48 protein-coding genes (2 of these 48 running past the window's edge) are annotated in these 57671 nt (G+C 37.3%); 6 read left to right on the top strand and 42 right to left on the bottom strand.

Annotated elements, in window-relative coordinates; translation table 11 throughout:
- On the bottom strand, positions 1–1154 hold the 5' portion of the coding sequence (locus tag AC6R0T_RS07610) for an L-type lectin family protein (protein WP_303753945.1). 1672 nt of this gene lie to the left of the window's left edge; 1154 of the gene's 2826 nt are visible here — the first part of the coding sequence; its start codon is at positions 1152–1154; the stop codon falls past the left edge of the window.
- A 224-nt stretch (positions 1155–1378) separates the two neighbouring features.
- On the opposite strand from AC6R0T_RS07610, the gene AC6R0T_RS07615 reads away from it, so the two are divergent.
- Both AC6R0T_RS07615 and AC6R0T_RS07620 read left to right on the top strand, forming a co-directional pair.
- Positions 1379–2845 carry a helix-turn-helix domain-containing protein gene (locus AC6R0T_RS07615; protein WP_303753944.1) on the top strand — a complete coding sequence of 489 codons (1467 nt, stop codon included), beginning with the start codon at positions 1379–1381 and terminating at the stop codon, positions 2843–2845.
- Positions 2846–2929: 84 nt separating this feature from the next.
- Positions 2930–4285: an FAD-dependent oxidoreductase gene (locus AC6R0T_RS07620; protein ID WP_303753943.1), complete on the top strand. Its 1356-nt coding sequence runs from the start codon at positions 2930–2932 to the stop codon at positions 4283–4285.
- A 174-nt stretch (positions 4286–4459) separates the two neighbouring features.
- Here AC6R0T_RS07620 and lepA read toward each other — a convergent pair whose 3' ends face one another.
- A complete protein-coding gene (lepA, locus tag AC6R0T_RS07625; RefSeq protein WP_303753942.1) occupies positions 4460–6295 on the bottom strand; it encodes a translation elongation factor 4 in 1836 nt (611 codons plus the stop codon).
- Positions 6296–6467: 172 nt separating this feature from the next.
- On the opposite strand from lepA, the gene AC6R0T_RS07630 reads away from it, so the two are divergent.
- Entirely contained in the window at positions 6468–7688 is a 1221-nt protein-coding gene (locus AC6R0T_RS07630; RefSeq protein ID WP_230710663.1) for a GNAT family N-acetyltransferase, read from the top strand.
- Positions 7689–7859: 171 nt separating this feature from the next.
- On the opposite strand, the gene AC6R0T_RS07635 is transcribed toward AC6R0T_RS07630, so the two are convergent.
- The 22 genes from AC6R0T_RS07635 to AC6R0T_RS07740 all read right to left on the bottom strand — a co-directional run bounded on the left by AC6R0T_RS07635 (position 7860) and on the right by AC6R0T_RS07740 (position 36015).
- Positions 7860–8315, bottom strand: a complete 456-nt coding sequence (locus AC6R0T_RS07635) for a hypothetical protein (protein ID WP_303753941.1) — start codon at positions 8313–8315, stop codon at positions 7860–7862.
- Positions 8316–8469: 154 nt separating this feature from the next.
- The gene (gene clpB / locus AC6R0T_RS07640; protein WP_303753940.1) at positions 8470–11076 is read right to left on the bottom strand and encodes an ATP-dependent chaperone ClpB; all 2607 of its coding nucleotides are present in this window, start codon (positions 11074–11076) and stop codon (positions 8470–8472) included.
- 201 nt (positions 11077–11277) lie between these two features.
- On the bottom strand, positions 11278–11697 hold the full coding sequence (locus tag AC6R0T_RS07645; protein WP_526159208.1) for a hypothetical protein: 420 nt from the start codon (positions 11695–11697) through the stop codon (positions 11278–11280).
- A gap of 104 nt (positions 11698–11801) precedes the next feature.
- On the bottom strand, positions 11802–13220 hold the full coding sequence (locus AC6R0T_RS07650; protein ID WP_303753938.1) for a pilin N-terminal domain-containing protein: 1419 nt from the start codon (positions 13218–13220) through the stop codon (positions 11802–11804).
- A 1-nt stretch (position 13221) separates the two neighbouring features.
- On the bottom strand, positions 13222–16815 hold the full coding sequence (locus AC6R0T_RS07655) for a SpaA isopeptide-forming pilin-related protein (RefSeq protein WP_303753937.1): 3594 nt from the start codon (positions 16813–16815) through the stop codon (positions 13222–13224).
- 398 nt (positions 16816–17213) lie between these two features.
- On the bottom strand, positions 17214–18254 hold the full coding sequence (locus AC6R0T_RS07660) for a lysylphosphatidylglycerol synthase transmembrane domain-containing protein (RefSeq protein WP_303753936.1): 1041 nt from the start codon (positions 18252–18254) through the stop codon (positions 17214–17216).
- Positions 18255–18272: 18 nt separating this feature from the next.
- Positions 18273–18539 (bottom strand): DUF1294 domain-containing protein, encoded by a 267-nt coding sequence (locus AC6R0T_RS07665; protein WP_206903671.1) that lies wholly within the window; start codon positions 18537–18539, stop codon positions 18273–18275.
- A gap of 114 nt (positions 18540–18653) precedes the next feature.
- Complete coding sequence (pepT, locus tag AC6R0T_RS07670) at positions 18654–19889, bottom strand: peptidase T (protein ID WP_303753935.1); 1236 nt, start codon at positions 19887–19889, stop codon at positions 18654–18656.
- Between the two features lie 40 nt (positions 19890–19929).
- The gene (locus AC6R0T_RS07675) at positions 19930–21048 is read right to left on the bottom strand and encodes a Nif3-like dinuclear metal center hexameric protein (protein WP_303753934.1); all 1119 of its coding nucleotides are present in this window, start codon (positions 21046–21048) and stop codon (positions 19930–19932) included.
- Positions 21042–21746 carry a tRNA (adenine(22)-N(1))-methyltransferase gene (locus tag AC6R0T_RS07680; RefSeq protein WP_282462462.1) on the bottom strand — a complete coding sequence of 235 codons (705 nt, stop codon included), beginning with the start codon at positions 21744–21746 and terminating at the stop codon, positions 21042–21044. Before AC6R0T_RS07680 ends, AC6R0T_RS07675 begins: the two co-directional genes overlap by 7 nt.
- Positions 21747–21843: 97 nt before the next feature.
- Positions 21844–22767: a primosomal protein DnaI gene (gene dnaI / locus AC6R0T_RS07685; RefSeq protein WP_206903675.1), complete on the bottom strand. Its 924-nt coding sequence runs from the start codon at positions 22765–22767 to the stop codon at positions 21844–21846.
- A complete protein-coding gene (locus tag AC6R0T_RS07690; RefSeq protein WP_303753933.1) occupies positions 22767–24137 on the bottom strand; it encodes a DnaD domain protein in 1371 nt (456 codons plus the stop codon). The genes dnaI and AC6R0T_RS07690 overlap by 1 nt, the downstream gene beginning before the upstream one ends.
- A gap of 19 nt (positions 24138–24156) precedes the next feature.
- The gene (nrdR, locus tag AC6R0T_RS07695; RefSeq protein ID WP_206903677.1) at positions 24157–24633 is read right to left on the bottom strand and encodes a transcriptional regulator NrdR; all 477 of its coding nucleotides are present in this window, start codon (positions 24631–24633) and stop codon (positions 24157–24159) included.
- A 317-nt stretch (positions 24634–24950) separates the two neighbouring features.
- Positions 24951–25553 carry a dephospho-CoA kinase gene (gene coaE, locus AC6R0T_RS07700; protein WP_230710629.1) on the bottom strand — a complete coding sequence of 201 codons (603 nt, stop codon included), beginning with the start codon at positions 25551–25553 and terminating at the stop codon, positions 24951–24953.
- Between the two features lie 5 nt (positions 25554–25558).
- The gene (gene mutM / locus AC6R0T_RS07705; protein ID WP_230710627.1) at positions 25559–26398 is read right to left on the bottom strand and encodes a DNA-formamidopyrimidine glycosylase; all 840 of its coding nucleotides are present in this window, start codon (positions 26396–26398) and stop codon (positions 25559–25561) included.
- Between the two features lie 12 nt (positions 26399–26410).
- Positions 26411–29053 carry a DNA polymerase I gene (gene polA, locus AC6R0T_RS07710; protein ID WP_303753932.1) on the bottom strand — a complete coding sequence of 881 codons (2643 nt, stop codon included), beginning with the start codon at positions 29051–29053 and terminating at the stop codon, positions 26411–26413.
- Positions 29054–29333: 280 nt separating this feature from the next.
- On the bottom strand, positions 29334–30023 hold the full coding sequence (locus AC6R0T_RS07715; protein ID WP_206903681.1) for a Bax inhibitor-1/YccA family protein: 690 nt from the start codon (positions 30021–30023) through the stop codon (positions 29334–29336).
- Entirely contained in the window at positions 30016–30501 is a 486-nt protein-coding gene (locus AC6R0T_RS07720) for a MaoC family dehydratase (protein ID WP_396140019.1), read from the bottom strand. The genes AC6R0T_RS07715 and AC6R0T_RS07720 overlap by 8 nt, the downstream gene beginning before the upstream one ends.
- A 179-nt stretch (positions 30502–30680) precedes the next feature.
- Entirely contained in the window at positions 30681–32015 is a 1335-nt protein-coding gene (murC, locus tag AC6R0T_RS07725) for a UDP-N-acetylmuramate--L-alanine ligase (protein WP_206903683.1), read from the bottom strand.
- 231 nt (positions 32016–32246) lie between these two features.
- The gene (locus AC6R0T_RS07730; RefSeq protein WP_206903684.1) at positions 32247–32708 is read right to left on the bottom strand and encodes a SprT family protein; all 462 of its coding nucleotides are present in this window, start codon (positions 32706–32708) and stop codon (positions 32247–32249) included.
- A 1-nt stretch (position 32709) separates the two neighbouring features.
- Complete coding sequence (locus AC6R0T_RS07735; RefSeq protein ID WP_303753931.1) at positions 32710–34878, bottom strand: Tex family protein; 2169 nt, start codon at positions 34876–34878, stop codon at positions 32710–32712.
- 402 nt (positions 34879–35280) lie between these two features.
- A complete protein-coding gene (locus AC6R0T_RS07740; protein ID WP_303753930.1) occupies positions 35281–36015 on the bottom strand; it encodes a metallophosphoesterase in 735 nt (244 codons plus the stop codon).
- Between the two features lie 133 nt (positions 36016–36148).
- Here AC6R0T_RS07740 and AC6R0T_RS07745 point away from each other — a divergent pair, with 133 nt between their 5' ends.
- From AC6R0T_RS07745 to AC6R0T_RS07755, 3 genes are read left to right on the top strand one after another with little or no spacing between them, the layout of a single operon-like run.
- Positions 36149–37006 carry an efflux RND transporter periplasmic adaptor subunit gene (locus tag AC6R0T_RS07745; protein WP_303753929.1) on the top strand — a complete coding sequence of 286 codons (858 nt, stop codon included), beginning with the start codon at positions 36149–36151 and terminating at the stop codon, positions 37004–37006.
- Between the two features lie 8 nt (positions 37007–37014).
- The gene (locus tag AC6R0T_RS07750) at positions 37015–37707 is read left to right on the top strand and encodes an ABC transporter ATP-binding protein (protein WP_282462453.1); all 693 of its coding nucleotides are present in this window, start codon (positions 37015–37017) and stop codon (positions 37705–37707) included.
- A 12-nt stretch (positions 37708–37719) separates the two neighbouring features.
- The gene (locus tag AC6R0T_RS07755) at positions 37720–38943 is read left to right on the top strand and encodes an ABC transporter permease (protein WP_303753928.1); all 1224 of its coding nucleotides are present in this window, start codon (positions 37720–37722) and stop codon (positions 38941–38943) included.
- A gap of 294 nt (positions 38944–39237) precedes the next feature.
- Here AC6R0T_RS07755 and AC6R0T_RS07760 read toward each other — a convergent pair whose 3' ends face one another.
- From AC6R0T_RS07760 to pdhA, 18 genes are all read right to left on the bottom strand, one after another.
- Positions 39238–39609: a VOC family protein gene (locus AC6R0T_RS07760; protein ID WP_303753927.1), complete on the bottom strand. Its 372-nt coding sequence runs from the start codon at positions 39607–39609 to the stop codon at positions 39238–39240.
- Between the two features lie 9 nt (positions 39610–39618).
- The gene (locus AC6R0T_RS07765) at positions 39619–39999 is read right to left on the bottom strand and encodes a DUF1149 family protein (RefSeq protein WP_206903691.1); all 381 of its coding nucleotides are present in this window, start codon (positions 39997–39999) and stop codon (positions 39619–39621) included.
- Positions 40000–40099: 100 nt separating this feature from the next.
- Positions 40100–41122 (bottom strand): SepM family pheromone-processing serine protease, encoded by a 1023-nt coding sequence (locus tag AC6R0T_RS07770; protein ID WP_303753926.1) that lies wholly within the window; start codon positions 41120–41122, stop codon positions 40100–40102.
- On the bottom strand, positions 41112–41606 hold the full coding sequence (gene coaD / locus AC6R0T_RS07775; RefSeq protein WP_206903693.1) for a pantetheine-phosphate adenylyltransferase: 495 nt from the start codon (positions 41604–41606) through the stop codon (positions 41112–41114). Before coaD ends, AC6R0T_RS07770 begins: the two co-directional genes overlap by 11 nt.
- Positions 41599–42162 (bottom strand): 16S rRNA (guanine(966)-N(2))-methyltransferase RsmD, encoded by a 564-nt coding sequence (rsmD, locus tag AC6R0T_RS07780; protein WP_206903694.1) that lies wholly within the window; start codon positions 42160–42162, stop codon positions 41599–41601. Before rsmD ends, coaD begins: the two co-directional genes overlap by 8 nt.
- A 206-nt stretch (positions 42163–42368) precedes the next feature.
- Positions 42369–42719, bottom strand: coding sequence for a YlbG family protein (locus AC6R0T_RS07785; protein WP_230710612.1), 351 nt, complete (start codon positions 42717–42719; stop codon positions 42369–42371).
- Positions 42709–43146, bottom strand: coding sequence for a YlbF/YmcA family competence regulator (locus tag AC6R0T_RS07790; protein WP_303753925.1), 438 nt, complete (start codon positions 43144–43146; stop codon positions 42709–42711). The genes AC6R0T_RS07785 and AC6R0T_RS07790 overlap by 11 nt, the downstream gene beginning before the upstream one ends.
- Positions 43139–44248 (bottom strand): CAP-associated domain-containing protein, encoded by a 1110-nt coding sequence (locus tag AC6R0T_RS07795; RefSeq protein ID WP_206903696.1) that lies wholly within the window; start codon positions 44246–44248, stop codon positions 43139–43141. Before AC6R0T_RS07795 ends, AC6R0T_RS07790 begins: the two co-directional genes overlap by 8 nt.
- A gap of 15 nt (positions 44249–44263) precedes the next feature.
- Positions 44264–47695 carry a pyruvate carboxylase gene (locus AC6R0T_RS07800; protein WP_303753924.1) on the bottom strand — a complete coding sequence of 1144 codons (3432 nt, stop codon included), beginning with the start codon at positions 47693–47695 and terminating at the stop codon, positions 44264–44266.
- A 45-nt stretch (positions 47696–47740) separates the two neighbouring features.
- Positions 47741–48946, bottom strand: coding sequence for an FtsW/RodA/SpoVE family cell cycle protein (locus tag AC6R0T_RS07805; RefSeq protein WP_303753923.1), 1206 nt, complete (start codon positions 48944–48946; stop codon positions 47741–47743).
- 3 nt (positions 48947–48949) lie between these two features.
- A complete protein-coding gene (locus AC6R0T_RS07810; protein WP_206903699.1) occupies positions 48950–49240 on the bottom strand; it encodes an Fpa/YlaN family protein in 291 nt (96 codons plus the stop codon).
- A gap of 307 nt (positions 49241–49547) precedes the next feature.
- Positions 49548–51386: a translational GTPase TypA gene (typA, locus tag AC6R0T_RS07815; protein ID WP_173103186.1), complete on the bottom strand. Its 1839-nt coding sequence runs from the start codon at positions 51384–51386 to the stop codon at positions 49548–49550.
- A gap of 148 nt (positions 51387–51534) precedes the next feature.
- A complete protein-coding gene (locus AC6R0T_RS07820; RefSeq protein ID WP_282462447.1) occupies positions 51535–52299 on the bottom strand; it encodes an inositol monophosphatase family protein in 765 nt (254 codons plus the stop codon).
- 2 nt (positions 52300–52301) lie between these two features.
- A complete protein-coding gene (locus tag AC6R0T_RS07825; protein ID WP_206903701.1) occupies positions 52302–52577 on the bottom strand; it encodes a UPF0223 family protein in 276 nt (91 codons plus the stop codon).
- Between the two features lie 99 nt (positions 52578–52676).
- Positions 52677–54083, bottom strand: a complete 1407-nt coding sequence (gene lpdA, locus AC6R0T_RS07830; RefSeq protein ID WP_206903702.1) for a dihydrolipoyl dehydrogenase — start codon at positions 54081–54083, stop codon at positions 52677–52679.
- Between the two features lie 7 nt (positions 54084–54090).
- Positions 54091–55719, bottom strand: coding sequence for a dihydrolipoyllysine-residue acetyltransferase (locus tag AC6R0T_RS07835; RefSeq protein ID WP_303753922.1), 1629 nt, complete (start codon positions 55717–55719; stop codon positions 54091–54093).
- Between the two features lie 47 nt (positions 55720–55766).
- Positions 55767–56744, bottom strand: coding sequence for an alpha-ketoacid dehydrogenase subunit beta (locus tag AC6R0T_RS07840; protein ID WP_173103191.1), 978 nt, complete (start codon positions 56742–56744; stop codon positions 55767–55769).
- 2 nt (positions 56745–56746) lie between these two features.
- Positions 56747–57671: the 3' portion of a pyruvate dehydrogenase (acetyl-transferring) E1 component subunit alpha gene (gene pdhA / locus AC6R0T_RS07845; protein ID WP_431520969.1), read on the bottom strand. Its footprint extends 191 nt past the window's final position; the window shows 925 of its 1116 coding nt (coding positions 192–1116); its start codon lies beyond the right edge, outside the window — the gene reads right to left on this strand; it ends in the stop codon at positions 56747–56749.

Consider the following 57671-nt stretch of genomic DNA (forward strand, 5'->3'; position numbering starts at 1 on the left):
ACCCAACTACTAAAAATACTCGATCTCCATGCCTTGGTTCCACCGTAAACACCTAAATTTTGTCCATCATCAGAACTATTTGCAGTTGTTAAAGCCGTAGAAGACGCATTTTGCATGACAAAAGCCAGCCCATCTGCATCGCCATTTGCTGCATTCCCAAAATTTATATAAGTTCGCCCATGAAAACTATTGGAAAAATCCATTCGATACTGATCCTTCGACCAAATTGATAACCAATTTTTTGAACCAGATAGCGATATTTCAGAATAGGGCACACCATTATTTACATTTGGATTATAAATGTTATTTACACCACTACTCCCTTTGTTTCCAGCAGAATTAATATTGCCGAAAACGCCCTCCAACAATATCGCTCCTTTAGGTACTTCTGGATTCCCGGTATTTCCTGTTAGTGGAGAACCTAGACTTGCTCGACTAGTATTCATTTTAGCCCGTGTATTCTCCTGCACCGAATTTTGTGTATCAGATGAATCAACTTTTTTAGTCGTATCTGTTATAGATTCACTTGCAACATTTGCGTTAATCTTCTCGTCAGTAGAACTATTTTTTTGAACGTCATCTCGAGTCATAGAATCGCTGCTTTTACCTGATTCTTCTAACTTGTCACTACTACTTGGCATAACATTTGTGGTATTCTCACTGGCTTTTGTTGTACTCTTTGATTCAGCTGGACGGTTTGTATTTTTCAAAGTTCCTAACCTAATTTTTTTACTATCTTTAAACTGATATATATCTGCGGTCACAGAACTTCTTTCCTTAGTATGGAATTCTACTTTTGATTCGCCAGGATCTAATTCAAAAAAACCTTCTTTCTGAGAAATTATAACCCCATTACTTCCCTTCATATTACTGACTTCTTGATTTTCAGAAAAACTGATACCGATTTTTTCGACATCAGATTGCACATTAGTAAATTGAATTGACCAAAGCCACTCATCTACATTACGATCATAAGAAGTACTGCTTAAATACGCATTCAATTTGCTACTTAGCAATTCTCCAGCATTCAATTGAACTGTAGCAGTTTCTTCAGCATAGGATAAATTATTTCCCCCAATCAGCATGTTTACTGGAACAATCAAAACCGTTACCAAACCAGTTATAAATATTTTGTAAAGTACACTTTTCTTCAATACCTCACCTCCAGACTTATTCGCCTATTTCAACATCGATATTACATTGCATTGCCCAGAAAATATTATCATCAATTTCAACTTTTTTTTAAATTTGCGAAAATTTTCATTTGGTTTTTGAGCTATATTTTAGACACGTATATCTATATTTAGTCGCTACTACTTAAACGCAATAGCGACTAAATATAAATTTAACGTATTATTATATGTGGGAGCTTCTCAGTATGAAAATTCAAGACCTCTTCGATAAGAATCAAAAATATCAATTGGATTTGCTTACAAACTTGATCAAAAGTAAGCAACCGATCAAAAAAGATGTTTGTTTAAAACGCTTGAATGTATCCGCTTTTTTACTCGATCGAGCTTTAGAAGACTTGCAAGATACTCTTATAGAATTAAATTTAACTATGTCACTTGATTTTCATTCAGCTTCTGATTCAATAGCTCTTTCTAATTACACAATGAAAGAGTTTAATTCGATTTATTATCATTTTAGCCAAACTTCAATTAATCACTCGATTATTCGCTATCTATATTTAAATCGGAATTTTAATATGTATGAATTGTCGACACACCTCTCAATAAGTATTTCTACCCTTTACCGATATATCGCCTATCTAAATGAGCAACTTGAAGAATTTCAGCTCACAATAAGAAATGGTTCTATTCAAGGCGATAATTTACAACTGTGTTATTTCTTTTATCAATTTTTTTGGCATTCTGCGCCAACAAAATTGATAACACAAACAATTACCGACTATGATTTAAATCAATTTATTAACTTACTTGAAAAAAAACTGAATGTAGTTTTTACCCAAAATTTGAAAATAAGAATACTTTTATGGTGTAAAATCTTAAAGCGCAGTAATTCTAGAAAGAGTAACGTATCACAGGTGATTTTGAAATTAATTGATGAAATACAAGAAGATTCCGCATATAAAATTATCAGAGAGTGTTATTTTTTATCCCAGAGCTATTCAGCTTTTTTAGGATCAGACTACAATGCGGCTTATATTTACATTTTTTTGCTATCTGCATTTCCTTCCCATAGTTCTATTTTGGAAGAATTATGTGAATCTAGCTGGCCTACTAAAGTTCACGCAATCATCGACTTAAACGAGTCTATTTTAGAAAAAGTATGTCACTATTTTAAGTTAGATAAAAAACACGTTTATGATTCATTGAGTTTTAATCATAAACACTTATTGTCTTCTATTCATTCTGGGATTTTATTTTTCAAAGGCAAGATTGAAAAAAATGAAGTAGATTGCTTGTTTTTGGATATCCCAAAAGATTTTGTTTATAAAGATGTCACTGCCAAACTGATTGCCTGGCTTGGAAGAAAAAATCTATGGAATTTTAACGGAATAAATGAAGTTTATTTAACGTGGGTTTATCATGATATCATTTCAGCAATTTTAAACTCAAATCTTTCTACGATTACAATTGGTATCAATTTGAACAAATCACCACTTATTGAGTCACTATATACGAATTCAATAAAAAAAATCTACATTACAGAAAGCTATGTTTACGTTGAACCGGCTACTCCAAATAAAAAATATGACATTATTATTTCAGATGACGAGACCGCAAAATGGGAATATAACTTTAGATTTTTCTATTTAATGGAGGAGATCCAAATGGATTATGGAAAACCAATACGTGAAGTTTTAAAAAATATAGAGTAGATTACTCTCAACTACTAATTAAATAGACATATAAATTTTACTGAATATCAAAAAACACGTTGATACTTTTAAAAGGAGATTATCATGAAAGTAGTAATAATTGGTGGATCCCATGCAGGTACTACTGCTGCTAGAACTTTAAAAAAAATAAATCAAAATATCGAAGTCATTTTACTGGAAAAAAGAGAATACCTTGGCTCAGTACCGAGTAATCTTAATTTTCTTTTTGAAAATCTTCTTCATGAAGATACTAATCTCTTTAAAGGAATCGTACTACCGGAAGTATTAATGAATATGGGGATTGACTTACGTCTAAAAACAGAGGTAACAAAAATTAACGTCGTTACTAAGACAATTGAAGTTAAAAACGAAAGCAAAAACTACAAGCTGAGCTTTGATCGTTTAATCCTTGCCATGGGTTCAGAAAAATTTTTAATTTCTGAGCCTATCTTAAATGCTTCTGTTTCAGATTTAATAACTTACAAAATGCCAGCTGAAATATTAAAAGCTCATCGTGTATTGAAAAATAGTAAGCATATTACGATTATCGGTTCAGGGTTGATTGGACTAGAACTTGCAAGTAGTTTATCCCATCATTTAGACAAAAAAATTACGATAATAGAACAAATGAGTCGTCCTTTATTCCGTTATTTTGATACTACTATTACCGATGTACTTATGAAGTATAAGCCGGAAAATATTCAGTTTCTTTTTAACAAAACTTTAAAATCCACGCAACGAATGCAAAAAAAAATTAAGGTGACAACTTTCGGCGAGGAATCATTTCTTACCGACTCAGCCGTCTTGGCTTTAAATCCAAGACCCAATATCACTATAATTCCAAAAGAAATTTACCTTGATGCTGATAACTCCATTCTAGTTAACGATTATATGCAAACTAATTGTCCGGATATTTATGCTATTGGAGATTTAGTAAAAATTCCCTTTGGACCAGAAATAGATCGCGCTTATCTTCCTTTGATTTCAATGGCCCATCGGACTGCACGAATTGCAGCGTTTCATATAACAAAGCACAATATTACGATCAATAAACCTTCTCAGCGAACCATTGCAACTAAAATTTTCAATTTATTTTTAGCTAGCTGTGGTATAACTTACGAAGAATCCATTTTACTAGGAATCGCTGTAACTGAAGTAACTAAAACGTTTAACTATTACTCACCTATTTACCCAAAAACAGATTTTTTACTAAAAATTAAAATTATTTATGATACGACCAGTCATGTTTTACTTGGCGCCCAATTAATCACAACTGAGGAGAAATTAGTTTCTTTAATCAATATATTTACACAGTTTACCGCAGATAAAAAAAAGATTGAAAATCTTGTTAACAATGAATATTACTATGCACCTTTGCTGTCAGCTGATCAAAATTTCATAAATGAAATTTTTTTAGAGGCAGTCGCCCCCGTCAAATAAAAAAACTAAAAATTTGAAATTTCCTCACTTCTGTCTTTTTAAAACGGAAAGATTTAATTACTAACATTTAAATCTAACCAAAAAAAACTTCGCCCAAATTTAATTGGGCGAAGTATCAACAGAAATTTCACAAAAATAATCTTTCTAATTCGATTTTTTTAAAAAAATCCCAAGCTATTTCTTCGGTTCATCCTCGTCCATTTTCAAAACAGCCATGAAGGCTTCTTGTGGGACTTCGACAGAACCAATTTGTTTCATTCGTTTTTTACCTTCTTTTTGTTTTTCCAATAATTTACGTTTTCGGGAGACGTCCCCGCCGTAACATTTGGCCAATACGTTTTTGCGGAGTGCTTTAATATCTGACCGCGCAACAATTTTTTGTCCGATTGCAGCCTGAACTGGCACTTCAAATTGTTGACGAGGAATTAATTTTTTCAGTTTTTCAACGATGGCTTTCCCACGTTCGAAGGCAAAGTCACGGTGAACAATGAAGCTTAAGGCATCGACTTTTTCAGCGTTCAATAAGATATCCATCTTCACTAGCTTACTTGTGCGGTAACCAGACATTTCATAATCTAATGAGGCATATCCTTTGGTGCTGGATTTCAACTTATCAAAAAAGTCAAAGACAATTTCAGACAATGGAATTTCATAAACGACATTAACCCGATAATCATCCAAATAATCCATCGTGACAAAATCACCACGTTTTCTTTGTGATAATTCCATCACTGCACCAACATAATCATTTGGTACCATAATTTGGGCTTTCACATAAGGTTCTTCCACACTTTGAATGGTGACAGGATCTGGAAAATCAGCCGGGTTATCGACAATAACTTGAGTGCCATCTGTTTTATTGACGTGATAAATAACAGAAGGCGCTGTCGTAATCAACTCTAAATTGAATTCTCTTTCCAAACGTTCTTGGATAACATCCATGTGTAATAAGCCCAAAAATCCGCAACGGAAACCAAAACCTAAAGCTTGTGAAGTTTCGGGTTCAAATTGTAAGGCAGCATCATTTAATTGCAATTTTTCCAACGCTTCTCGCAAATCGTTGTAACGTGACGTATCAATTGGATACAACCCACAAAATACCATTGGGTTCATCTTACGATAGCCTTCTAAAGCTTGAGTGGCAGGATTTTTCGCTAAGGTAACCGTATCACCAACCCGGGTATCTTGTACGGTCTTAATTGCTGCGGTGATATACCCTACGTCTCCTACCATTAAATAATCTCGGGCAATCGCTTTTGGTGAAAAGACCCCGACTTCTGTTACATCAAATGTTTTACCGTTACTCATTAATTGAATTTTATCTCCTGGTTTAACAACACCGTCCATTACCCGCACATTTAAAACGACCCCACGATATGAATCGTAAATCGAGTCAAAAATCAACGCTTTTAATGGTGCGTTTAAATCGCCACTTGGGGCAGGAACATATTCAACGACTTGCTCTAAAATTTCTTCAATGCCAATGCCGGCTTTGGCTGAAGCCAAAACTGCTTCACTGGCATCAATACCGATAACATCTTCAATTTCTTGACGCACGCGTTCTGGATCAGCAGCAGGTAAATCGATTTTATTAATAACCGGTAAAATCTCCAAGTCATTATCTAATGCCAAATAAACATTGGCCAAAGTTTGCGCTTCAATCCCTTGTGCGGCATCGACTACTAAAACAGCACCTTCACAAGCAGCTAAACTGCGGGAAACTTCGTAAGTAAAATCGACGTGTCCGGGCGTGTCAATCAAGTGGAAAATATACGTTTGACCGTCTTTGGCTGTGTAATTTAATTCAACGGCATTTAATTTAATCGTTATACCACGTTCTCTTTCCAAATCCATTGAGTCTAGCAATTGATCTTGCATTTCCCGACTCGTCACCGTATGGGTTTGCTCTAAAATACGGTCTGCCAACGTGGATTTTCCGTGGTCAATATGGGCAATGATGGAGAAATTCCGAATCATTTCCTGTCTTTTTTTCATTTCTGCTAGATTCATATATACCCTCATTTCTTTATTACCGCGACAAAATCCCTGCGGTCTGCTAACTTCAGCCTTTTCATTATACCAACGAAACTTAGATATTTAAAGAGTTTTCCCCATCTCAAAAACAACAAATTTGCCAATCTTTGTTATACTAAAACTAAGAACAAAAATTGGAGTTGAAATTATGGAGGAACACTTTCGCGACGAATTACAAATTCTACCGGTGGAAGAAAAAGATGTTGATCAATTTAACGAGTTATTAAGTTATGTTTTTCAAATCACAGAATCAGATATTGAAGAAAGCGGCTTTGATAGTAAAAAAGAAATGATCAAATCAAAAAAGCCGATTTTAGAGTTATCAAAAGTATTTGGCTGGTTTCACAAAGAGCAGTTGATCTCTCAAATTGCCATTTATCCTTGTGAAGTAAATATTCATGGTGCTGCATACAAAATGGGAGGCATCACAGGTGTTGGCACCTATCCAGAATATGCCGGTCACGGGCTAATGCAAGATTTAGTGAAAAAAGCACTGGAAACAATGCGCGAAGATAAACAATGGATTTCTTACCTTTATCCTTATAACATCCCCTACTATCGCCGTAAAGGTTGGGAAATTATGTCAGACAAATTGACGTTTAAAATTCGTGACACCCAATTACCCAAACAAGTAGATGTCCCTGGAATGGTAGAACGTCAAAATGTAGATCATCCCGATGTTTTTGCTGTTTACGATACTTTTGCCAAGCAAAATCATGGTGCTTTAAAACGCAGTCATTTTCATTGGGAAGAATACTGGCGTTATGAAAATGAAGAGGAACGGACTGCCGCAATTTATTATGACGGCGCTGGTAAGCCAACGGGCGTTTTATTTTATTGGGTCGCCGAAGAAATTTTTCATGTTAAAGAGATGTTTTATTTAAATCAAGAAGCTCGCAACGGCTTATGGAATTTTATTTCTGCGCATTTTTCGATGGTTTATTGGGTAAAAGGAGACATTTATAAAAACGAACCATTGGCCTTTTTACTAGAAGATAGTCAAATTACGGAAACAATCGAACCTTATTACATGGCTAGAATTGTGGATGTTGCAGAGTTTTTAAAAAGATTTCCTTTTGAATCTTTTGACGGTGCTTTTCACTTTGTCGTGACCGATCCCATTGCGGATTGGAACAATGATACTTTTTCTGTTATGGGCAAAGATGATGAAGTTGTAATTCAAAAAGGTGTTGCTATAGGACCAAGTGTCACAATTGATATTCAAACTTTAAGCTGTCTTTTAATGAATTATCGCCGCGCTTCTTATTTATACCGCATTGAACGTCTACAAGCCGCTAGCAAGAAAACAATTCATTTATTAGAACAAATTATCCCCGACATGGAAGCTTACTTTAGTGATTATTTCTAAACAAAAAAATACGTGGTACTTATTTACGCTAATAAAATAAACGTAATCTGCTACTTATGGAACCCTTTTAATTTGTAATAATGGACCTGTGATAGGCTTATCAGCTTATCACAGGTCCATTTGCAAATTACAGATGCATTTTACACTGGGCAACTTTTACTCTTATCGATTTTACAGATAGGGTAATTGAATAATGGTTTCTGCTTTTCCTGCAACTTCTTCATAATACTCATAGCTTTCATAGGTAAATGTGCCTTTTTCTTTTTCTATTTCTTCTAAAAGCAAGCGATAAATTAATTCACTATCGTTATCATCTTCTAAAAAGCTGGCTACGGCAGCATTAAAAGCTGGCCGTTTTCTGATTTTTAAAGATGATGCAACAGAAAATTCTTTTTCAATTGGCAAACAAAATCCGACTTTTAAAGGGTCAGTGTGAATTTCACCTTTACTTTCGACTGCTAAATAATGAACGAAAGGTTCTCCTTTGACTGCCACACCGGCACTAAGAAGGGCTGTCGCCATTTCTTCATAGGCATCTGCCAATGCTGTACCAAAATCCTCCGCATCGATTTCTTGTTCTTTTTCTAACAACAACACTTCTGGTACAATCTGCGTTTTTATTTCCATTTGACTATCTCCTTTTATCCTCTTTTTTCTAATTATAGTGGAGAATGGATTTTTCACCTAGTAATTCGTCACCTACAAAAAAAAAACCAGACATCACAGTCTGGTTCCCTTTTTGTAAATGACACTTTCCATTTAACACAATTTATCTTTTTTCTTATTTTTCTGCCATTGCTTCATTTTGAAAAACCAATTGGTCATTTAAAAGACTGATAGTGACTTTGGTCTTTGGCAAAACTCGACCAGACACAATTTCTTTAGCCAGTGGCGTTTCCACCTCACGGGTAATAAAGCGTCGCAAAGGCCGCGCACCATATGCTGGTTCATATGCATTTTCAGCAATCCAAACTTTGGCAGCTTCATTAATTTCTAGGACGATTTCTTGATCTTCTAAGCGCTTGGACAATTGTGCGATTATTTTATCGACAATTCCTTTTACGTCTTCAAGGCTTAGTGGTGTAAATAAGATTGTATCGTCAATCCGATTTAAGAATTCTGGTTTGAAGTGGCCCCGTAATAAATTCATGACTTGCTCTTTCACATCTTCTTTAATCGTGCCTTCTTCTGTCACACCTTCTAATAAAAACTGTGAACCGATGTTACTTGTCATAATCATGACTGTATTTTTAAAGTCTACTACCCGTCCTTTTGAATCCGTCAAGCGACCATCGTCTAAAACTTGTAATAAAATATTAAAGACATCCGGATGTGCTTTTTCTATTTCATCTAGAAGAACAATGGTATAGGGATTGCGACGAACAGCTTCTGTTAATTGGCCACCTTCTTCATAGCCGACATAGCCTGGAGGTGCACCAACCAAACGTGAGACCGCATGCTTTTCCATGTATTCACTCATGTCAATTCGCACCATATGGTCTTCTGAATCAAACAAGTTTTCAGCTAACGCTTTTGCTAATTCTGTTTTACCAACGCCGGTTGGTCCTAAGAACAAGAAAGAACCTAATGGACGATTGGGATCTTGTAAACCCGCACGAGAACGAATTACCGCATCACTTACCGCATTGACGGCCTCATCTTGACCAATGACCCGTTTATGCAGTGTTTCGTTTAGCTTCATTAGTTTTTCCCGTTCTCCTTCAACTAATTTCGTTACGGGAATTCCGGTCATACGACCGACAACAGCAGCAATTTCTTCTTCTGTAACCGATTCTTGCACTAAGCGCACATGATCGTCGGTCCCTTTTTCCTCTAGTGTTTCCAATTCCTTTTCTAATTGAGGAATGGTTCCATGACGGAGCACGGCTGCACGTTCTAAGTCATAATTATTTTCAGCATCTTCTAATTCATGCTTAGCCTTATCGATTTCAGAACGTTTATTGGTAATCTGGTTCACTTCTTCTTTTTCAGTTTCCCATTGCATCTTCATGGCGTTTGCTTCTTCTCTAAGTTCAGCCAACTCTGCTTGCAAAATTTCTAAACGTTTTTTCGATGCGTCATCGCTTTCTTTTTTCAACGCTGCTTCTTCAATTTCAAGTTGCATTAAACGTCTGGTTACTTGGTCTAATTCTGTCGGCATAGAATTCATTTCCACACGAATTGTCGCACTTGCTTCATCGACTAAGTCAATCGCTTTATCTGGTAAAAATCGATCGGTAATATAACGATCAGAAAGTGTCGCAGCAGCAACTAAAGCATTATCGTGAATATTAACGCTATGGTGAATTTCAAATCTTTCTTTTAGTCCCCGTAAAATCGAGATCGTATCTTCCACTGTTGGTTCAGCGACTAAAACTTTTTGGAACCGGCGTTCTAGCGCCTTATCTTTTTCCATATATTGCCGATATTCATCTAATGTTGTAGCACCAATCATATGCAATTCACCACGGGCAAGCATCGGCTTTAATAAGTTTCCGGCATCCATGCTGCCTTCGGTCTTGCCAGCCCCCACGATGTTGTGAATTTCATCAATAAAAAGAATAATGCGCCCATCTGCTTTTTTCACTTCTTTTAAAACCGCTTTTAGTCGCTCTTCAAATTCGCCACGGAATTTAGCGCCGGCAATTAATGAACCCATATCAAGAGAAAAAATCGTTTTATCCTTTAAATTTTCTGGAACATCTTTGCGCACAATCCGTTGGGCTAGTCCTTCTACGATAGCCGTTTTACCAACCCCAGGCTCACCGATTAAAACAGGATTATTTTTTGTTTTTCGTGATAAAATCCGAATGACATCACGAATTTCTTCATCCCGTCCAATAATAGGATCCATCTTACCAGCTTTAACTTGTTGCACTAAATCGACACCGTATTTTTCCAATGCTTTATATTGTTCTTCTTGATTTTTTGAGGTCACTTTTTCTCCTCCGCGCATTACTTCAATATTGTGGCGCAATTCTTTTTCCGTAATTCCTTGGTTCACCAAATATTTCGTCAAACGATAATTTTTTAATTTCATTAATGCTAAAATTACGATTTCAGTGGCTAAAAATTCGTCTCCGAAACTTTCCCGTAATTGGTCTGCTTCATTTAATAGATTAAATAAATTTTGGCTCATGCTTTGACCATAAGCTACATTTCCACCAGCTACACTTGGATATTCATCAATTGCCTGATCGACTTCTCTTTCAAAAGATGCAACATCCACACCAGCATCCGTATAAAAATTACGTCCAAAATGATTTGGTTGTAAGAAAATTTTCCATAAATGAGCAATGTCGATTTCTTGATGATGACGTGTTACCGCAACTTGCTGTGCTTCTGCGATAGCTTCTTGTAAGGTTGTCGTCATTTTTTCAATATTCATTTGCCATTCCTCCTAAAGTATTAATTTACTGTGAGCTCAACTACTTTTATCATACTACTATCTCACCTTTTTGGCACGAATGTCGTAGTATTGTTCCTTTACTCACAATATAATAATACGCCTTTGGTCAGTAATGGTCAAACAAAATGCTCTCAAATTTAGCAAATTATTTATGAAATACTAACAAAATGACCGATCTTTCTAACTGGAATCATAGACCACTTGCAAGCCATTTTTATTTAAACTTGTGCTCGCTGGAACAATCATTTCGGCTAAATGAGGAATGGCCTTTTCCCCTATTTGTGCAATGAGAAGCAGTCGCTGAAATTGCCGTAATTTTTGCAGCATATAAAACCATTGAATATTTGAAAAAAGCGCTCGAAAATAATGTAAATGAGCAATCATAAAGTGGTTCCAATGCTTATTTTGATAAATCGCAATAACTTCTGCTTGATATAGTTCAAGACGTAAAGGCGCTATCTTAACAAACAATTTACTGCAAACATCAATAAAACGTAAATACGTTAAAAAGCGTCTTTCATCTTTGGTTTCTTTTAGAAAAACTTTCAAACGTCTTGCCGTTGTCTCTGCTTTAAAATAACCTAATTGATTTGGACTCACGACTAAATACACCTCGATCACTTCCCCTCACTTTAACAACGAAAAAAATAAAGATAATGTCAAAAAAAATCGGAGGAAAATTCCTCCGATCTTTTTGCAGTATGCTATTTATCGTCTTTATCGTTTTTCTTTTTCCATAAGAATACTGCACCACCGGCTAATATAACGCCGAATAATGAGAAGGCTGCTTTGCCTTCGTTGGTTTTTGGTAACATCCGTCGCGCTGTTGTTGCAACGGTGTCAACCAACTCGCCAAGTGTTTGTGGTAGTCGACCACGAGTTCTCGTTGGTTCTGCTGGTGTTGATGCTGGTTCACTTGGTGTAGTGGCACTAGATTCAGTTGGTGGTTCTTCTTGCGTATTATAGACACGAGGCGTTTTTTCTTCCATCGCTTTAGCTGGAACTTCACCGTCTGGATTTTCCAACATTGGTTGTCCATCAATTAATACTGGTAAGTAATTGCCATCTTCATCGTACCAAGATTCTGGAACTTCAATTTTGATTCGTTTTTCTTTATTGCCGATTACAAACCCTTCAGCACTCTCCAATTCCTCAAAGTAGAAGGTTCCCGATGGTAAAAAGCGTGCACCTGTATTTACCAACCCATCTTTATCAGACTCAAAAATATTAACACGATCGTCATGGAGCGGATCTTCTGATTCCACCCATTTGTTCTTCAAGTCATTAACATCGCTCATGTCCAGATAAAGTTTCTTACCATCCTCTTCACGATATATTGCAAATTTTGCGCCGGCAATTGGTCCTAGGTCTTCACCATTTGCTTGTTGCCCAAATTTAAAGAAGTACGGATCACGGACATAGCCCACATTTTTAGGATAAAGATGAATTTGCGTTAGACTTTCGTTATTGACATAAATTGGCAAGGTGATTAAAAGTGGTCGGCCTAATTTTTCCATATCCACATTTAAATCTTTTTTCTCTGTCAGACCTGTTTCAAGAATCAAATAGGCTGTCTCTTCATCACCACTTTTAACTGGTAATTTAGGGAATGTTGCAATCCCTTCTAACGTCCGGCCATCAGGCATTTCCGTTTTTTGTGAAACAATCGCTTGAGCGTTTACTTTAGTTAATTTTGACTCCTCCGCCATTTTAATTGCTTCTTTTCGGGCTAAAGTTGCGATGTAGTCAACGAAATCTTTTTGAGAAGAAACTTTGACTCCATTTGGCAGTTGCCCTTTTTCTTTGACATCTTTATACCAAGGGGTTGCATCGTAAATATCAAACATCGCACCATTTAACGGTAGTGAATTTTCTAGTAACGTATTATCTTGCTCTGTTAATTGTTCACCCACAATTTGCAGACCATCATTTTGATACTCCCAATCTTCCAGCTCTTTATTATTTTTCCAACGAAGATCACGGAAAATTCGTTTGTGCAAATAAATTGTCACTTCTTCAGGATTATCGGCGGCCTCTACGATAGTTTCGCCATTACTAGTAAAAGTAAAGACTAAAGGTAATAGCAGTAACAGTGCTAGTATGCTTGTCATAATCTTTTTCATTTTAAGCGCCTCCTTTCTTATTACGATAAACATAAAAGGCGCCTAATCCTCCGACAATTGCCAGAACTACTAGCGAGAGTGTCATAAATTTCTTAATACCTTGACCACCAGTTGTTGGCAAGCTACCTTCTGGGGTATTTTTTGCTGTCAATTCAATTGTGTTTTTATTTGTATCTCCTTTTGTAAGCTCATATTTAAAGTCTTCTTCAGTGGTAGTTTTTCCATTATAGGTAATTGTTACAACACCTTTTTTACTAATTTCAACTTCAAATGGATGTTCCAATAAGATATAACCTTCGGGGGCAGTTTTTTCTTTAACAAGATACGTTTTTCCTGCTGCTAATTCATAAACATTTCCCTCTTTTTTGAAAACTGATTTCCCAGAACCATCTGTTGTAGCTTCTGCTAATGGTGTTTTAAATTCGTTGTCTTCTTTAGCAAACAATTCAAATGTGGCATTTGATAATGGATTTTTTGTGACTTCATCAATTTTTAATATAGACAACTCAAAGGCTTTAATTTTATTTTCAATCTTACCAATTTTATCATTTGGTGTTATTAGCCAGCGTTTTTGGCCTTTATTGTAAGTTACCGTTAATTTTTCCCCATTGATAGTGGCGGACTTATCTTTAGCGGAGATTACAATATTCCAAGTATTAGCAACGCGACTGTATCCATCAAGCGTTTCTGTTTCAGTTAACGTGTACGTTCCTGGTTCCAAATCTTCATTAAATGTGATCTTCCCGCCATCTTTTGATTTAGTGGTATACTTCTTATCGTCTTTTGTTAATGTAAAGGTTACACCATCTAATTTGCTACCAAATCCATCTGTTTTTAGTAGCTCTAATCGGAATGGATACAAGTGATTTTTAACTTTATTATCCGTTATCGGCTTATCGGCGCTGTCTTTTATAGTTACATTTAAGTTTTGATCAACAGTCACTTTCAAATCGCCAATTGGCTTATAACCCTCAAGAGTTTTAGTTTCTTTAATGACATAGTTACCCGGAGCAACCAGTGTATCAAATTTAACTTTTCCACCGGCAGATGTTGCAGAAGTTATAACAGTTTCCCCATTGCTTTCGTACAATTTAAATTCAACACCTGATAATAGATTACCTTGACCGTCTATTTTTTCAAATTCAATCGCAGTTTTATTATCGCGGACTTTGGTGTGGACCAGGTTTGTTTCAAAGGCTGGTTTTTGTCCTTCCTTAGTGCCATAAACAAAGGTCACTTTCGCTTTATTTTCCATTAAATCGTTAATTTTATCATCTACGGTATTGGTTACTTTAACTTTCAAGCGTAGGCTAAAGTCTTTTCCATAAAAGCCGTCCTCACCAGATTGTTCGTTAATTGCTCGAGAAGCCGCTTCCGTCAAAATCAGTGTTAATTTACCAGAACTTCTGTCATAGGTTGAATCATCTTCAAAAAGTTTTTTCACCTCAGTATAAACAGGATTCCAATTTATAATTTCCTTCGTTTCAAATTTTGTTTTTCCGTTAATATTATAAAGTGTTAGGCTATCTTTCCAATTACTGTCAGAAAGTTCCACTCCTTTTGGCAACGTATCTTCAATTATATATTGTTTAGGTACGATTAATGATTTTGAACTAACATCAATTGTTTCTTGGTTAATAAAATAGTAGTGCTCCTGGCCAGTTTCTACATAACGGGCATCCTTATGAGGAACACCTTCACTTAATTCACTTTCCTTATCTGCATCGTGACCCTTGACACGATATTTTTCTGGTAATGACCATGGATCGTTGCCGTCATTGTAGCGATCTAAATCATTGTAATAGCGTTGTTCAAATCCAGACACACCCCCTGTTGGACTATTCCAATTATCACCTTTTTGATACTGTTTTAGCGGTTGCACCGTTTTGGTTGGCGGATTCTGATTGACTTGAGCCAAACTAGAACTTGCAAAGGTGTTCCAGGCGCGTCCTTGAGTTGAGCCAAATTTATATTTGTGGGTTGTACCTGCCATTGGAAATGTTACAGCAGCCGTTGCAAAGGTTGCACCACCAAGATAATCTGTAAAGGAATTGGAGCCATTACTATAATAACTATTTTTATCATAGTTACATGATCCACTATGAGGATTTAACGTACTTCCAAAGTTCCCGGCTTGACCACCGTCAATTCGACCGGCAAATTCGTGCGCATTTTTTGCTGTTACACCGAAATGAAGATCTATATTACCATAACCGTTTAAAGATGCAAAAGTCATCGTAGCGTCCGAACCTTCCGAAAAGTCGATAAAATCATTTGGCATATTTGTATCACTGGCATTGGGATGTTTTTCAGCATCAAAAAAATTAAATTCAATATCAAATTTATGGATATTTCCATAAATTACTCCTGAAAATAGATTATGGGAAAACTCCATCCATGGTTTCACATCAGATGAATTCCACGTAGCACTAGGACCGATTACAATGTTTGTTAGATGAATAACCGCTCCGACTTTTTTTGGTGTTAGCCCATCAGCGCCGATATAGCCTCCTACGTGGTCATAAATTAATGTGATTTCCTCATTTTCCATTTTACCAGTACTGTTTTCAAATTGCATTGTAGCAGTTTTGTTTGATTCTTTCGAATTCTTCATTGCTGTATAATAGGGGTTGGTCCCATTAGTTGATTTATTATAAACGATAGCGGTCCCTGCTGCTCCAGCGGTGAAAAGTTTATAGGTATTTTCACTTAACGCCGCTGCTGCAGAATTGTAGTCTTCTGTATGTGCTGCAGTTAGATTTTTTTTGTGTTTGATGGTTGGTTGGTACTGCGACTTTCCACTTGTCGCTGCTTTTGATATTACATGGACCTTCTCCACAATAGCATCTTGTGAAATAATCAAATCTTTCCCGACTGTTGATAGTGCTCTGGTATTTCGTGGTTGTACAGTTTGCTTTGTGGTATTTGCTTTCTTTGTTTCGGTTTGCGGTTTTTCGGCTGGATTTTCAACTGCTGGACCTTTTAATGTGAAAGTTTCAGCTGATTTGCCAACTAAAATATTTTCTACTACTTCAAACTCTTCTGTAGACGATGGTACTGTTTCTTCTTCGCTTGTCTCAGAAGTTGCCACCGTACTAATTGAATCAATTACGACTGGATTTTCACCATCAAATTGCAATGCTAATTTTGGTTCAGATCCAATTGCTGTCGTATATTTAAAACTTCCTTTCCCGTTATCGGTAAAAGATTTCGCTTCGATCCAGCTGCCTTTTTCAACACTACCAGCTTGAAACTGGGTTTCTGGTAATTGCAGATTGGGATCTGCTGCTGAAACGATTTCACCATTTGTTAATTTAAGCTTGAGTTTCCCTTTCTCATAGGTACCATTCACATCATTTGTTGTGCTTTTTGACATGTCATAATCATAATTAATTAACCAACTGATCGTGCCTTTTTCTGTATCGTTTTGCGAAGTATAGCTGACTTTTAAAAAGTCGGTATTGATTAATTCCGTTGGCGTTGGTTCATTCGCAGATGTTCGCCAAAGGGAAGAAATCGAAAACAGACCTTCTAAAAGGGGCAGCAACATCGCAACAACAACTACAACTATTAGAATTTTTTTCCGTTTCGTCATATTCGCCCCTCCTCATTATCCTCATCATATTCTTACAACTTTATTGTACCAACCTTAATTTTTTTCTTCAAAAAGTTGTAAAATCCTGCACTAACAAGATAATTTAGAAAGCGCTGTTATTTATTCCGGCAACCGCCTTGGTATAATCATATTCTTATCATTTTCTTATTTATATAATATATAAAACTCATCTTTATCGTTAAAAACATAAAAAAATCTTGTTAAAGTTGACTGAAAAATACGTTCGTTATCCACTGATATTATCGCTTTTATTGTATTTTTTACTTTAATAATGGAATGAAAAACGTCTAACGCAGCTTACAATTAAGGAAGATTATTATTATCATGATATTCTAATTTTAAATTTAGAAACAAAAAAACAAACCAGAAATGAGCTTCTAGTTTGTCTTTTCACTACTTTGATTTAATTCTTTCAATTCGCCTTTAATTGCTTTGCGTTTATCCCATAAAATATAAACAAAACCCAAGGCAAAAGGCCAAATATAGGTAGCAAAGCGATACAGCAACATAGAAGATACGGCATCGACTGTACCAACCAGTGGTTTAAACAACAATAAATACACAAACTCAAAAGAACCAATTCCCGCAGGTGTTGGAATCACCCCAGCCAAAATAACGGTAAAACTAATCAGGGAAAAGGTCAGTAAAAAGTCTAGCGACGGATGATTCTCCACCAACAGAAAATAAGGTAGCACATACCAGATTGCCATTTTCAATAAGTTTAGCAAAAAGATTTTAAAAATTCGCGGACGTTCTTGTAAGATACCATTCACTGCCAAACGCAACGAATATATTTGTAAATTCGCCTGATCCACCATTTCCCGCAGTTTTTGTGATTTGAATAATTTATTGGTTATCTTGACAAAAAGAACTTGCAATTTCAAGCTCAAAGAAAGAAGCAAGAGAGCTGCAATAATCAAAAAAGTTACAATCATACCAGCTAAAATTAACGGGATCATATTTGGTGCTTTATCATAAAACAAAGAAAATTGAATAAGTAAGCCAATGAGGGCATAGACCAGTAATGCCAGTTTATACATCACCATGTGAAGAGCAGTCACGCCTACCCCATCAGAAACTCTCAATCCTTTACGCCGATAATAATTCACCTCTGAAATGAGAGTCCCTGCCCCAAAGGTAACCACACGATAAAAAGTATAATAACAAACAGCAAAAAAACCATCGCGCCGGGTAAAATCGGAAGTAAAGGGTTCGGCTAAGGTTTTAATATTGATACCTTCGGCAATCAAGTAGAGTGTACCACAGGCAAAAACGGTGATTAAAGCATAAACAGTCGTACTTTTTAACTCTGCCAAAATTTCACCAAAGGAATTTTGCAACAAATAAAACATTACCCCTAAAATTACAACCAGTAGTACAATATTCAAGAGTAATTTCGTTTTTGAATTAATTTTCATAAAACCTCCTTTAAACTACTAGTGATAATAAACAATAAGCAATAAACACACGGCAATTCCGATTAAAAAGCAAAGATAAAATTTCTTCTTACGGGTTTTATGGTGAAAGATTTTCTGAGCAAGTAACCCACCTAAGCCACCACCGACCATGCCCATAAATAAGAGGTTTTTTTCAGAAATTCGCTGACCGCCTTTTACTGCTTGCCGCTTGTCGTAATACATTAAAAAGAAAACATATAAATTCACTAAGATTAGATAAAACCATAACGGGTTTTCGTTAAACAAGAACAAAACTCCTTTATTTACAAATTATTTTTAAAAAAGAAAAGCGAGATTACTTACGCCAAGCGTAGGCCTCTCGCTTCATTATAACAAGTATACTAGAAAGTTTTGAATAAATTATGCATTTTCAGCATTTAATTCAGCGATTTTCACAATAACATCTGTCGCTTTTTCCATTGCTTGAAGGGATACAAATTCAAAACGACCATGCATATTTTCCCCACCGGCAAAGATATTTGGCGTTGGTGTGCCTAATTGTGAAATTTTAGAGCCATCGGTCCCACCACGCACAGGTTCGATAATCGGTTTAATGTCTAAAGCCAACATCGCTTCTTTGGCAATTTCTACAATGCTCATGTCTTTTTCAATTATTTCTTTCATATTGTAATATTGATCGTACATATTCACATCAATGCGCTTTTCATCAAATTGCCCATTCATTTTGTCTGCAATTCCTGTAATCAATGCTTTTCTGGCTTCGAATTTTTCATGATCGTGGTCACGGATAATGTAGCTCATTTTTGCTTCTTCTTCATTGCCGTTAATGGCCATTAAGTGAAAGAAGCCTTCGTAGCCTGCGGTTTTTTCTGGAATTTCAGTTTGTGGTAGCTGATTATTAAATGCAATGGCTAAACGTAATGCATTAATCATTGTATCTTTGGCAGTCCCTGGATGAACATTTTTACCATGAATTGTAATTTCTGCGGCGGCGGCATTAAATGTTTCATATTGCAATTCACCGACAGGCCCACCGTCCATCGTATAAGCAAAATCAGCCCCAAATTGGGCAACGTCAAATTTATCAGCGCCAACGCCAATTTCTTCATCTGGACCAAAGCCGACTTTGATTGTACCGTGTTTAATTTCAGGGTTTTTAATTAAAATTTCTAAAGCCGTCATAATTTCAGCAATCCCGGCTTTATCATCTGCACCCAATAGCGTTGTCCCGTCGGTTGTAATGAGCGTTTGGCCAGCATAATTTTTTAAATTTGGAAAATCATTCGTATTTAAGGTATATTTCCCTGCTGGATCTAAATTGATTGTCGATTGTCCATCATAATTTTCAATAATTTGCGGGTTTACATTTTCAGCGTTAAAGTCCGCAGTATCCATGTGAGCAATAAAACCAATTGTTTTGACTGGTTTATCGCTGTTACTTGGCAACGTCGCGATGACATAGCCATTATTTTCATTATAAAGTACATCTTGTAAGCCTAATTCTTCTAATTCTTTTTTTAGTTCATGGGCAAAAGCCACTTGCGTCTGTGTAGAGGGTGTTGTTTTACTCGTAGCATCAGAACGTGTTTGTGTTTTAACATAGCGTAAAAAGCGGGGTAATAAATTTTCGTACATCATAGTTCCTCCCAAGTGTTTAAAAAACACAGTTTAATTTTTAAAGATATTGAAATGGATTCGTATTGGTTGTTGAAGGAATAAATTCTACTTCCCAATTTTCTTCTTTTTTCCATTGATTCATTTTTTCAATAAAGCGGGGAATGCAGACACGCTCTATGTTATGCCCTGGATCAATTACCGTCAATCCATTTGCCTGCATATCGTGCGCGGTATGGTAATACACGTCTCCTGTAATATAAACATCGGCGCCCTTTTTTATTGCGTCCGGATAAAAATTACCGCCAGAGCCACCACAGATGGCAATTTTTTGTATCATTTTTTGGGGCTGAAAAACAGGTTCAACTAACCGCAAACCATCTAATTCAAAAACTTCCTTCACTTTTTGGGTGAAGTCTTCAAGTGCCATGGGTTGTGCTAGCTTGCCAATTCGACCGATCCCGTATTTTATTGGCTCATTATCTAAGGTAATTAGATCAAAAGCCGGTTCTTCATAAGGGTGTGTTTCATACATTGCTTTTAAAACTTGTGCCTCAATTGTTTCTGGTAACAAAACTTCTATTTTTGCTTCTTGCACACTTTCTTTTTCACCAATATTACCAATGGCAGGTTTAGCACCCGCAGTTGGAATAAAGCGTCCCATACCTACTGATTGAAAACTGGTAAACTGATAATTGCCCTGTTCACCTGCACCAGCTTCACCTAAAGCTTGCCGCATTTTTGCAGCGGCTTCAATTGGAACGTAAACAATTAATTTTTTAAACTTTACTTGATGGGTTTCTGTCATAAAGTCAGCAACTTTTATTTGCAACATTTCACAAAACCAGTCATTTAGTCCATCGGGGATAATGTCCATATTCGTATGGGCTGCATAAACTGCAATATCGTGTTTCACTAGCTCCAGATACATTTTAGTCTGAGGATTTGTTGCAGTTAAACGCTCAATCGGTCGAAAAATCGGCGGATGTTTCGCGATGATTAAATCAATATCTTTTTCAATTGCTTCTTGTACGACTTCTGGTCGCACATCTAATGTCATCATCACTTTCTTAATTGGCTTATCAAGTGTTCCAATATGTAGACCTACTGGATCGCCTTTTTCTGCTAGCCATAAGGGACAATACGCTTCAAAACGTTTAATAAAGTCTTTTGCTAACATGTCAACGCCTCCTTGATCCATGCCAATTCTTGTTTAATTTCGTTAACTTTTTTTTCTGGTACTACTTTCGCTTTTTGCAGTTGCCCTAACACTTTTTCTAAAGCTTGTTGTTCTTGTTGCCATTTTTTTAAAAAGACACTATTTTTTTCAGCTAATAAATGCGGTCCAAAGAAAATTTCAATTGGGGATAGTTCTTTTTTAACAGCTGTCTTTTTTGCAACAATAACTTCATAAATCTTATCATTTTCAGCTAAAATACTTTCTGTTAAAATCTCATAGCCTTCTTTTTGTAGCCAACGCCGCACGTTTTGTTCCCCCACATTTGGTTGTAAAACAAGCCGTTCTTTTCCACTTAATTGCCCATTTGTTTTCCCATCTTCTAAAATACTGGCAATTAAAGTTCCCCCCATACCCGCAATGGTAATGGTGTCAATTTCATCAGCAGCTTCAATAGCCGCTAAACCATCGGCTAAACGTACAACAATTTGATTGTTTAGACCACTTTTGGCGACTTGTTTTTGTGCCGAATGAAAAGGACCTTTTACTACCTCTCCACATACGGCATAAGAAATTTTTCCTGCTAGCATTAATGCAACTGGCAGATAAGCATGATCTGAGCCAATATCAGCTAAGCGTGCGCCTTTAGGGACTGCATTGCCCACGACTGTCAGGCGTTGTGACAGTTCTTGTTCATTCATGTTGTGTTCTCCTTAAAAAAAATTTGCGCATCCTTGATTTTTATTTCGAAAAAATTGACACAAAATTTCTGCAAAAGAAAATTCGTGTCAATTCATTTTATTCATTACGGCGATTAGGTCCTGACATGATAATCTCTTTTGCTAAATAACGAATACGTTCCATAATCCGTTTGGCTTTTAATGGTTCATCTGCGGTCTTGGTTAGGCGCAAATGATTCTCCAAACCATCCATTGTGAAATTAGAAGTGAAGAAAGTCGGCAATTGTTCTTGCATGCGATATTGCAAGATAACACCGAAAATTTCGTCTCTCGTCCAAGCTGTTAACGCATCTGCCCCGACATCGTCCAAAATTAAAATTTTAGGCTTTTTCACATTTTCTAGTTTTTCTGCGACCGTATTATCGGCAACAGAACTTTTCATCATCGAAGTAAAGGTTGGCATATGCACCATCATTGAAGTATAGCCGCGTTTTGCCAACTCATTTGCCATCGCACCTAATAAATATGTCTTGCCCACACCAAAATCGCCAGCTAAATACAGTCCTTTATGGAAAGCCTGCGCATTTTCTGTATAGTTTTTAACAAACTTCATCGTTTCAAACAGAGCTTCCTCGCGGGCATCTGTTTTGTCGAAATTTTTCATATTCGCGTTACGAATATCTTTTGGGATATCAATCGTACTGACCCGATTTTTAATCTCCTCTTGTTTACGGCGCTCCAATAAGTCTTCAGTGGGGACATAGGCGACGTCAATATAATGAAAGTTCAAAACCAAGCGGGGCTCATAACCTGGGGCCATCATGGTGGGATCATTTAATGTGAATTTGCGTTTTTCTTGGACAAACTCATACAATTTTGGATAGCTTTTTTTCACATCTGCTTGTGTTAACTTATCTTTATTTTCAGCCAAAAACTTTTTAACAGTTGGATCAGCCAAAACTTCTTGCATCATTTCATCATACTTTTGCTGAAAATTCCGCCGTTCAAATAGTTCGTTGACACCTTTGCCGACATCTTCCATTATTTTTCACCTTCTTCATCATTGAAATATTCCCGCATCATCTTGTCAATTTCAGCTTTACGACTTGGATCACTCGTCGACTGTTTTTTTGACCAATCGGGGACGTCTTCTTTTTTGACAATATTTTGTACTCTCCCACCATTTTTTTGCCGTTGTTCTTTGGCAACTTGTTTTTCTTTTACCGTCGTTTGCACATACTTAATGGCCGCTTCTGGTGTATTAATTTTATTTTGCGACCAATCATTAGCAATTTGATTGGTTAAAGCTTGCGGCAATTGGGCTTTATTTTGTGTGACTAACAAGTAATTCAATAAAATATTAATAACTGACGTAGGCAATGGTGACTTTTGTACCAAATCGGTTAAAAGCCACTCTTCATTTTTGGTTACATAGCCACCTTTAGCAGCTTTTAATTTCACCAAGTATTCCATCGGTGCTAAGGCCTCGCTGTCTAAAATCCGATACCAATCAGCTTCAGTAAAGCCTTGAGCCAATAGCGTATTTTTGCGGCGAAGTTGTGTGTCGCTGTCGTAATTTAAGACAACTGCTTTTTTTTCCGGTAAAAGATCTTGACTTTGTTTATAAACGACGTTTTTTAATTTTCGTACATCAATTGTGCCATCGGTTAAAGATACAGCTTCAGCCATTAAATTTGTCAATTGCAGTTCATCGTAACCAAACATCTCATGATATAGCGTAAGACTATCTTTTAAGGTGTCTGTTATTTGGGTTGGATTAATAAATTTTTTGGTAGCTAAATCTCGTAATAAAGTCCAGTTCAACTGATTTTCAGCTAGCGGTAACTGCGCCACATCCTGCGGTGCCTTTTTTACGACCGCTTCAATAACTGGTTGATTGGCTTGGTATTCATTTTGAGAAAAACTATATACCGAACCAAACTTTGTCGTTACATCTTGATAACCAGCCGTATTGACACTTTCCGGCTTAAAGCGTCGATTTAATTGTCGAAACTTATTTTGCCCTACTTTTACTACAAGTAAAAAAGACATTAATTCATCTGCCAAAAAGTCTTGAGGAGTTAACGGCTCCATTAAGACATATAAAAAACGAACTTCGGGTTGTTCCCTGTAGTAAGTTTTTAACAATCCGATACCTTCTAGGCGTTTTTTGGCTGCCTTCAGTGCTGATAATCCCATATCTAAGGCATTGAGCAACTCCAAATGGGTATAATTTTCTTGTGTATCTTCAAAATCTTGTAATAAGCAAAAATATAAAGCTAGCGCATCGGCCCCAATAATCGGCTGATACAAATTAACTAAAGACTTCTCTGCGTCACGAGTTAAGGGCAAACTTTTTTTCACTTCATAAATTGCTTTTGGTTGTAAGTTGGCTTCATAGGCATATTCCAAAAAAATGCAGCCTCCAATTTTATTCTGTTGTGTCCTTGCCATTTGCTTTGGCGACAATATCTTGTAATTCTTTTAAGAAAACCGACATATCTTTGAACTGACGATAAACACTGGCAAAGCGAATATAGGCGATTTCATCCACATCCACTAAATCCTCCATCACATATTCACCAATTAAAGTCGTCGATACTTCATTTTCACCTAAAGAGCGGACACGATTTTCCACATGATCCACGATTTGCTCCATTTGCTCCATTGCAACAGGCCGTTTTTCTGCCGAACGGATTAACCCACGTAAAATTTTTTCACGGTTGAATTCTTCTCGTTCACCATTTTTCTTGATAACCAATAAAGGTGCTGCTTCTATTTTTTCAAAGGTCGTAAAACGAAAGCCGCAGTTTTCACATTCTCTTCTTCTTCGAATCGTACGCCCATCATCGGTTTGACGACTATCAACAACTCGGGAACTATTATGGTGACATTTGGGACAACGCATCTTCTCACCTCATTTAATTTCTAGGAATTTTGCTTATATTATAACAGAAAAAAATTGTGTTGTATTGTCTTGTACCTAAGAAAAGACTGTGTTTGTCTGCTTTTGAATGAATAATTTAAAAAACTATCACATTTCAGTGCCAAATTAACGCCTGACAATTTATTAAAAAACGTTGGTGCATAGAATGTGTGATAAAAAAAGCTTTATGGGCTCATCTTTGTAAACTGATCTATTTTTTGTGGCAATCTTACTTTTTCTAGCAAAAAAGCTTCAGGATTATTTATCCCAAAGCTTTCAGACTTATTCATTATAAAAACTCATGATTCATTTTTGAAATGAACAGCTAACCAATTTAATACTTGCTGAACTGTTTTTGCTTTACTGCCGGTATTATCAAAAACGGTATCGGCTAATTTCTTTTTTTCGATTAGCGGCATTTGGCTTTTTATCTTAACTTCTGCTGTTTTTTCATCAATCAAATCGCGGGCCATCAATCTTTTTTTTTGCTCTAAAAAGTCCACATAAACTACGGCAACTTCATCCATGTAATGATCGTAATGACCTTCATACATCAAAGGGATATCTGCCACGACTAATGGACTTATCTTTTTACCAGCTACAATCTCAGCTTTAATTTGCTGCCGCAAATAAGGATTCATTAATTTATCAAGTTGTTGTCGTTTCTTGTCATCTTGAAAGATGAGCGCCCCTAATTTTTTGCGATTTAGTTTTCCGTCAGCTTGTATCATCTCTAAACCAAAAGTAGCTGCGATTTCTGCCAGTGCAGGTTGCCCAGGGGCAACAATCTTTCTCGCTACGACATCCCCGTCGACCACGGGAAAGCCCTTTTCTTTAAAGATATTCACAACTGTACTTTTGCCACTGGCAATGCCACCAGTAATGCCTAAAACAAAACTCATCTTCATCACCTCAAGATTAGTTTTTGACAGTGGGGACATAGATGCGTTCCTCTTTGCGCCACTTTAATTTTTTCAATCGGAGTTTGGCACCGTGGACACGGCTGGCCCGTTTTACCATAAACGTTTAAAGACAATTGGAAGCTTCCCGCTTTTCCTAATGCGTTTAAATATGTGCGTACAGTCGTTCCACCAGCTGCCACTGCTCTGTTTAAAACATCAATAATACAAAGGCGCAGACGTTTAATCTGGGCATCATTTAAGCTATCACAAGGCTGCATGGGATGAATTTTTGCTAACCACAGCACCTCATCAACATAAATATTGCCTAAGCCTGTCACCATTTTTTGATCCAATAAAGCCGGTTTAATCTCCCGTTTAGTTTTTTTCAAATCTGATTTAAACTGGGCTAGCTTAAACGTTTCCGGGGTTGGTTCAGGACCTAACTGCGCAATCCCTTTAAAATTTTGGGCCTCACCTTTTAAAACAAGTGCCATTCGACCAAATTTACGCACATCCCGATATTGCAATTGACTACCATCGGTAAAGTGAAAAATAACATGGGTATGTTTTGTCACGACTGCTTTTGTGTCTGATGAAAAGAACTCGTATTTCCCCTCCATTCGCAAGTGGGAGATCAACTCATAATCGGAAAGTTCAAAAATTAAATATTTCCCTCTACGCCCAATCGTTTCAATTTTTTGTCCGACTAATTCGCTTTTAAAAATCTCAACTTCTGGCGCTGCGATAATTTTGGGCCAAAAAACAGTTACAGTTGCAATTTCTTTATTTAAAACAAGTTGTAACAACCCTTTTCTGACTGTTTCAACTTCTGGTAATTCTGGCATTTTTCCACCTTCTTATTTGGCATCATACCACGTCTTGCCCCAACTACTATCTGTGACAAGGGGTACGTGTAATGCCACGGCATTTTCCATGACATCTTTGACTAGTTTATCCAATTTTTCTAGTTCATTTTCTGGCACTTCAAAAACCAACTCATCATGGACTTGCAGTAACATAACAGCTGATAAACTTTCTTCTTGCAACCGTTTTGCCAGGTCAATCATGGCGATTTTCAAAATATCAGCGGCACTTCCTTGAATAGGAGTGTTAATTGCGGTACGTTCTGCAAAAGAGCGCACATTAAAATTCCGAGCATTAATATCTGGAAGATAGCGGCGACGATGATACAGGGTTTCAACATACCCTTTATCTTTTGCATCCCGAACGATACTTTCCATATATTTTTTAACCCCAGGATACTTTTCAAAATAAGTATCAATGTATTGTTGTGCTGCTTTTCTGGAAATTCCTAGATTTTGTGATAAACCATAATCAGATATACCATAAACAATTCCAAAATTCACCGCTTTTGCTTGACGACGCATATTTGGCGTCACATCTTCAGCCTTTTCAATCCCAAAAACCCGCATTGCTGTGCTGGCGTGAATATCTTGACCTTCTAAGAAGGCTTCTTTTAAATGCTCATCATCTGAGATATGTGCCAATACCCGTAGTTCAATTTGCGAATAGTCAGAGGAATAAATCACCCAGTCTTTAGCTCGGGGAATAAAGGCTTGTCGAATTTTACGTCCTTCTTCTAAGCGAATAGGAATATTTTGTAAATTAGGATCAACCGAACTTAAGCGGCCCGTTTGAGTCAAGGTTTGAACATAACGCGTATGGATTTTTTGGTCCGGTTGAATGACCTTTAATAAGCCTTCAACATAGGTCGACTGAATTTTAGCAATCTGACGATACGTTAAAATATCCGCAACAATCGGCGCTTGGTCTTGTAATTGCTCTAAAACATCGACAGCTGTTGAATAGCCTGTTTTGGTCTTTTTGATTACCGGAAGCCCCATTTTTTCAAAAAGAATAACACCTAATTGTTTTGGCGAATTTAAGTTAAACTCTTCTTTAGCTTCTGCGTAAATTTTTTCTTCAATTTCATGAAGGCGTGTGGCAAACTCGCCTTTCATATCCAAAAGGCGTTTGCTATCGACTGTGATACCAGCGATTTCCATTTCAGCTAAAATTTGTGATAAAGGCAACTCCATCTGATAAAATAAATCACTTTGATTTTTTTCTTTTAAATCTTCATCTAGTTTTTCACTTAAAAACAAAATTGCTTTTACTTTGCGGGCCAAGTGGGCATAAAAATCTTCCATATTTTCAGGCAGCCCTTTTTTAGCCCCCTTGCCATAAACAGCTTCATCTGTTTGAATATCAGTAAAGCCATAATGTTCGGCTACACCTGCGATATCGTTGTTACTATCGTTTGTATCTAACAAATACGCAGCCAGTAAAACATCAAACGTAATACCTTGTGGCCGTTTGGCATAACGGTTTAAAGCAACATAGGTACGTTTGGCATCATAGGTCTTTTTATTGTTTTTTTCCTCAAGCCAATTTAGAAAATCGTGATTTTCAAACACAGCTAAATTATCAGTCACATAAATTTTCTGCTCATTTCCCCAAGCAACCCCCACAATATCAGCCAAATGATAATTATCAGATAACATCTCGGGATAGAGCGCCATGTCTGCTTGAAACATTTCAGCGGTAAATTCATCCACCACCTCAAACATAATTTCTGCCAAATCAGCTGGGTCTTCTACGATATTTAACTTACTTAAAAATTGTTTGAAGTCCATTTCTTTATAAAATGGCACCAATTTATCCAAATCTTTGCCTGCATATGCTAATTCTTCAATTTTAACCGTCACTGGCGCTGCGGTATCAATTGTAGCTAATTTTTTTGATAAAAAGGCTTGTTCTTGGTCATGAATCAGATTTTCTTTCATTTTACTTTTTTTTATTTTATCGATATTTTCATAAATTCCTTCAACTGAGCCATACTCTTTTAATAGCTTGATGGCGGTTTTCTCCCCCACTTTGGTTACACCGGGGATATTATCTGAGGTATCGCCAGCTAAACCTTTCATATCAATAATTTGCTTAGGGCTTAAACCATCATATTTTTCAGCAATATGCGCAGGTGTGTAGGCTTCAATTTCACTGACCCCTTTTACTGTAATATCAACCGTCACATCATCACTGGCTAATTGTGTTAAATCGCGATCACCAGATAACACCACGACTTCAAATTCATTTTTGTCCACTTGTGTCGCCAAAGTGCCGATAATATCATCAGCTTCATAATTTTCTAACTCGTAATACTTGACCCCTAAAGCGGTAATTAATTCACGAATATAAGGAAGTTGTTCACGAAATTCACCTGGAGTTTTTGCTCGTCCGGCTTTGTAGTCTTGATACATTTCAGTTCGAAATGTCGTTTTACCTGCATCAAAGGCCACCAAAACATGCGTTGGTTTTTCTTTGGTCATTACATTATCAAACATTGTATTAAAAGCGTAAATCGCATTAGTATGCAAGCCATTCTTATTTTTAAAACGCTCCAGCGAATTATGCAACGCAAAAAAAGCTCGATAAGCCACGCTATTGCCATCCACTAATAAAAGTTTTTTCTTCGTCATGGAAATTCTCCTTATCTCGTTGGTTTTCTAGCAACATTTTATTGCAATCCCACAAAAGTTCCTCTTTATTCTAACAAAGTTCCAGTAAACTAGCGATGATTATTGACTAGTAATTTAAAAATCAAAGCACCTAAAAAGTGATAATTTTGAAATAGGAAAATCTGAGGAAATCTCCTTGATCTTTGAACACTAAAAGCAAACTTTCTCGTAAGACTTAAAATTTCTTTTAAAAAAAAGAACTTGCAGCAAAATGCCGCAAATTCTTTTTTCATTTATAAAACTAGTCGCGACCAAAAATACGTAAGAAGGCTAGCAGCAAGTTAATAAAGTCTAAGTAAAGTTGTAAGGCTACAAAAACCGCAATACCAGTATTTTCTGTTCCACGACTTTGTTTGTAATAAGCTTTAATCATTTGGTGATCATAAGCTGTCAAACCGGCAAAGACAAACACGGTCACAATTGAAAGCAAATACTCCATTGGACCACTGTGTAAAATAAAACCATTTAACAACATTGTCACAATAATCCCAATTAAAGCTATAAAACCAATTCTACCTACCATAGATAAATCTTTTTTCGTAAAGACACCAAAGAGTGCTGTTGCTGCAAAGGTTGCTGTCGCTGCACCAAAAGCAACGTAAATAGTATTAATATCGTAATGTAGTAGCGTTGCAGTCAACGTTAACCCATTTAATAAGGAATAGATCAGAAATCCGGCAATGGTCATAGCAGGATTTTTCTTGGCTTTAGCTGCTAAAACAAAGACTAAAATCAATTGGACAATCCATAGCCCTAAAAATCCTAACGGAAAGCCATTAACAAAACGGATGGTTTGTGGTAGAAATGTTGTCGCGCAAAAATAAGAAACAACACCACTAATTCCTAGTCCAACCGCAAAAAAAGCATAAACTTTAGCATAAAAACGATTTAATGTATCTTTTTCCACAACGGGTGTTTGATAGTTATTCATGAATATCCCCTACGCTTTCTGTTTCAATTATTGGAGGTTGCACCATCACGACAGCGTCTAAAACACGGTCTTCTTCTGCATTGGTTGCTTCCACAGAAATCGTCACCACATCTTTCATTTTATCCACTTTGATCACTTCAAAAGCAAAAGTTAGTGTTTCATAATGATAGACTGGTTCGATAAAATTCACCGAAAAATTCACCACATGCGATCCTGGTCCCGGCAAGTGCTTTGAAATGGCACTGGTAATAATCCCCATTAACATGACAGACGGAACAATTGGACGTTGATATGCGGTTTGTTGGGCATAATCATGTTGAATATATAAAGGATTGGCATCATTAGTCAGTCCTAGATATAACAACAGCTGATTATCTTCAATCGACTCTGTTAAGGATAACGAATCGCCTTCCTCAATTTCTTCGATGGTCTTACCTATTTTTTTTACACGATTGATCTGCAAACTTGATTCCTCCATGTTTTAATATCGTTTGAATAGATTTTATCATTATTGTATCAGAACCCTTTAAAAGTGCAAGTTTTGAAATTTTCTAGCAGGAAAGCTTAGTAAAATTTTTGTGTTTTTAAAAGTAAAAATTACAAAAAAACTGGTACAACTAAGTACCAGTTTTAACATTTTTAATGGGTAATTTTTTATTATGAACGGTTACGGGTAGTATTGCTTAGTAATTTTTCGTAAGCAGCTTCAAATTTTTGAACATCGCCAGCGCCCATGAAAATCATAACTGCATTTTCAAAATCAAGTAATGGTGACACATTGTCTTCTTTGATGACTTGCCCACCTTTTTTAATTTTAGCGCCTAAATCTTCAATTTTCACATCACCTTTGGCTTCTCTTGCTGAACCAAAAATATCACACAAGAATACTTTATCGGCTAAATCTAGTGCTTCAGCGAAATCATCCATCAAAGCAATCGTCCGGGTAAAAGTATGAGGTTGGAAGACTGCAATAATTTCTTTATCTGGATATTTTTGTCTCGCAGCATCAATTGTCGCTTTAATTTCAGCTGGATGATGAGCATAATCATCGACGATTGTCATATCTGCAACTTTTTTCTCGCTAAAACGACGCTTAACTCCTGCAAAAGTTCGCATTTCTTCTGCGACTTCTGCCATGTCGATGCCTTCTAAATAAGCAATCCCAATCACACCTAATGCGTTTAAAATGTTATGTTTACCAAAAGCAGGTAGGGTGAAATGACCAATTTCTTTGTCTTTAACAAAAACATCAAATTCAGAACCTTTAGTTGTCCGTTTGATATTTTTTGCTTGAATATCATCATTATCATTTAAACCATAATAATAAATTGGTGCTTCTGATTCCAATTTACGCAAGTAAACATCATCACCATAGGCAAAGATACCTTTTTTTACTTGATGGGCCATCGATTGAAAAGCAGTAAAGACATCTTCAATGCTCTTATAATAATCAGGATGATCAAAATCGATATTGGTCATAATCGCATAATCCGGTGCATAGGCTAAAAAGTGACGACGATACTCACAAGCTTCAAAAGCAAAGAAGTCCGCATCTGGTACGCCATGTCCAGTACCGTCACCAATCAAATAACTCGTTGGTGAAACACCGCTAAAAACATGCGCCAATAAACCAGTCGTACTTGTTTTACCATGAGAACCAGTAACCGCAATGCTCGTGTAGTCATTAATAAAGCGTCCAATAAAATCGTGATAACGAATTACTTCGCAACCTAATTCTTTCGCGCGAACAATTTCTTCATGAGTATCCGCAAACGCGTTACCTGCAATAACAATCATGTCTGCTTTAATATTATCGGCACTAAAAGGTAAAATCGTAATTCCAGCTTTTTCTAAATCCCGTTGTGTAAAGAAATATTTGTCCACATCGGATCCTTGTACACGGTAGCCTTTTTCATGTAACACCAATGCTAGTGAACTCATGCCAGAACCTTTAATTCCGACAAAATGATAAAGCTTATCTTTGTCATTCATCTTAATTTAGCCTCTTTTCTTCCATATCAATCATGTAAAAACTCTTTTTTGTTTTTATTTTCCTTTTTAATCCAATTCGTCTTTTTCTCAAATTAAAACACAGCTTTAATCTACCAAAAAACGAGCTAATAATTTGCACGAGGTTCATTATCTAACAAAAACGTTAAAAATTCAATGAGTTTTATCCGAAAAGCTCCTATTAGTTACTTTTAGTAAGTGTTTCACCAAGATTTAGCTAACAATTTTTAAAAATTGCAGTTTTTCACCACATTTGCCACAGACATAACGCGCGGTATTAATTTTTCTTTGGCGGGTAATAATTTGACCACAACCAAGACAACGGTACATAACTTGGCGCTTAACCTTGTTTTTTACTTGTGGTAGTCTGGGGGCATAACGACTCCCCCCGACTTTAGCTAATAGGACTTTAAAATCACGGTCTTGATGGCGGTAACCTTTTTTTAATAGGTGCAAGTGATAATGGCACAATTCATGCTTAATGATCCCAGCTTGTTCTGCTTGAGAAATCCCCGCAAACAAGGTGGGATTAAAATCTAAGTGATGATCTGTTAAATGATAACGCCCACCAGTAGTTTTCAGTCGCTTATTAAAAATCGCCCGATGCTTGAAAGGACGCTTAAAAAATTGCAACGAAATTTCTTCTACTAATTGTTGCAGTTGTACTTCTGTCATTTTACTCTCCAGTAGGGTCTAACATGGTTAAACTAATGCGCCCTTTTTGTTCATCAACTTGTTCCACCCAAACCGTGACAACATCTCCAACAGCCACCACATCTTTTGGCTGTTTTACAAAGCGGCGACTTAGTTTTGAAATATGAACTAAACCATCTTGTTTTACCCCAATATCAACAAAAGCACCAAAATCAATTACATTGCGGACAGTTCCTTTTAATTCCATCCCAGGTTTTAAATCACTCATGGTTAAAACATCTTTTCTTAAAAGCGGAGCTGGCATTTCATCCCGCATGTCTCGACCAGGTTGTAAAAGCGCCTTTAAAATATCCTCCACAGTTGCCGTTCCAGAATCTAAATCAGCAGCAACTTGTTCTGGGTTTAGGCTTTCTAAACGAACTTTAGCTTCTTTTGTCCCAAGTTGGTCTAACTTAAGGTCAGCCCGTGTCAAGATTTCTTTGGCCACGCCATAACTTTCTGGGTGAATACCAGTATTGTCGAAAATATCGCTACCACCTGGAATTCGTAAAAAGCCGATTGCTTGTTCGTAAGCTTTTGGCCCTAAACGCGGCACTTTTTTCAATTGATTGCGTTTAGTGAAGGACCCATTTTCTTCCCGATAATTAAATATGTTTTGTGCTGTCGTTTTGTTCAGCCCAGCAATATGTTGTAAAAGTTGTGGACTGGCAGTATTAACATCTACCCCTACTTGGTTTGTCACAGTTTCAACGACAAAATCCAACTGTTCAGCCAAACGCTTTTGGGAAACATCGTGTTGATATTGTCCAACGCCCACCGCTTTAGGATCAATTTTTACTAATTCAGCTAAAGGATCTTGCAAGCGCCGACCAATACTAATCGCACTTCTTTCTTCTACTTGTAAATTAGGAAACTCACCTCTGGCAATATCGCTGGCTGAATACACAGAAGCTCCTGCTTCATTGACAATTACATAATAAACTTCTTCATTTAAGCTGCGAATTTGCTCAGCAACAAATTGCTCAGACTCACGACTAGCCGTTCCATTTCCAATGGCAATCATTTGTACACCGTATTTTTTGATTAAATGTTGGAATGCTGGACCAGCCGCTTCTCTTTTACTTTGCGGCGCTGGTTTGTGGGGATAGATAACAGTTATCGCCAAGACTTTTCCTGTGGCATCTAAAACAGCTAATTTACACCCAGTCCGATAAGCAGGATCAAAGCCTAACACCACTTTTCCCTTTAATGGTGGCTGTAATAATAAATTGCGTAAATTTTCACCAAAAACCGCGATAGCTTGTTCATCGGCATTTTCTGTTAATTCATTGCGAATCTCCCGCTCAATTGCCGGTGCAATAAAGCGTTTGTAGGCATCTTCATAGGCCGCAGTAACGTAACTCACCGCTTCACCTTGACCTTTTATAATTTGGCGCTTTAAATAATTTAAAATTTCATCTTCTGGTGCTAAAATACTAACTTTCAAAATATCTTCTTTTTCGCCCCGATTTGTGGCTAAAATCCGGTGAGAAACCATCTTTTTAACGGTCTCTTCAAAGGCATAATACATTTCATATACGCCTTTTTCATCTTTTTCTGTTTTCTTTCCTGTGCTGGTATAAATTCCTTTATCAAATGTTTTCTGTCTAATCCAAGTTCTAAACTTAGCTGAATCAGAAAAAAATTCGGCTAATATTTCATGGGCACCAGCTAAAGCTGTTGTGACATCGGGAACTTCTGTGGTTATAAATTCTGTCGCTTTGGTCGCCACAGCTTCATCGGCAAAACGTAACAACCATTTTGCCAACGGTTCTAACCCTTGTTCTTTTGCAATCGTCGCTTTGGTACGACGCTTTTGTTTATAAGGGCGATACAAGTCCTCTACTTGTTGCATTTTGCTGGCAGCTTTTATACTGGCAGCAAGTTCTGGCGTTAGTTTTTCTTGTTCTTCAATTAAACGTAGCACTTCGCTTTTGCGTTTTTCCAGATTTTCTAAATATTGGTAACGTTCTTCGATTTCACGAATTTGAACCTCATCTAAATTACCAGTGGCTTCTTTTCTGTAACGGGCAATAAATGGAACAGTATTCCCGTCTAATAACAAGTCCAAAACTTGTTGCATTTGTTTTTTGGAATAATTTGTAAGCTCTGCTTGCAATAACATTAATAAATCTTGATTTGCGGCTGTCATGTCATCTCACCTTTCTTTTGACCCCATTTATTTTAACATAGAAAATACTATTCAATTCGAAAAAAAAGTTGAAGCAGAAGTGTTGTGCTTTGAATTGCAGACAGGTGCTCCTTTACATCAGCTATCGCCTATCTCACAGCAATAAGCCAGAAATTATCCAAAGGACTCAACAATACACTGCTTGTAGTGTTGCTGTTTAGGTCTACTTTTGGTGTTCCCCAAATTTTTGTCAAATTTTCGCTTAGCCGCAAAAAAGGCTGAAATCCTATAGATCTCAGCCTTTTTTATTAATAAAACAACCTTAAAAAAATCTTTTTAAAGTTTCATAAAAAATCAGTTTATTTTTACTACCCTTTTTTACTATAAAAGAAAACAAGTATCGCGTCTTTTTTATTCAAACACTTAAAAATCAGGTTGCCAAGGTCCTGATAAATTCTGATATTCAATATCTTGGACAATACCCGATTTACCAAAAACGACCCCATGAATGGAACCCCCAAAGACACCGCCGCCGTCAATTCCAACTTTATTATCTGAAAGCCACAAGTCCGTTGTCATCATGTCCCCGTGAAGCATTGGTGTGATGGTATGCCCAAAGACGATCTTTTTGCCAGTCTTATTTTTTCCATTATGAAAAGGTTCGCGAATCCAAATAAAATCAGCAGGAACAGTATCATGCCAATCTTCTTTGGTTAAGTCCACCCCGGCGTGAACAAAAATATAATCTTCCCATTCATAATACAAAGGTCGTTGTGTTAAAAAATCGACTAAATCACGATAACGACTACGAATCATCATGGCAATTTCAGTTGGCGAATACTCCTCACAAGCCCCTTTATGCAAAAGACTTTCAATTGTCTCTTTTCCTCCATTGTGTAAATAAGAAGCAAACCAGTCTTCTGGCTTGGTTAAAAATTGTAAAAAGTATTCTTCATGATTACCTCGCAAATAAATAGCCCCAAATTTTTCTACCAAATTTTTTCCCAGTAAAAAACACTCTTTGCTGCGTTTACCGCGGTCATTTAAATCACCCATTAACACAAGTTGATGTTGTTTGGAATCAAAATATGCTAAAAGTTTTTTAAATAACTCATATTCTCCGTGGATATCACCAATGGCATAAACATATTTTTTCATCACCCTCACCTCATAGCTAGTATACCAAAAATCTTCACAAAACTTTCAAATGCTATATTTGGACACCAAGTATAAAAAGCTTTAGAATGAACACGACACCATGTCACAATCTACGTGGAAAAGAGTGAAGATAATGCAGAAAAAAACAATTGGGATATTATTAGCAGGCGTCGTTGTCGTGGGTGCTATCGGTTTTGCTTTGTTTAATAATAGTACTAAAAAAGATGACACCATCACCATTCGCAGTGCAACTGCCAAAAAAATGACTGTCACAGAAACTTTAAGCACAACTGGAACTTTGATTCCAAATAATACAGAAAATTTAGTTGGCACTGGTAATGTCACAGATTTAAATGTAAAAGTTGGCGACGTAGTAAAAAAAGATCAAGTATTAGCCAACTACGATAGCGGCCTAAGCTTAACGGCAGGAATAGACGGGACGATAACGGAAGTCAATATAAAAAAAGGACAAGCCGATACAGCTGCCCAACAAGGTAAGGCTTCTATTATTGTTGCTGACCTGAATAATTTAAAAGTTCAACTCGCTTTATCAAATTCCGAGGCCCGTCAAGTTAACGTGGATCAAAAAGCAGTTATTTCTTCTGGTGGTCATAATTATGCTGGCAAAGTCACCGAAAAAGATCCTACCGCTACTTCCACGCAAGCAACAACGAGCGCCGCATTAGGTACCGTTGTAACTTTTGATGATAAACCAGAAAAATTATATGCTGGCTTTTCAGCTGATGTAGACATTACCATTGCAACTGAGCAAAATGCGCTGGCAATTCCAATTGAAGCTTTAACGTATAACGACAAAAATGAGCCCATCGTCTATGAAATAAAAGATGACAAAGCAAAAATTACAAAAGTAGAAACGGGCATTCAATCTGACCAATTTATCGTGATTAAAAAGGGAATAACTGACGGTAATCAAGTTATCTTATCCCCTACTTCTAGCCTTAAAGACGGCAGTGCCGTTACTAAAGAGTAGGTGATGAAATGATTGATTTAAAAAACGTGGTAAAAATTTATCGTACTGCCGGCGAAGAGCTGGTAGCTTTAAAAAATGTCAATCTTCATATTGCTGAAGGTGAGTTCACTTCAATTATGGGCCCAAGCGGCTCTGGTAAGTCGACTATGATGAACATTCTTGGCTTGTTAGATCGTTTTGATGATGGCACCTATCTTTTAAATGGACAAAACGTCACCCATCTGACTGATGTAGAAAGTGCCAAAGTACGCAATAAAGAAATCGGGTTTGTCTTTCAGTCTTTCAATTTAATGCCCCGGATGACACTATTAGAAAATGTTGCCCTGCCATTGGTTTATGCCGGCGTTGCTAAATCCGAGCGAAAAACTAGAGCCTTCAAGGCACTAGAACAAGTAGGTTTAGCCGATCGCGTTCACCATCGTCCCAATGCCATTTCTGGTGGGCAAAAACAACGGGTTGCTATCGCACGGGCAATTGTCAATGATCCTGTGGTTTTAATGGCCGATGAACCAACTGGAAATTTAGATTCCAAAACAACATTAGAAATTATGAAAATTTTCCAAGACCTAAACGATAAAGGGACAACTGTGGTTATGGTTACCCACGAACCAGATGTTGCCCAATACACCAAAAGAATCGTTTCCTTTAAAGATGGCCAAATTATTGCCGATAATTCTGTAAAAAAACGAAAAACACTATAAGGAGGGTCAAAAATGGGAATCAGCGAAAGCTTTAAAATGGCCTTAGATAGTATCTTAGCCAATAAAATGCGGTCATTTTTGACCATGTTGGGGATTATTATTGGCATTAGTGCCGTTATTGCAATTTTAGCGGTAGGAAATGGCGCAACAAAAGAAATAAACGGAACCTTTAGTGATTTGGGGGCCTCGACTATCTCCGTTTCAACCAGCCAAGAGGCGAGCGACAGTCAAAAAATTACGAGTCAAGATGTAGTAGCGTTAAAACGCAGTATTCCAAATATCGCCCACATCTCTCCTGTTACCACTATCCAAGCAAATTTCACTGCAAACGACAAAAGTAAATTTGGGATGGCAATTGCAGGTATGCCCGATTTGCAGTACACCAATCAAATGATGGATAAGACACTGCTTTACGGTCGCTACTTTAATCAAACGGAATACGAAGAAAATGCCAAAGTAACCATTATCAGTGCTGATACTGCTCGCTACTTCTTTAATGGGCGCGATAATGTTGTTGGTGAAAAAATTACGGTTAAAAATCAAAACGGCCAAGTCACATTGCGTGTTCTTGGTGTTACCAAAGGTACCATGGAAAATATGATGGGAGCTTTTGATAGCGAAAAAATGCCTGGCTATTTGGCAATGCCACTAACAAGTGCTGTGACACTACAACCAGATGCAACAAAAATGAGCGAATTAACTGTAATTGCCAATTCAAAAGATGACATCGATACAGTTTCAAAACAAATTGTTAATATTTTATCCGTACGCCACGATGCCGTTGGCGATAAAGTTTATACTGCAACCAACTTTTTGCAAGCGTTAGATGAAGTAAACAATGTCTTAGGTTTATTTATTAACTTTATTGCTGCAGTTGCTGCAATTGCATTACTAGTTGGTGGCATTGGGGTTATGAATATCATGTTAGTTTCCGTGACCGAAAGAACCCGCGAAATTGGTACCAGAAAAGCATTAGGTGCGACAAACAACAATATTTTGTTCCAATTCCTTACAGAATCAGTTATTTTGTGCTTAATCGGTGGCCTGATTGGGTTACTATTAGGGGCATCACTGGCACTGATTGTGGCCAATGCTTTAAATATTACCGCACATTTTTCATTAGGCTCAATTGCTTTTGTGCTACTATTTTCCAGTGCAATCGGAATCTTCTTTGGCGTATATCCCGCCCGCAAAGCAGCACGGCTAGATCCAATCGAGGCCTTGCGTTATGAATAAGTTGTCAAAATTTTTCCACCAGTTTAAAAAAGATTTGAAAGAAGCCCTAGATACCGGTGCCATCGCCCGGGATAAAGGCTAATAAAAGAGGCGGAAAAAAAGCGTTTAACCACAAGCAATAAGATGGGATTACCTAAAATTGTTTTCCAAATTTTTGGTGAATTTCAACTTATTGTCGCAGAGGTTGCTTTTTTCCGCCGTTTACGAAAAGTGAAAAAAAGTGCCTACTACAAGCAATAAGACGGCATGAAAAAGGATGTGACAAAACAGTAAAGTTTTGTCACATCCTTTTTCTTAGATACTTGAAACGGCAAAATAATTACCATCAGGGTCTGCAAAATTAAAGACTTCTCGATCACCCAATGAAATCATTTCTCCTAGTGGTACGTCTAGTTCACCGATTTTTTTATAAAGACGGTAAATATCTTGGCTAAAAAACATCAGGGATGGTGAATTGGTGGCAACTTCGGGTGAATTGCTTTCAATAAACTCACGATCATATAAGACAAAATGTGCTTTTGCATCTTTTGCGGCTGCAATTTCAACGACCCGGGTACCATCTACTGTTTGTTCTTCAACGATGACAAAATCTAAGGCTTGCCAAAATGCCACTGCTTTTTGGACATCATCAACGTATAACATAATTTGAATATCTTCTGTAAACATCATTTTCTCCTATGCTTCTGTTTGAAAATTAAGGGTTAATCCAGGTTCGTCAGTTGCAATTTCAGTTACTTCATAGGTCATCCGCTTTACGATATCAAACAACGGGGCCACAATTTCATTAACCTCTTCTTCGGTCACATCTGCTTGACTTGCAATCTTACGGTCAACGACATGGTTAATTTGACTGACGCGACCAGAAATCACATATTCTTCAAAAACCAAACGAAAATCTAAAATACACCGAATAATTGAATTTTCTTTTGGATAATTAGGATCTTCTGTATTTAATGGGGTAAATCCTACTTGCAACTGCGTTTCATAAGCTTGTTCGGGATTGGGTTGATCATAGTGATAAGCAGCTACCACTGGTTTTTGACGTTTAATTTCCACTCTTGTTCCTCCTTTAATACATTTCTTGTTATTTAGTATAGCATATGCTTTTTTGATTTTTACAACTTACTATTATTTGGAGTCATCTGCGCCTAAAAACTTATTTTGTGACATGTTTTTTTAAATAATCCACTGCCTCTTGTGCTGTTTTTACGGATACCACTTTCATTTTTGTTTTAATTTTTGCAGCCGCTTTTTTAGCCTCATGATAATTCGTATCACCTTTTTCTAAATCAGCTGGTGCAAAAAAGATTTCTGCTCCACTTTCAGAAGCACTAACGACCTTTTTATCAATACCACCAATTTGACCAACATTACCTTGACTATCAATAGTTCCCGTACCTGCAATTTCATGACCATTTCGTAAGTCTTGATTCATTAACTGTTGGTAAATTTCCAAGGTAAACATTAAGCCCGCTGAAGGACCACCTATATTATCAACATCAAATTGAACTTTTTCTTGACTGTTCACCTGTGTGTGGTCAGTCAGTGTAATGCCGATTCCTGCTTTGTTATTACTTGGCAACTTAATCAATGCACCCTGCGCCGTTTTTTCTTTACCGTCTTGCAGATAGGTAATCGTCACCTGATCGCCAACTTTTTTACTCTGAACGTATTTCATAAAATCATCGCTACTTTTGAAAGGTTTTGAATCAACCTTTACAACGGTATCACCAATTTTAATTTTGCCATAAAAAGCAGAATTTTCCTCTATGCCTAAAACATAGACACCAAGATAATCCATTTTAAAAGGCTTTTTAGCTAAATGAAGTGCTGCTGTAATCGCATTATTTTGGGAACTTTCCATGTAAAAGTTTTGAATTCTATTGTAATCATCATCACTGGCAGTGCCCATCAGCTCTTCTTTTGTCACTAAATCAGAAAAAGTTTGCGTTTTAGCAAATAATGCGGTAGCAACAGTTGCCTGCCTGATCCCAACTGACGTCAGAGAAAACGAGCCACTAAACTTATCTTTTTGGCCGTTAACTTTCACCAATGTATCTAACTTAATCGTTGAGCCTGGTGCTTCGATATAATACGGAATCGGTAATGCAACACAGGCCATTAAAACTAACGCCAACAATAAAAGTAAAAGGCGTTTTATTGGCACTTTACGCTTCATAATGATCACTCTTCTTCACTAATGCTTCAAATACTGGTTTTGGCAAATATTCTTTGACATCACCGCCAAAAGCAATGACTTCTTTTAAAATGCTGGAACTGATATGAGTATACTCTGGGCGAGCCAATAAGAATACCGTTTCAATCTTTTTATCCAAATGATGATTCATCGTCATAATTTCTTTTTCATACTCATAATCTTTTACGCTTCTAATTCCTCGTAATAAAAAATTTGCACCTAATTTTTTCGCACTGGTTACGGTTAGTTCACTATCTTGTTCCATCACACGCACATTAGGCAGATGGGCCACCGAAGCTTCAACCAGAGCTTTACGTTCTTTTGGGGTAAACAAACTCTTTTTATTTGTGTTCACAAAAACACCAACGATAATTTCATCAAAAAGGTCAGATCCTCGTTCAATTGTATCTAAATGTCCATTGGTAAAAGGATCAAAACTACCAGGAAATAATGCTATTTTACGCATGAGACGCCTCATTTCTATAAATTGTTACGCTAGTGATACCGTAATTTTGTTGTCTTATTTGATTTAAGTTAGCAATTTGAATTGGTAAAATAACTTCTTTTGCTGTTTCACAAACCACCACTGCCTGATTGGTCAATAGATTATTTTTGACCATCGCTTCAAGCTCCGCAATCAACTGCTGCTTGGCATAAGGCGGATCTAAAAGAATCAAATCAAATTGTTTTTCTTCTGCAATAAATTGGTCCAAAGCATGTTTGGCATCTTTTTTTAAGAGGGTAAATTTTTCTGGTTCTTTGGTAATTGCGACATTATCTTTAATGACTTGCATTGCTTTAAAATTACGCTCGACACAATAAGCATGCGCCATTCCACGGGATATCGCTTCAATCGCCAGACCGCCACTACCACTATATAAGTCCAGACAAGTGCCACCATCAAAAAAAGGTCCAATCATATTAAATATAGCGCCCTTCACTTTATCTGTTGTGGGACGTGTATTATCCCCTGGCAAACTTTTTAATTTTCGGCCACCATATTCTCCTGCCACGACTCTCATATTATTTCACCTCATCAATCATATCCACAATATTTTACCATAATTGACAAGTATTGACTCCTACAACTTACAACTGCCACACTATTTTTAAAACTGTTTAAACGTATGAATAAATCTGTAGCGTTAGCCTAATAAAACAGCAAAACTCGTGATAATCGAAAAATTAGCACAAAAAAAGTGCTACCTTTAAAAGGTAGCACAAAGTTTTAGACATTTTCAGCTAAACGAATGGTTGTATTCAATTCTTCTACGTCAAAACCATCATCATCGGCGACTTGGTAGGCAGCTTTAGTCCCAATTTTATCAGCAAAATTCATTTCAACATCTGGTCGATAAGATGGCTCAACGTTACGAACAAAATGCAAATGTTCGATTTTTGCCATGGTTTCTTCAAAACCTGCCTCATCTAAATATAGCACAACATATTTTAGTTTGCGGGAAACGTAATGCACCAAGCCATAGCGTTTCAAATTTTTTAATTGACGCAAGCTATAGACCCAAACGATCAGACCACGTCTTTGTTTTGGTTTAAATTCAATTGTTGTATCAACTTGCATGACAATTTCCTCCACAATCAGACTTTCTAGTTTCAAAAAAGGGATTTCCGTATGCTACTTTAATCTCTTCAGAAAAACTGTTGGCAACTTGTTGGCAAACACCATCAAGTAATGCTTGCAATTGGGTTTCAGCCTGGCGAAAGTCCGCCACTGTTTCACACATATCTAGCTGCCTTTTTTTTTGATAGAGTGTTTTTGTTTTTTCTTTAATCCCTGGCGCATAGGAGCCAAAACGACTTAATTCTTCATAACTTGCTTTTTCTTTTTGAAAAGTTTTTCTAGCAGCAATAGCTTTTTCATCTTGTTGCATCTCACTACGGGTTTGCTCATATTGTTGAAAGATAAGACTTTGACAAATCTTATCACTTAAATTCTCACACAATTGTACTAAATGTAAGGTTGTTTCATCGTAAATCACGTTATTCACTATCCTCAGTTTCTTCAGTATCCTCTAACAAGATTACCATATTGTCTTCGGCAATGCCAACCCCAACTTTTTGTTGCCCCTCACTTAAAAAGCGCGTATGCAAATACGGATCGCTATAAAAGGACATAATTTGAAACATCGTATCCATCATGGGACGATAATAAAAACCTGCAACAGACGGAATCTTCATTTTTTTTAACATTTGATCAAATTCATCACTAACAATTAAAAAAGGTTGTGGATTTGTAACATCTTTCATGCGTTCAAATTGTTTAAAACGTTCTTCATTCAAATATTTGCGGGGCTCTTTTAAAAAGTCGGCATTAATATCGTCGGCGCGGCCTTGTAATGTAAAGTTGGTTGTATAGATAGAGCGACTTTCTAATTGCCGCAAGACGTTTAACAATTCAAAAGCCGAGGTCTCCTTTAAGCGATTAACTTCATCCCAGTCTGTTAGCTGCGTTTTGTGAACTTTGGGAAGTTGTCCATCAATGGACGTATATGGAGCTAACTCTAGTAGCATTTGTTTATCCAGATAGGTAATTCCCATCAGCTGTGATTTTTTTTGATTGAAAAAAAGAATAGCAAAGGTATCGTTGGTAAAAGCGACTAAGGGACGATAATTCATATCTTCTTCCATCAATTCAAACTGAATTTTCTCGCCATTATAGTCCAGTGAGAAATTAGGATATAACATCGTCACCTTGGTTAAATCATTCATGGTCATTCCTGATTTAAACGGTGTGGTATGCTTATCATCATTACCGGCAACTTTAACTGCCGCAACTTTACCATTACGGATATTGGCCGCGATGTAGCTGGTTTTATTTTCGGTCTTATACGTATTCACACGATAGCCAAAGCCACTGTCATAACTAACCAGTGGCTTACCTAAAATATTCGTTAATTCGCTTGAATTTTTACCAATTAAACTAGCATAACCCGAAACTTTAATCGGCTCATATTTCAAACTCGTTTGACTCACATCTTTGTTTGTCTGATTATCATAGGCGGGAGCTTGCCGTGGAAAGAAGACCGGTTGTAAATAGACTACAAGTATTGCTATAAACAATAGCAATAAAAAGATAAGTCTTCGTTTCACAGCAAGTCCTACTTTCTAACTTTCAGTAATTTCAATTAATAGATCGTCTTGGGCGATAGGTTCGCCACTAGACACATAAATATGCTTGACGACACCATCAAAACGGGCTTCAATTGCCGTTTCCATTTTCATGGCTTCTGTAATCAATAAAGTATCGCCTTGTTTCACCTTATCGCCTTTTTTCACTAGAACTTCTAACACCGAACCAGGCATCGTAGCCCCAATTTGTTCTTTGTTGGTTGGTTCTGCTTTTTGTTTCGTTTGGACTGAACTGATAATTGATGTATCTTTAACCACTACTTCCCGACGTTGTCCGTTTAAGTTAAAGAATAAAACACGATTTCCTTCAATATCTGGTTCACCAATCTCATCAAGGCGAATGATTAAAATTTTACCTTTTTCAATTTCGACATTAATTGTTTCTCCTAAGCGCATGCCTTGGAAAAATGTTGGTGTATCTAAAACCGTAATATCAGCAAATTTTTCATAAGCAGAACGGTAATCCAGAAAAACTTGCGGGTACATTAAATAACTCAATACTTCTTCATTTTTTGGTTCATAGCCAATTTTTTTTGCTAATTCTTTTTTGACTTTTTCAAAATTGACAGGTTCAGCTAATGATCCTGGACGTACTGTGAAGGCTGGCCGGCCTTTTAAGATGATTTTTTGTAGCTCTGCTGGGAATCCACCAACTGGTTGCCCAAGCTCCCCTTGGAAAAACGTAATCACTGATTCTGGGAAGTTGTATTCATCACCACGATCATAAACATCTTTTTCACTTAAATTATTTTGTACCATGAATAACGCCATATCTCCTACAACTTTTGAAGATGGGGTTACTTTCACGATATCACCAAACATTAAATTAACGGTTTGATACATCTCTTTGATTTCATCCCAGCGCTCTTCTAAACCAACTGCTTTTGCTTGTTGTTGCAAGTTGGAATATTGACCTCCTGGCATTTCATGTTTGTAAACTTCTGTTTGTGGTGCATTTAAGCCACTTTCAAAAGGTTTATAAAACATGCGAACATCTTCCCAGTAATGATTTAACTGTTGGGCATTGTCAATATTGATTTCTGGCTGTCTTTCATCTTGATCTAAAGCAAAGTACAAACTGTTCATACTTGGCTGACTAGTTGAAGAACTCATTGCACTGGTGGCAACGTCCACGATATCAACGCCGGCTTGTGTCGCAGCCGAATATGTGATGACACCATTGCCGCTAGTATCATGCGTATGCAAATGAATTGGCAAAGAAACGGTAGCTTTTAATTCACTGACTAAACGATAAGCTGCCCGTGGTTTTAACAAGCCCGCCATATCTTTGATTGCAATGATATGCGCTCCGGCCTGCTCCAATTCTTTGGCCATATTTTTATAGTAATCCACATTATATTTAGCACGGCTTGGATCGTTTAAATCCCCTGTATAACAAATCGCAGCTTCAGCAATTTTGCCATTGTCGCGGACTGCTTGAATACTTTTTTCCATTTGCGGCAACCAATTTAAGCTATCAAAAATCCGGAAAACATCAATTCCTTGCTTAGCGGCTTCTTTAATAAATTCAGCAATAACATTATCTGGATAATTAGAATACCCGACCGCATTGGAGCCTCTAAACAACATCTGAAATAATGTATTTGGCATTAATTTGCGCAATGTTTTTAGGCGTACCCAAGGGTCTTCATTTAAAAAGCGGTAGGCGACATCAAAAGTAGCGCCTCCCCACATCTCTGCAGAAAATAATTCTGGTAAAGCAATTTGGGTTTTAGCTGCTATTTTTTCAAAATCATGGGTTCTTACCCGCGTTGCTAAAAGACTTTGATGAGCATCTCGAAAAGTCGTGTCCGTTAATAATAGTTTCTTTTGATCTTTAACCCAATTAACGACAGCATCCGCGCCTTTGTCATCTAAGATGTTTTTGGCACTTAAAATATTTTTTTTAGGTTCAATCAATTTATGGGGAAGTCTCGCTTCTCCATAATATTTCTTTTTATTTTTTTCAATACCAGGAAAACCATTGATGGTAATTTCACTGATGTACTTCATTGTTTTATTCCCACGATCTCGTGTTGAAGGAAAAACAAACAATGCCGGTGTATTGTCAATAAAGGTCGTTTTCGCATCACCACTTTGAAATTCAGGATGGTTAATGACATTTGACATAAAAGGCATATTGGTTTTCACACCGCGAATCCGAAATTCCCGCAAACAACGTTGCATTTTTTGAATTGCCTGTTCAAAAGTACTAGCGTGTGTACAGACTTTCACCAATAACGAGTCAAAGTAAGGCGTAACGATCGCACCAGCATAGGCATTGCCTACATCAAGTCGCACGCCAAAACCACCAGGAGAACGATACGTATCAATTTTACCTGTATCGGGCATGAAATTGTTAACCGGATCTTCTGTTGTGATCCGACATTGAATCGCTGCACCTTTATAAGTGATTGCTTCTTGCTTTGGAATTCCAATTTCTGTATGCAGATTTTTACCTTCTGCAATTAGAATTTGAGATGTGACAATATCAATATCTGTAATCATCTCGGTAATGGTGTGTTCAACTTGAACACGAGGGTTAACTTCAATGAAATAAAATTGATCTTCTTCAACTAAGAACTCAACTGTCCCAGCATTAATGTAGCCAACATGTTTCATTAACTGCACAGCTGCTTGACAAATTTCTTCACGTTTAGCGTCATTTAAAGAAACACATGGTGCTACTTCTACTACTTTTTGATGGCGTCGTTGAACAGAACAGTCCCGTTCAAATAAATGAACAATATTGCCCTGATTATCTCCTAAGATTTGAACCTCGATATGTTTAGGATTGCCGATATATTTTTCAACATAGACTTCATCACTACCAAAAGCGGCTTTGGCCTCACTTTTTGCTCGTTCATAGCCATCTTTTGCCTCTTTTTCATCATGAGCTACCCGCATTCCACGACCGCCGCCACCTAAAGCAGCTTTAATCATAATCGGATAGCCATGAGTTGCAGCAAACGCTAAAACCTCATCAATTGAAGCTACTGGTCCATCAGTCCCAGGAATCGATTGAATACCAGCCGCAATCGCTGCTTCTTTGGCTTTAATTTTGTCACCAAAAATATCAAGATGGTGAACGCTTGGCCCAATGAATACCAATCCTTCTTCGGCACAACGTTTGGCAAATGCTAAATTTTCAGAAAGGAAGCCATAACCTGGGTGGATTCCTTCTGCACCGGATTCTTTTGCAATTCGAATAATATCTTCAATATCCAAATACGCATCGATTGGTTTTTTCCCCTTGCCAACTAAATAAGCTTCATCAGCTTTAAAACGATGAACTGAGTATTCATCTTCGGCAGCATAAATACCCACCGTCCCTATTTGTAATTCTGAGCAGGCACGGAAAACACGAATGGCAATTTCACCACGGTTAGCAACGAGAATTTTTTTCATCAAACCACTCCTTGAGATTTAATCTATTGTTAGCTGAAAATCAGCTTAACTCATTTTTTTTTGCGGTAACCTCTTTTTCATCGGCTTACTTGTTGTAATACCATACTGCTTTTTCTTTTCATCCGCACTAATATTTAGTGCAAAACCAACACAGATAGAAAGCATTAAAAGCGATGATCCCCCTTGACTTAAAAAGGGAAAAGTAATCCCAGTCAAAGGAATAATACCGGTAATCCCCCCTAAGTTAACAAAAACCTGAATCAAAAATAGTGAGCCAATCCCAATACACATCATCGAATTAAAGGCATCACTTGAGCGGATTCCCACTAGAAAAATCCGCGCAATCATGTAAAACAACAAGGCTAAAACCAACAACGCTACAATCAAGCCTAATTCTTCTATTACAATTGCAAAAATATAATCGGTGTGGGCAAATTTCAAAAAGCCTTTTTTCTGAATGCTATTGCCCAAACCACGGCCAAAAAGCCCCCCATTATAAATGGCATAATAACCATTTACCATTTGATGCCCTAAATTAAACTCATCTTTAAAGGGATTTTGATAAATCGCAAAGCGACTATAAACATGTGCTGGGATTAATTTACCTTTAGTCAAATTAATCAACTGAATCACACCAAAAGAGCCCACTACACCAACAATTCCTAAAACTAATGTATACAAGTAGTTAATCCCACTTGCCATAATGACAGAAAAAGCAATCAAGGTAATGACAGCCGCATTCCCAAAGTCAGGCAATAGGGCAATTAAAAGCAACCCGAAAATAACATAGACTAATGGTCGAAAAACTGTGTTTAAAAAAGTCTGACCTTGAATAGTTTTTTGCCGCGTTGAAAGCTTCAACGCTAAAAACCAAATCGTTGTAATTTTAAAAAACTCTGCTGGCTGAATATTAACCGGACCAAAAGACAACCAACCTTTTGCACCATTAACTTCTTTACCAATTACTAAAACGACTAAAAGTAATACGATCACAATGATCATTGCCATGGAGGCAAATGCTTTATTGCGAATAACATCTGTTTTCATCTTGTAAATAAAACTGATGGCCACCAAACTTAAAAGCCAAAAAACAGCTTGGTTGATGACCGAACTCATAAAATTCTGACCTTGTTCAACTAAAAGATAAGAAGTTGAACTAAATACCATCACCAAACCCAAAACACATAAAATGAGGTAAGGAATTAGAATACTATAATCCAACAGGTGACGTTTCTTTATTTTTTGTGGCAAGGCTTACGCCTCCTTGTTCGTCTTTTGATCTTCGTAAACCTCAGAATATAAGCGATTTAATTCTCTTTCCAAATCACTCAATAACTGATGCCCTTCATCACTTTTTATGATGCCTAGGCGCACCGCGAAGGTTACTTGACGAGACAAGCCGTACATTTGTGTATCAACCACTTCCTCAAAAGCTTTACATTGAGAAATACATAAACTATTTTTTTGATTGCGAATTAATTTTTTAATGCGGTCGGCATCTTGCATCAATAATTCCAAAGCAAATTCATGAGAAATTGAATCCATCTCTAATCCAACCTTTCTTTCTTAGTTTCATTATTATAGCATAATCCCCAATTGATTGGGACAAAATACTGGAAAGCTTCGTAAAATTTTCACGAAAGCCATGATAAAGCCGAACATTTTCCGCAAAACTCTCTTCGTCGTTTCTAATCTCACACATTGTGAAACAATGATTGTTTGTGGAACAAAAAAATCGAATAATAAACTTCCTAATCTAACAATATACGCAAAAACATTGTTAAATTAACTTTTAATACCAAAAACTTTTCCACAAAAAAACCAAACCTCAAGAAAAGGTTTGGCTAAAAAATTATTTGTCTGCAGTTTTTTTCTTTTTCGCAGCTTTTTCACGTTCGTTTTTATTTAAGATTTGTTTACGTAAACGAATACTTTCTGGCGTTACTTCACAATATTCATCATCATTTAGAAACTCTAAAGATTCTTCTAATGTTAAAATACGTGGTTTTTTAATGACAGAAGTTTGGTCTTTGGTTGCAGAACGGACGTTAGTCATTTGTTTTGCTTTAACGATATTAACCGCTAAGTCATTATCCCGAGAATTTTCACCGACGATCATACCTTCGTATACTTCAGTACCTGGTTCAACAAAGACAGTTCCACGTTCTTCAACAGACATAATAGAGTAAGTTGTTGCTTTCCCGTTTTCCATCGAAACCAAAGCACCATGGTGGCGTCCACCAATTGTACCTTGAATCATTGGCAAGTATTGATCAAACGTATGGTTCATAATCCCATAACCTCGTGTCATGGATAAAAATTCAGTTGTAAAACCAATTAAACCACGAGCAGGCGCTAAGAAAACTAAACGAATTTGGCCATTGCCGACGTGAATCATATCTTGCATTTCTGCCTTACGTTGACCCAACGCTTCAATCACAGAACCCATATATTCTTCAGGAGTATCAATTTGTACCCGTTCAAAAGGCTCACATTTTACGCCATCTACGATACGTTCAATAACTTCAGGACGAGATACTTGCAACTCGTAACCTTCACGACGCATATTTTCAATCAAAATAGACAAGTGTAATTCACCACGACCAGAAACAGTCCAAGCATCTGGTGCAATTGGATCTACTCGTAAAGAAACGTCAGTTTGCAATTGAGACATCAAACGTTCTTCAATTTTACGAGCTGTTACCCATTTTCCTTCACGACCAGCAAATGGTGAGTTATTCACCAAGAAAGTCATTTGTAAAGTTGGTTCGTCAATGTGCAGGATAGGTAGCGCATCTTGATGTTCAACCGGTGTTACTGTTTCACCGACGAAAATATCTTCCATACCAGAAACCGCAATTAAATCGCCAGCTTTAGCTTCTTTAATTTCCAAACGTTTCAAACCGAAGAAACCAAATAATTTAGTAACACGGAAGTTTTTAATTGTACCGTCTAATTTAATTAAAGATACTTGATCACCAACCGCGATTTTCCCACGGAAGACACGACCAATTCCGATACGACCAACGTAATCATTATAATCAAGTAAAGAAACTTGGAATTGCAATGGTTCATCACTGTTGTCAATTGGAGCTGGGATGTGCTCAATAATTGTGTCAAAAATTGGCGACATCGTATGTTCTTGTTGACTTGGATCATCAGATAAACTAGAAGTTCCGTTTACAGCAGAAGCATAAATCACTGGAAATTCCAATTGATCTTCATCTGCGCCTAATTCGATGAATAATTCTAAAACTTCATCGACAACTTCTGCCGGACGTGCTGAGTCTTTGTCAATTTTATTTACAACTACAATTGGTGTTAAATGTTGTTCTAAAGCTTTTTTCAACACAAAACGTGTTTGGGGCATGGTACCTTCGTATGCATCAACAACTAAAACAACACCGTCAACCATTTTCATGATTCGTTCTACTTCACCACCGAAGTCCGCGTGTCCCGGTGTGTCCATAATGTTAATTTTAGTACCTTGATATTCGACGGCAGTATTCTTTGCCAAAATCGTAATACCACGTTCTTTTTCCAAAGCGTTGGAGTCCATGGCACGCTCTTCTAAGTGTGTGTGGCTGTCTAGGGTATCGGATTGTTTCAATAATTCATCTACGAGTGTCGTTTTACCATGGTCAACGTGGGCGATAATGGCCACATTGCGAATATCATTTCTTAATTTCAATTTATCTGGCTCCTTTAATCTTGTGTATAATCTGACGGCTCATTATAACAGATTATCTTTCTGAAATATAGTGAAAACTTTCAAAAAAACGCAATCTTATCGCTAAGTTTTGTGAATCTGTTAAAAAAAGCCTAGTGTTCTGGGGTTTTCAACCCTTAATTTCCATAATATTTTCATAAGCTTTGGGAGTTGCTGCGACAAAAAGTTCCCGGCCCGCCAGTTTTAAGGCTTCACCATTTATATTAGACATGCGTAGTCCCAATTCTTCAATCAAAACACCGCCGGCAGCATAGTCCCAAGGGGCCAACCGTGAGATATAGGCCGCTCTTCTTCCCATTGCCAGACCAATTAACTCATAGCCTGCACAACCTGTCATACGTACGCCTAAGGCAATTTCTCCCATCTTTTGCACGTGCCAACTGTCTTTTTGATACATCACGTGGTTTAAGCCAATTAAGCCTTCAGATAAGGCAATATCTTTTGGTGCATCGATTTTTTTATCATTGCAATACACACCAATACCGCGACCGCCCCACAAAAATTCATTTTTCATGACATCATAAACAAAGCCCAATTTTCCTACACCATTTTCATAGACTGCTACCATAATACAAAAGTTTTCTTGTTCCAAAACAAAATTCATCGTACCATCGATTGGATCAATGACAAAAACACGCCCGCTAAAATCATCTAGGTTATCTTTCCCATTTTCTTCGCCTAAAATTTTTGCCTCAGGATCAAAATTCATAATTCGTTGTGTCAGAAATTCTTGGGTTGCTTTATCCAAATTTGTGACTAAATCTGTGCGACCGCTCTTTGTATCGATGACTAAATCATCTGCTTGAAAACTTTTTTTGATAACTTCGCCAGCTTCATAAATCCAAGTTTTAATTTCATTTACCATTGCTTCCATATCTAATTGGTCACCTTCAACTTTCCTTTGGGATTTTCCTTGGCCACCTTTACTGTGTGGTATAAGGAATACCCTGATAAAGTTTCAAATTCTTTGCCCAAGCGACGTTCCTCTCCAATACTTGGAACAACTTTTTTAAACTGTTGATAAACCGCCAAAAAACTTTCGGCTGTAGTGCCTTTTTCGTATGCAACTTCTAGTGTTTCCCACATTTTCATGACAACCACCATCTCCTGTGTTGTCCAAGACAAATCAAGAGGATATTGATATTCCCGCATATATTTCACCTCTAGGTTAGTTTAGCATAGGAGATGATACAAAGAAAAGAGCTGCACCAGATATGGCGCAGCTCCAATTTAAGCGTTTTAAAGTTTACTTTAAATATGGATTGGCATACCCAAAGCAAGTTCTGACGCGTCCATAACAATTTCCCCTAGTGATGGATGTGGATGAATCGTCAAGGCGATATCTTCTGCATTCATGCCAGATTCAATTGCCAAAGCAAGTTCTGAAACCATATCACTAGCACCCACACCAGCAAGTTGTGCACCGATTAAAACGTTATCTTCAACCGTTGTTACCAAGCGGATGAAGCCTTCTGTTTTACCTAAAGACAACGCACGCCCATTGCCAGAAAATGGGAATTTAAAGGCTTTTGCTTCTAGACCAGCTTCTTTTGCTTCAGCAATCGTCATCCCAACAGAAGCAAGTTCTGGATCTGTAAAGGCAACGGCTGGCATTGCTTTGTAGTCAACCGCAACTTTTTTACCACTAATTGCTTCAGCAGCAATTTTTGCTTCATAGCTCGCTTTATGCGCTAAAGCGGCTCCAGGAACGATATCACCAATAGCAAAAATGTTGGAAACATTCGTTCTTCCTTGTTTATCAACTGTAATTAAGCCTCGTTCGCCGATTTCAACACCAGCTTGTTCTAAACCTAATTCATCAGTATTTGGACGACGACCGACAGTAACCATTACATAATCTGCTGTGATGCTTTCTTCTTTACCATCCACAGCATATTTAATTGTAACACTATCCCCATTGTCAACTGCTTCTTTAGCCATTGCATTGGTAATAACCGTCATACCTTTTTTCTTAAATTCATCTTCAACAATTTTAACCATATCTTTTTCATAAGTTGGTAAAATCTGTGGTGAACCTTCTAAAATAGTGACATTCGCACCTAGGTTAGCATATGCGCCACCTAATTCCGCACCAATAACACCACCGCCGATGATAACAAAGTTTTTAGGTACTTCTTTTAAAGCTAAACCGCCAGTAGAATCTAATACGCGACCGCCAAATTTGAAACCGGGAATTTCAATTGGACGTGAACCAGTCGCAACGATTGCATTATTGAAAGAATATGTTTGCGCAGAGTCTGGATGCATTACACGTAACGTGTGATCATCAACAAAATATGCTTCGCCTTCCAAAACTTCAACTTTGTGTTTTTTAAGTAAGAAACCAACACCACTAGTCAATTTGTTCACAACACCGTTTTGTTTCCATTCTTGGGTAGCAGCAAAATCTAATGTCACGTTTTCGCTTGAAACACCAAATAATTTAGAGTCCAATGATTCTTGATAATGATGTCCAGCAGAAATTAACGCTTTTGAAGGAATACATCCCACGTTTAAGCAGACACCGCCAATGTATTCTTTTTCCACAATGGCAACTTTTTGTCCCATTTCGGCAGCCCGGATGGCGGCAACATAGCCACCAGGTCCAGCTCCGATTACAACTGTATCTAATTCGATAGCGAAATCTCCAACTACCATGAGTCTATCATCCTTCCATTAACATTAGCTCTGGGTTAGCTAACAAGCGTTTAATATTATTCATTGCTTTTTGAGCAGTCGCGCCATCGACGATGCGGTGGTCAAAACTTAATGAAAGTTTCATAACGCGGCCAACTACGATTTCACCTTCAGCATTAACAACTGGTTGTTGTGCAATTGTACCTACACCTAAAATGGCAACTTCTGGGTAATTAATAACTGGAGTAAAGAATCCTCCACCAACCGAACCGATATTGCTGATTGTAATTGTGCCATTACGCATATCATCAGCAGCAAGTTTACCGTCATGAGCCAATTGGGCTTTGTCGTTAATTTCATCAGCAATTGCAAACATACCTTTTTGATCTGCATTTTTAACATTTGGTACGTATAAACCATGATCTGTATCGGTTGCAATCCCAATATTATAGTAATGTTTGTAAACAATTTCTTGTTTTGCATCATCAATAGAAGCATTCAAAACTGGGAATTTCTTAGCCGTAGCAGTCAACGCTTTGACAACGTAAGGTAAAAATGTCAACTTAGTGCCATTTTCAGCAGCTACTTCTTTAAATTTCTTACGGTGATCCCAAAGTGCAGAAACTTCTACTTCATCATGTAATGTGACATGAGGTGCTGTTTGTTTGCTTGTAACCATTGCTTTAGCAATTGCTTTACGCGTTGGTGTTAAAGCAACGCGCTCTTCCATGTTGCCCATGTTTGAAGTGAAGGCTTTTGGTGCAGGTGCCGCTTTAGCAGCTACTTGACTTTGTTGTACGTCAGTTGCTTGTGTAGAAGTCGTTGCGGCAGTTGCAGCTGAAGTGTTGCCATTTAAGAAGTTATCAATATCTTCTTTTGTTACACGTCCGCCTTTACCTGTAGCTGTTACTTGTGTAATATCAACATCTTTTTCGCGAGCATATTGACGAACTGATGGCATCGCTAAGACACGTTTATTCGGATCAGCTGCTTTGACAACACTACTTGTAAGTGAAGCTTCAGGAGTTGCAGCTTCACTTACAGGTGCTGCAGGTGCAGATTTCGGTGCATCATTGTGTCCTGGTGCATCGATTTCAACCAATACATCCCCAACATTTGCTACTGTCCCTTCTGAGACAAGAATGTTTTTAACTGTACCTGTAACAGGTGATGGAATTTCTTCGACTGATTTATCATTTTGTACTTCTAATAATGTATCATCTTCATTGATTGTATCGCCAGGTTTAACAAACCATTTTACGATTTCGCCCTCTGCAATACCTTCGCCGATGTCTGGTAATTTGAATTGATAAACACCACTACTTGCTGCTGAAGTTTGCTCAGTAGGTACCGCAGCAGGTTGCGCTGGGGTTTGTTCCGTCGCAGCTACGCCACTATCACCTTCATTATCTTCATGCCCAGGAGCATCGATTTCAACCAATACATCGCCAACATTTGCTACTGTTCCTTCTGGTACAATAATATTTTTAACTGTACCTGTAACAGGTGATGGAATTTCTTCGACTGATTTATCATTTTGTACTTCTAATAACGTATCATCTTCGTTAATTGTATCGCCAGGTTTAACGAACCATTTTACGATTTCGCCTTCTGCAATACCTTCGCCGATGTCCGGTAATTTAAATTGAAAAGCCATTTATAATCTTTCCTTCCTGAAAATAGAATTCATAAGCTTACGTCTAATTAAAAGTTGACGATTTCTTTTACTTTTGCTTCGATATCCGCAGCATTTGGTAACCAAATATTTTCAGCTTGACCAAACGGGAAGACTGTATCTGGCGCTGAAACGCGACCAACAGGAGCTTCAAGAGATAAAACAGCTCGTTCAGAGATTTCAGAAACAACTTGAGCACCAACGCCAGCTTGTTTTTGTGCTTCTTGCACGACAACGACGCGGCCGGTTTTTTCAACAGATGCGATAATTGTTTCAATATCTAAAGGTGCGACAGTACGAAGATCAATAATTTCAGCATCGATATTTTCTTTAGCTAAATTGTCTGCAGCTTTAATTGCTTCACGAACCATTGCACCATAAGTAATAATTGAAACATCTTTACCTTCACGAGTTACAGCTGCTTTGTCCAAAGGAACTTCATAAGCTTCATCTGGCACTTCATCACGGAATGAACGATAAAGTTTCATATGTTCCAAAAAGACAACGGGATCATTACTGCGAATTGAAGCAATCAATAAACCTTTGGCATCATAAGGATTTGATGGAATAACGACCCGCAAACCAGGAGATTGCGCCATTAAACCTTCTAAATTATCTGAGTGAAGTTCAGGTGTGTGCACACCACCACCAAATGGAGAACGAATGGTGATTGGCAAATTACGTGTCCCGCCCATACGGTAACGTGTTCGCGCCATTTGGCCTACGATTTCATCCATTACTTCAAAAACAAAACCAAAGAACTGAATTTCAGGGACTGGACGGAAGCCTTCAAGAGCTAAACCAAAAGCCAAACCACCAATACCAGATTCTGCTAACGGTGTATCAAAAACGCGATCTTCACCATATTTTTCTTGCAAACCTTCTGTTGCGCGGAACACCCCACCATTTTTACCTACGTCTTCACCAAATACTAAGACATTTTCGTCAGCACCTAATTCCAAACTCAATGCGTCGGTGATCGCTTGGATCATTGTTTTTTGCGCCATGACTATTTCGACTCCTTCGCTTCATAAAATGCAATTTGTTCTTTAATACTTTGAGGTTGTACTTCATACATACTCTTCAAGAAATCAGAAACTTTTTGTTTTGGTACACGGTCAGCTTCAGCAATAGCTGTTTTGATTTCTTCTTTCGTGTTTTCAATGACTTCTTCTTCTTTAGCTTCTGACCAAAGTCCTTTTTCAGTCAAATAGTTACGCATCCGAATCAATGGATCTTTTTGTTGCCATTCATTGTCTAAATCTTTTGAGCGATAACGTGTTGGATCGTCCCCAGAAAGAGTATGCGGACCATAACGATACGTTAATGTTTCAATTAAAACAGGTCCGTTACCAGCAGCGGCCCATTCTCTAGCAGCTTTAGAAACTGTATAAACAGCAAGTGCATCCATACCGTCTACTTGAATTCCTGGGATACCAGCAGCTGCTGCTTTTTGTGCTAATGTTTTTGCAGCGGTTTGTTTTTCCCGCGGTGTTGAAATGGCAAAACCATTATTTTGAATATAGAAAACTGCATTAGCGTGGTAAGCACCTGCAAAGTTGATTGCTTCATAAAAATCACCTTGAGATGAACCACCATCACCAGTGTATACAAACGTAACATTTTTACTATTGCGTTTTTTAAGACCTAAGGCAACACCGGCAGCTTGTACATATTGCGCCCCAATAATAATTTGTGGTGGCATTGCATGTAAATCTGCTGGATATAAATTACCTGCAACATGTCCACGAGACCATAAAAATGCTTCTTTCAATGGTAAGCCGTGTTGCACAAGTTGTGGTACGTCACGATAACCTGGAAACAGGCGATCTTCTTTTTCAAAAGCAAAGTGACTTGCTAATTGACTTGCTTCTTGTCCTGCAGTTGGTGCGTAAAAGCCTAGACGCCCTTGACGGTTTAATGCAGTTGAACGT

It is taken from the genome of Enterococcus sp. S86.2 (assembly GCF_059834485.2).

Coding starts and splice junctions, on each gene's coding strand:
- AC6R0T_RS07615 (WP_303753944.1), top strand. CDS start 1,379: ATGAAAATTCAAGACCTCTTCGATAAGAATCAAAAATATCAATTGGAT.
- AC6R0T_RS07620 (WP_303753943.1), top strand. CDS start 2,930: ATGAAAGTAGTAATAATTGGTGGATCCCATGCAGGTACTACTGCTGCT.
- lepA (WP_303753942.1), bottom strand. CDS start 6,295: ATGAATCTAGCAGAAATGAAAAAAAGACAGGAAATGATTCGGAATTTC.
- AC6R0T_RS07630 (WP_230710663.1), top strand. CDS start 6,468: ATGGAGGAACACTTTCGCGACGAATTACAAATTCTACCGGTGGAAGAA.
- AC6R0T_RS07635 (WP_303753941.1), bottom strand. CDS start 8,315: ATGGAAATAAAAACGCAGATTGTACCAGAAGTGTTGTTGTTAGAAAAA.
- clpB (WP_303753940.1), bottom strand. CDS start 11,076: ATGAATATTGAAAAAATGACGACAACCTTACAAGAAGCTATCGCAGAA.
- AC6R0T_RS07650 (WP_303753938.1), bottom strand. CDS start 13,220: ATGAAAAAGATTATGACAAGCATACTAGCACTGTTACTGCTATTACCT.
- AC6R0T_RS07655 (WP_303753937.1), bottom strand. CDS start 16,815: ATGACGAAACGGAAAAAAATTCTAATAGTTGTAGTTGTTGTTGCGATG.
- AC6R0T_RS07660 (WP_303753936.1), bottom strand. CDS start 18,254: ATGAAAATTAATTCAAAAACGAAATTACTCTTGAATATTGTACTACTG.
- pepT (WP_303753935.1), bottom strand. CDS start 19,889: ATGTACGAAAATTTATTACCCCGCTTTTTACGCTATGTTAAAACACAA.
- AC6R0T_RS07675 (WP_303753934.1), bottom strand. CDS start 21,048: ATGTTAGCAAAAGACTTTATTAAACGTTTTGAAGCGTATTGTCCCTTA.
- AC6R0T_RS07680 (WP_282462462.1), bottom strand. CDS start 21,746: ATGAATGAACAAGAACTGTCACAACGCCTGACAGTCGTGGGCAATGCA.
- dnaI (WP_206903675.1), bottom strand. CDS start 22,767: ATGGAAGATGTCGGCAAAGGTGTCAACGAACTATTTGAACGGCGGAAT.
- nrdR (WP_206903677.1), bottom strand. CDS start 24,633: ATGCGTTGTCCCAAATGTCACCATAATAGTTCCCGAGTTGTTGATAGT.
- coaE (WP_230710629.1), bottom strand. CDS start 25,553: ATGAGTTTTGTTTTAGGCATTACTGGTGGCATTGCCAGTGGCAAAAGT.
- mutM (WP_230710627.1), bottom strand. CDS start 26,398: ATGCCAGAATTACCAGAAGTTGAAACAGTCAGAAAAGGGTTGTTACAA.
- polA (WP_303753932.1), bottom strand. CDS start 29,053: ATGACGAAGAAAAAACTTTTATTAGTGGATGGCAATAGCGTGGCTTAT.
- AC6R0T_RS07715 (WP_206903681.1), bottom strand. CDS start 30,023: ATGAATAACTATCAAACACCCGTTGTGGAAAAAGATACATTAAATCGT.
- AC6R0T_RS07720 (WP_396140019.1), bottom strand. CDS start 30,501: ATGGAGGAATCAAGTTTGCAGATCAATCGTGTAAAAAAAATAGGTAAG.
- murC (WP_206903683.1), bottom strand. CDS start 32,015: ATGAATGACAAAGATAAGCTTTATCATTTTGTCGGAATTAAAGGTTCT.
- AC6R0T_RS07730 (WP_206903684.1), bottom strand. CDS start 32,708: ATGACAGAAGTACAACTGCAACAATTAGTAGAAGAAATTTCGTTGCAA.
- AC6R0T_RS07735 (WP_303753931.1), bottom strand. CDS start 34,878: ATGACAGCCGCAAATCAAGATTTATTAATGTTATTGCAAGCAGAGCTT.
- AC6R0T_RS07740 (WP_303753930.1), bottom strand. CDS start 36,015: ATGAAAAAATATGTTTATGCCATTGGTGATATCCACGGAGAATATGAG.
- AC6R0T_RS07745 (WP_303753929.1), top strand. CDS start 36,149: ATGCAGAAAAAAACAATTGGGATATTATTAGCAGGCGTCGTTGTCGTG.
- AC6R0T_RS07750 (WP_282462453.1), top strand. CDS start 37,015: ATGATTGATTTAAAAAACGTGGTAAAAATTTATCGTACTGCCGGCGAA.
- AC6R0T_RS07755 (WP_303753928.1), top strand. CDS start 37,720: ATGGGAATCAGCGAAAGCTTTAAAATGGCCTTAGATAGTATCTTAGCC.
- AC6R0T_RS07760 (WP_303753927.1), bottom strand. CDS start 39,609: ATGTTTACAGAAGATATTCAAATTATGTTATACGTTGATGATGTCCAA.
- AC6R0T_RS07770 (WP_303753926.1), bottom strand. CDS start 41,122: ATGAAGCGTAAAGTGCCAATAAAACGCCTTTTACTTTTATTGTTGGCG.
- coaD (WP_206903693.1), bottom strand. CDS start 41,606: ATGCGTAAAATAGCATTATTTCCTGGTAGTTTTGATCCTTTTACCAAT.
- rsmD (WP_206903694.1), bottom strand. CDS start 42,162: ATGAGAGTCGTGGCAGGAGAATATGGTGGCCGAAAATTAAAAAGTTTG.
- AC6R0T_RS07785 (WP_230710612.1), bottom strand. CDS start 42,719: ATGCAAGTTGATACAACAATTGAATTTAAACCAAAACAAAGACGTGGT.
- AC6R0T_RS07800 (WP_303753924.1), bottom strand. CDS start 47,695: ATGAAAAAAATTCTCGTTGCTAACCGTGGTGAAATTGCCATTCGTGTT.
- AC6R0T_RS07810 (WP_206903699.1), bottom strand. CDS start 49,240: ATGGATTCAATTTCTCATGAATTTGCTTTGGAATTATTGATGCAAGAT.
- AC6R0T_RS07820 (WP_282462447.1), bottom strand. CDS start 52,299: ATGGAAGCAATGGTAAATGAAATTAAAACTTGGATTTATGAAGCTGGC.
- AC6R0T_RS07825 (WP_206903701.1), bottom strand. CDS start 52,577: ATGCGGGAATATCAATATCCTCTTGATTTGTCTTGGACAACACAGGAG.
- lpdA (WP_206903702.1), bottom strand. CDS start 54,083: ATGGTAGTTGGAGATTTCGCTATCGAATTAGATACAGTTGTAATCGGA.
- AC6R0T_RS07835 (WP_303753922.1), bottom strand. CDS start 55,719: ATGGCTTTTCAATTTAAATTACCGGACATCGGCGAAGGTATTGCAGAA.
- AC6R0T_RS07840 (WP_173103191.1), bottom strand. CDS start 56,744: ATGGCGCAAAAAACAATGATCCAAGCGATCACCGACGCATTGAGTTTG.